This is a genomic window from Streptomyces sp. NPDC055239 (assembly GCF_053606205.1).
Window position 1 is genome coordinate 421,920 of sequence record NZ_JBSGRD010000005.1, and the last position, 57,671, is coordinate 479,590.

Sequence of the window (57,671 nt, forward strand, 5' to 3'; positions counted from 1 at the left end):
GGGTCGTCCGCGCAGTTGTCCACGGAGTGGTACATCGCCACCCACATCGGCGCCTGCGGCAGCCAGTGCCGTGTGCGCAGCGAACGGGAGGTCTCACCAAGTGCTGTGTCAACGGGCATGCCAGAGCTTCCGTGTGGCGGATGTGACGGAACGGATGACGGGCTCGAAGGCCTGCGCCTTCAGGGCCCAGAGCACCAGGACGAAGACGGCGACGACGGTCGAGGAACCGACGGCGAAGGCGATGAACGGTGACTCGACGCGGCTCGCGAAGGCCCCGCCGAACCCGGTGGCGCACACCATCGCGGCCACCGGCTTGACCAGCTCGGCAAGGACCCGGCGGACCCGGATCGGCACATTGCGCGGACCCATCCCGCACAGCAGCACGCACGCCGTGACGCTGATCCCTGCCGCGTTGGCGAGCGCGATGCCGCGTACGCCCCACAGGTCGACCGCCCAGTTGCCGATCCCGGCGGTCGACGCGACCCCGACCGCCATCGCGCCCAGCGGGAACCACGTGGCGCGCCCACCGGAGAAGTAGGAGCGCACGAGCGCCCCCACCAGCGTGTGGCCCAGGAGCCCCAGGGCGTACACGCGCATCACGGCGGCGGTGGCGACGGTGTCCTGCGCCGTGAACGCGCCCCGCTGGAAGAGGATCTGGATGAACTGGGGCGCGCACGCGATGACGACGGCGGTGCCGAGAAGCACCACGCAACCGGCGAGACCCAGATCCCGCTCGACCCGCGACCTGGCCCGCTCGACGTCCCCTTCGGCCAGGGCCCGCGCGACGACGGGGAGCGTGACCGTGCACAGCATCAGGGAGAGGACCATCGGCACCTGCGCCACTTTCTGGGCGTAGTTGAGGTGCGAGATGGCTCCGGCGGGCAGCGAGGACGCCAGGAAGCGCTCGATGAGCACCTGCGACTGCCTGCACAGCGCGAAGAGCAGCACGGTGGCGATGAGGGTGGTGCCCATCAGCGCCGGGGCCGAGCCGTCCTTCTTCCCTTCGTGCGGCACGTCCGCCGTGTCGCGGGTGAGCTGGCGCCAGAGCGAGGGGGCCTGGACGAGGACCATGAGTACGCCGCCGACCGCGACGCCGAGGGCCGCTGCGCGGACGCCGTAGCGGGGGGCGAGGACGAACACCGCGGTGATGATGCCGATGTTGTAGAAGACGTAGATGGCGGCCGGTGCCACGAACCGGCGGTGCGCCCGCAGCGCCGCGCTGCAGTACCCGGCGAGGCCGAATGTGAAGACGCAGGTGGCGGTCAGCAGGGTGCAGTCCACGGCGAGGCGCGGGTCGGGCAGACCCGGCGCGAGGACCTCCACCAGGAGCGGCGCCCCTGCCATCAGGAGCAGCGCGACGGCACCGGATGCCAGCATCAGACGCGGCAGCGACGCGGCCACGAGGGCGCGGACGGGATCGCGGCGCGCGCCGAGGCCCCGGCGGGCGAGCGCCATGCTGAAGGCGGGGACGAGGGCGAACGCGAGGCCGTCCTCGATGAGCAGCGTGGTGGCCAGCTCGGGGACGGTCCACGCGACGAGGAACGCGTCGGTCTCCGAGCCCGCCCCGAAGAAGTGGGCGAGGGCCTGGTCGCGCACGAGCCCGAGCACCGATCCGGCCACCGTGAGGACCGCGGTGATCAGAGCGGCCTTGGCGAGAAAGCCGTTGGAGGGGTCGGATCCCTTGACGGGCCCGGCCTCGACGGCGGGCGCGGGTACTTTGCCGACCGGGTCGATGTCAACGGAGTGGGTCGTCGAGCTCATCGCGGGACCTCCCCGGAGGCCGACGCCGACAGCGCACGCCCCGACAGCGCCCACCAGGCCACGAGCCCCAGGACCACGGCCATCAACACCGTCGAGGGACCACCGATGTCGGCGTACGAGAAGTCCACCAGCTGCCATACGAGAAGACCGCAGGCGACCAACGCGCAGTCCACGCCCGCGCCCCCGCGCACCCGGGCAAGACGCCGCAGGCCGAGCAGCAGGAAGGCCGCCCAGCTGCCCACCAGCGTGCACAGGCCGAGCAGCCCCTGCTCGCCGAGGACGAGCAGATACATGTTGTGCGGGGAGAGCAGTGGCTGGCGGCTGAACTGCGCGCCCGCCCCTCCGACGTCGCTGGCCGACGAGAGGGCCAGCGACGCGTGGCTGTCGCGGTAATCGGGGAAGGCCTTGAGCCCCACGCCCGACACCGGCTCGTCACGCCACATGTCCACCGCCGCGGCCCACATCGTGTACCGGTCGGTGACCGACTGGTCGGGGGCGTCGGTGACCTGCGTGATGCTGGTGATCCGCTCCTGCAGCATCTGCGTACCGATCCCGAAGCCGCCCACGAGGACGACGGCGGCGGCAGCAGCGACCGCGAGGGCCCGCAGTGCGCGGCGCACCCCCGCGAGCCCCAACTGCGCGCCGCACGCCACGACGGTGGCGATCCAGGCGCCGCGGCTGAAGGAGAGCGCGAGCGGCACGACGAGGAGCAGCGCGCACACAAGGGCCGCCTGACGCTGCTTCGAGGAGGCGGGACCGAGCGCGAGAGCGAGGGCGCACACCACTCCGTAGGACACCACGGTCGCCATTCCCATGACGTCCGTCGGACCGAAGGTCCCCACGGCCCTGACGTCCGAGCCCATGTAGCTCGCGCCCGTCGCCGTGACGTACTGATAGACGCCGAGCGAGCCCTGGAAGAGGGCGAGGCCGATGAGGGACCAGGCCACCAGGCGGAAGTCGCGGCGGTCGCGGACGAGCACCAGGATCGCGGCCGGTACGAGGACGAAGATCTGCAGATAGCGCACCAGGCCGGTCATCCCGGCGGACACGGTGCTCGCGCCGACCGCGGCGACCGCGATGCCGATCACCGGAAGGCCGAGTACGACGGCGGCGGTCCGCGTCAGCGGGCGGGTCGCCCCGCGCACGGTGCGGGCCACGCACCAGAGCACCACCACCGCGGAGGCCGCGTCGGCGATCGTGCCGCCTCCGGAGCCGCCGTCGTGCGGCGGCACGGGCATCGCGAGCAGGGCGACCACGGCCATGACCGGCAGTACGGGTCCGGCGCTCCGGAGTGCCGAAACCAGTGCGGCGGCCGGTGAGCCCGCGGGGAAGAGCGTGATCGAGGCACCGTTCACCCGCGTCAGCTCCCCGTCGGACGTACGAGAGAGGCGGCGGTGCGCAGCAGGATGCACAGGTCCTGCCAGAACGACCAGTTGTCGATGTAGGCGTTGTCGAACCGGCACCGGTCCTCGATCGAGGTGTCACCGCGAAGGCCCTGGATCTGCGCGAGCCCGGTGATGCCGGTCGGCATGCGGTGGCGTTCCGCGTAGCCGGGGTACTTCTGGCTGAACTGGCCGACGAAGTAAGGGCGTTCTGGGCGCGGGCCGACCAGGCTCATGTCGCCGAGGAAGACGTTCCACAGCTGGGGAAGCTCGTCGAGCGACGTTCGGCGCAGGAACTGGCAGAACCGGCTCATGCGCTGCTCGCCCGCGACGGTCCACCGGGTGGCCGCCTCGTGCGGGTCGGCGGGGCGGTGCGTGCGGAACTTCAGGAGCGTGAACAGCCGCCCGTCCCTGCCGATGCGCTCCTGACGGAAGATCACCCCGGGTCCTTCGGTGGCCCGCAGGACGGCGGCGCACGCGAGGAGCACGGGGCTGATGAGCAGCAGCAGGAGGCCTGAGGTCACGAGGTCGAGGGCGCGCTTGCTGAGGCTGAAGTGCCTGCGCCGTGCGGGCACGAGCGCGCGGCAGGGGAACCCGGCGAGCTGCCCCGACCTGGACTGGCGCCCCGGCGCGTCGTAACCCGGCGGCTGCGTCGCGTCGATCGCCCACACGTCACAGCCCGAGCCGCTCAGCCCCCGCAGCCATCCGATCTGCTCGGGGCCCGGCGTCGGCCCGACGACCAGGACGGTGCGTACGGCGTTCTGGATGACCGCGCGGCGCAGTTCCTCGATGGTGGAGAGCACCGGCAGTTCGGCGCCCTCCGTCTCCGTGCGCCCGGCGGGCGCGTCGCCCACGATGCCCACGGGCCGCACCCCGGCCTGCGGATGGCGCAGGACCGCCTCCGCGACGCGCCGGGCGACGGCGCCGGGGCCGACCACCAGGGCGGGGCGGGGCTGCCGAAGCGCCGATCTTCGCGCCCACCAGTACAGGGCGGCGCGGCCCGTGCAGCACAGCACGCTCTGGAGCGCCGCCGCCGTGCACGCGGTGGTGAGGGAGAGCGGGCTCAGGGCGGAGAAGCTCGCGGCCACGAGCCCCACGGCGCACCAGCTCAGCATGGCCTGCCAGGCCAGCGAGGGGAGTTCGTCGAGCGCGCGGGGCGCGACGAGCGGGCGGTACAGCGCGGCGCGCGCGTTCAGGCCGGTCACGGCGGCCAGGAGCAGGACCACGAGGAGGGGGTGGCGCTGCGGCCCGGTGAGCAGCACGGTGCCGAGCAGGGCGGCGGTGCAGTCCACGGCGAACAGGGGGAAGGCCGCCGATGAGCGGCGTGCCGATGATCCCCAGGCGATGCTCGTCCTGCGGCCGCTCCCGGCCCCGCGGGGAGGGATGACCGAGGCGGTGGCGATGGCTTGGTCGGCCGCCCGTGGCTGCGCGGCAGGGGTGGTGACAGTTCGTTCCGCACTCACGGGTTGATGGACTCCCTGCACTTGATGGGCCCCACGCCCAGTAGCTCGCGGTACACGGCCGCGACAGCGTCCGCGGTGTGCCGCACATCGTGGGTGTTCGATACGTGGCGGTGCGCCGCACGGCCGAGGGATTCGCGGAGGGACGGATCGCCGAGCAGCGCGACGAGGGCTCGTGCGAGCGCCGCCGGGTCCTGCGCGGGAACAAGGCCGTGGGGCACGAGTGCGGGCGGCAGGCTCTCTCGCGCGCCGTCCACATCGGTGACCACCACGGGGCGGGCACAGGCCATCGCCTCGAGGGGTACGAGTGCCATGCCCTCCCACCGTGACGGCAGGACCACGAGGTCGGCCGCCCGGTACCAGTCAGTGGCGTCCGCGACGTCCCCGGCGAACCGCACGGAGGCGGGCGCCCGCTCACGGAGTCCGGGTCCGTCGGGTCCGTCCCCGACGAGGACGAGCCGGGCGTCCGGCATCCGCTCGGTGACCGCGGCCCAGGCCCGCAGCAGGACGTCCTGCCCCTTCTGCCTGCACAGGCGCCCCACGCACACGACCAGGGGCGCCTGCCCGGAGAGCCCCAGGGCGTCCCGCGCCGCCTGCGCGGCCACGGGACGGAAGCGCGCGACGTCCACCCCGTTGGGGATGACGGACCAGCGTGCGTCGATCCCGGACCGCTGCCCGGTGAGCCGCTCCGCCTCGCTGACGCAGATCACGTGCGTGGCCCAGCGGGCCCCGAAGCGCTCCCAGCGCAGGGCGAGGCGCGCGGTCACGCCGCCGACCGCCTCGAAGGACCAGGCGTGCGGCTGGAACACCGTGGGGACCCTGCCGCGCAGGGCGATCCTGGCGGCGAGCCCGGCCTTGGCGCTGTGGGCGTGCACGATGTCGGGCCGCAGCTCGTCGACGATGCGGGCGATGCGCCGCACCTCGCCGGGAAGACCCGGCCCCGGGGAGCGGGTCGCCGCCCATCTGTGGATGCCGCTGCCCAGGCCCCGTACGGCATCCGGCAGACAGCCGCCGCCGTCCGGGCACGCCACGTCGACCCGCATCCCGGCGGACAGCTGGGACCTCACCAGGTCGGTGACCACACGGGCCACTCCGCCGTCGACGGGCTGCGCGACGTGAAGGACGCTCAGCCGGTGGTCAGGTGATGACAGTTGCATGCACGGCGCCTTGCTCAGGGGGAAGAAGGTGATGCGCTACCGCTTCGCGTCCACAGCGGCGAAGAGCACTCCGGCCCACGCGGACTCTCGCTGCGAGGCAAGTCGGATGAGCAGGCCCTTTCGGTCGGCCTTGAGGGCCCCGTCGAGCCGGAAGATGTCGGAGTCGTAGCCGAGGGTGTTGGCGTACGCGGGCGTCCTTGCGATCTGCCTGCCCGGCTCGCTGATGGTCGAGTTCATGACGTCGCGGGCGGGGTTCGCCGCGTCGGAGAGCCGCAGGGGCCTGCTCCGGTCGGTCGACACGGTGAGCGTGTCGCCGGCCGTTCCGCGGTCGCCGTTGTACGCGACCATGCCGACGCTGCCCTTCGCGCGGGCCGGGACCGGCATGCCGCGGAGCCTGATCGCATGGCTGCGCCGGTTCGCGTCGAAGGAGTCGAAGCCGTCCCACACGGTCAGGTGCCGCAGCGGCGCGGCCTCGTTCTCGTACGCGACGACCAGCGTCCAGCCGCCCCATGCCCCGGCCTTGGAGTGCCCCATCGCCACGTTGACCTGCGCGACGGTGTAGAGCCCCTCGCCACCGGACTCGACAAGCGGCGTGACGTCCGCCGATGCCTGGAAGGCGTCCGCTCCGTTGGCGGTGCGGTGCCCGACCAGGGTGTCGGCCTTCACGTGCTTGTAGCTGCCGCCGGGTTCGGCGATCAGGGCCTTGCCGTTGTCCTTGGGCGGCTTCTGCTCACCGACGCGGAGGTTGCCGCCCCAGTACAGACGCGCGTAGGAGACCCGGGAGCCCGGTGGGATGCGGACCTCTGAGCGGCTGGAGTTGTAGGTGTTCGGGTCCTTGTCGACATCGACGTAGAACATGTCGAAGTCGTTGTTGGCGGCCGCCTCACCGCTGCGGGCGGAAGGGCACGACACCGCGCGGGCGGCCATCGGCTTCCGGCACGTGATGGCCGTGTTGGCCGCGCGGGTGATTCCGCCGTGCTGGAGGGCGTAATAGCGCTGCGCGAACTCGATGCTCCCCGCTTCGGCGGCGGCGGGGGGCGCGGGCGCGGCAACCGAGTGACCGCCCGGCACGACGACGACCGCCAGGGAAATGGCGCACAGCGTCAAGCTACGCAGACGCGGGCGCAGGGAATTACGCATGACGGCGTTGCCCTTTCGCGAAAGGTTCCGCACCAGGAGGGAGAATTGAAATGCGACAGTCACACTTGACCCGTAACTTCCCGCACTTGTTCTTTCAAATGACTTCAGGAGGAGAGCAACACTAGCCGCTTTCTGTATTAATCCAGGAAGGCTGACAAGTGTGTCGGAATCGTGAAGTGAGTAACGCTCCCGGACCGCCAGGAGCACGGGCCGATGGGCCGTCGCGTGAACCCCGCGCCAGCAGATCACCCTTTTGGGCCCACAACCCCTGCGGGCGAACTCCGTTGATCCATGGGCCGGGCACACCGCCCTGCTGATGCATCAACAGACCAAGGAGCAACTCTCCATGTCGCGTACCGCGAAGGCCCTCGCCCTCTCCACCGTTGCCGTGGCCGCCATGGCCGGCAGCGCCGGCATCGCCGCCGCCGACGCCGGCGCCCAGGGGGCCGCCACCAACTCCCCCGGTGTCATCTCGGGCAACGCCGTCCAGGTCCCGGTCCACATCCCGGTCAACGCCTGCGGCAACACCGTCGACGTCATCGGTCTGCTGAACCCGGCGTTCGGCAACACCTGCGTCAACAGCTGACACCTCGGCAGCACGCACTGAGCGACGGCCGTTCTCCCCCGAGGAGGACGGCCGTCGTGCGTTCCCGAGTGTTCCCGCGCGTCCCGTGAACGGCCGTCATGCCCCGAATGGCAGTCGCTCGGTTGCGGCCGGTGTCCACCGCTTCCACGGTGAAGACAAGATCCGACGCATCACCACGCATCACCGAAGGGAACACCCATGCGCGCTCTGCCCGTACGGCGTATCGCGACAACCGTCCTCTGCACCTCTCTCCTCCTCGGGACGGCCGGCCCCGTCATGGCGGCCGGGAGCGACTCCCCCCACGGCAGCTCCCAGGAGGCGGCCCGCGCGCCGGTCCCCGAGGCTGACGCACTGCTCGCCCAGGCCAAGACGCTGGGCGACGCCGGTGGTGTGCTCACGCCGGTCACCGATCTGCTCACCGCCGTGCTGAAGGCCGACAAGGGCCAACTGCCCGCCGCGGACGCCACGAAGCTCGCCGCTCCGGTGAAGGACGCCATCGCGAAGGCCGCGGCCGCGGCCCCCAAGGCGCCCGCGCTCCCCGAGACCCCGGCTGCTCCCGGGCTCCCGGACACCGCCGCGCTCCCCCAGACCCCGGCGCTCCCGCAAGCCCCGGCGCTCCCCAAGGCGCTGTCGGACGGCAACAGGGCGGTGGCCGACCCGAAGGCCGACGCCCTGAAGGCGCTGCAGGCCTCGGTCGACGCCCTGGTCAAGGCGGCCACCGGCGGCGACGTCACGAAGGTGACGGCCGCGATTCCGCCCGTGCTCACCGGCCTCGTCAACCTCGTCGCCGCCACGCTGCTCGGCGGCGGCCTTCCCAAACCCGACCTGGCAGGGCTGCCCGCCCTGCCCAAGCTGCCGGCGGGACCGGCGGCGCTGCCCCAGGCACCGGCGCTTTCCTGAGCTTCGGCCACATGCCCGTCGCGTCGGCCTTTTTGGCCGGCGCGACGGGCATTTCACGTCCGCATTGCCGGCCGCGCCGCCATCCGCCGCAACGGCCCTTTGCACCGTCGGCGCGTCCATCTCATACGAGAATGAGACAGCGCCTTCGTTCGGGTGGGTTCCGGGAATTTCCGCCGCACAGAGTTTCCGGCGTACACAGCGCTCGTTACCCAAGGAGAAGTGAAAATCCCCTCTGGCGACCGCCCGTCGCCCAAGAAAGGAACACGATGAAGCCCCTGAAGGCTGCCGCCGTCGTTGCCGGATCCATGGTCATCGCTGGTGTCGCCGCACCCGCCTTCGCCGCCGACCTCACGCCCACCAGCCTGAACGGTGCAGTCGACACGATCGCCGGCCAGACGCAGAACCTGGACGCGGCCCCGCTGGCCACGAACGCCCTCGACACCAAGAACAAGGACTCCGTCGTCAACACCGTGTCGGGTGCCGCGAAGGACCTGCACGCGGGTGGCGGCGCCGGCAAGCTGCTCGGCGGACTTCCCCTCTCGCAGTAGGGCTCTCCCCGGCCACCGCCGAGGGCGCGGCTGTCCGCTCGCCCGACGTCCCCGGCAGCCTGGACGCGACGCCTTGAACCCCCAGGGCCGGTTCCGCAGACGCATACTGCGGAACCGGCCCTCAGGCGTTCTCGGTTCTCGTCTCTCTCGCTCAGTTCGACTGAGGGGCCCCGGAGTTCGACCGGCGCGTGCCCCGATCGTGTGATCGCTCGCCCGCACTCACCCAGTCAAGTGACGACCGGTCCCGAGACACCCAAAAGCATCGATACGGTTCCGGGATGACCTCGACATCGAGCGAAACCCGCACTTTCCGAGCCGCCGATCTGGGCACCCTCACCGTGGTCTCGTGGAGTGGTGAACACCCCGAGGACGAGAAGGACATGCCCTTCCTGCTCGCCTACTCGCTGGGCGACGGTGAAGGCGGCCCCGAGGGCGCGACCGCGGCCATCGAGGCCCTGCTGCGGAACAACGGGCTCCCCATCGGCGGCCCCGTCATGGAGAGTTCCCGCAACCCGAGCCTGCCCGTCACCCTCCTCGTCGAGGCCGGCCAAGCGGCACTGAACATGCCCTACCTCAGCGCGCAGTGCGTCGTACCGCCGGAGTGGCTCGTCGCGGTGGGCGAGCGGGGACACGCCTACTTCATGTTCACCACGCGCCCCTGGCCCGAGGCCAAGCCCGGGGTCCCGCTCGCCGAGGAGGCCCTCCAGGCGTTCGCGGGCGCCGAGGAGACCATGACCAACGCCGCGCACTGCCTACTCACCGCGAAGAGCCTGCGCGGCTAGGAGCCGCCGACAGGGCCCGCACGCGACTGGGGCCCGCCGGTCGGGACAGACCGGCGGACCCCGGTACTGCACAGGGTGTCGAAGCCCCGCCGCCCGTGAACCGAGTGAGGATCGCAACGATGGACACCAGCACGCCCCTGCCCCAGGCCCGCAAGCCCGAAGCGCCCTTAGGCCGCGTGGACCCGCCGTCCGGCGGCACGGGCGGGAGCCGTGCCTTCGCGCTGCTCCTGGTGATCACGGGGGCGGCGGGGCTGCTCGCGGCGTGGGTGATCACGCTGGACAAGTTCAAGCTCCTCGAGGACCCGAATTTCACGCCGGGCTGCAGCCTCAATCCGGTGGTGTCCTGCGGCAACATCATGAAGAGCGAGCAGGCGTCGGTCTTCGGCTTCCCGAACCCGATGCTGGGCATCGCCGCGTACGCGGTCGTGATGTGCGTCGGCATGAGTCTGCTCGGCCGTGCGCGCTTCCCGCGCTGGTACTGGCTGACGCTGAACGCGGGCACGCTCTTCGGGGTCGGCTTCTGCGCCTGGCTGATGTATCAGTCGCTCTACGAGATCAACTCGCTGTGCCTGTGGTGCTGCCTGGCCTGGGCCGCCACGATCACCATGTTCTGGTACGTGACCTCGTTCAACGTCCGTAACGGCCTGCTGCCCGCGCCCTCCTGGCTGCGCACGTTCCTCGGTGAGTTCACGTGGGTGTTCCCGGTGCTGCACATCGGCATCATCGGGATGCTGATCCTCACGCGCTGGTGGGACTTCTGGACCAGCTGAACTTCCGGACCGGCTGGAAAGGAGACATCACCAGTGAGCAAGGAAGCAGCGCACGACCGTACGTGGACGGAGCGGCTCACGCGCCGGGCCACGATGCGTGGCCTCATTGCCGTCGCCGTCACCGCCGTGACGGCGCAGGGCGCCCTCCTCTGGTCGACCCGGCACACGGCTCATGACCGGCCGTCCGACGACCTCGGTGAGGGCGCGTCCGATTTCGACGAGATGTACGAGGGCCGGCGCATCCGCGGATCGAGAGCCGCCGCAGGCGGTCGACACGCGGGCTCTTCCTGGGACATCACGGTCGACGGCCGCCCGCTCCACCTCATGCGGCGCGCCGACGGCGGCTATCTGAGCATGATCGACCACTACGAGTCGTATCCCACGCCCCTCATCGCCACCCGCAGAGCAGTGGACGAACTCGGCCGTGGCCAGCAGCTGCGCGGCGGTCACGCCTGATCACGGCCCGCACATCGGACCGTAGGAAGCGAACCGGAGGAAGCGAACCGAAGTGGTCTACACGCGCAAGAACCAGGCCCGGCTCACCGGCGCCGAGAAGCGGCGCTTCGTCAACGCGGTGCTTGAGCTCAAACGCACGGGCGAGTACGACGAGTTCGTCAGGACGCACATCGAGTACTACGTGTCCGACGGGGAGCCCGGACTGCGGGTCGCCCATATGACGCCCTCGTTCCTGCCCTGGCACCGCCGGTTCCTCCTGGAGTTCGAGCGGGCGCTTCAGCGGGTGGATTCCGCGGTGTCCGTGCCGTACTGGGACTGGACGGCGGACAGGACGGCGCATGCCTCGCTCTGGGGAAGCGGGCTCATGGGCGGCAACGGGCGGCGCTCCGACCGGCAGGTCATGACCGGTCCGTTCGCCCGCAGGAACGGCCACTGGGTCATCAAGGAGGGGGAGACGGGCGGCGACTTCCTCATGCGCGACTTCGGCAGACCTCAGAACCCGACCGAGCTGCCGACGCCGAAGCAGCTGGCCTGGGCCATGCGCGACCCGGTGTACGACACACCGCCCTGGGACTCCACATCGCCGACGGGCTACCGCAACAAGCTCGAGGGGTGGACGTCCCACATCGGCAACGACAAGTGGCGCAACCACAACCGCGTCCACCGCTGGGTCGGCGGACACATGCTCGGCGGCGCGTCGGTCAACGACCCCGTCTTCTGGCTGAACCACTCCTTCGTCGACCTGCTGTGGGACCGCTGGCAGGCGCGGCACCCCGACTCGGCGCCCTATCTGCCCGATGAGCCGCCGGACGCGGACAACGGCCCGCTGCACGGACGCGTCGCCGCCCTCCACGAGCCGATGCCGCCGTGGGACGTGAAGCCGGACGAACTGCTCGGCCATCGCGGCATCTACCGCTATGCGTGACGTGCCGTTCTTCGGCTCGGTGCGTGAACGTGCCGTTCCTCGGCTCGGCGCATGAAAGAGCCCCCGGAGGTCCATGACCGCCGGGGGCCTCGCACGGGAGGTCAGCCGCCGTAGCCGCCGGGGCTGCCCGGGTTGCCGTGGTCACCGTGGCCGCCGTCGCTGTTGACGCACTGGTTGCCGAACGCCGGGTTCAGCAGCCCGATGACGTCCACCGTGTTGCCGCACAGGTTGACCGGCACGTGGACCGGAACCTGGACGAGGTTGCCCGAGAGGACGCCGGGCGAGCCGACGGCCGCAGCCTGGGCGCCCGCGTCCGCCATGGCCATACCGGTGCCACTGAGCACCACGGCGCCAGTGCCGAGGGCAACAGCGGCTGCCTTCGCGATGCGAGACATCACGTTCTCCTTTGAATTGACGAGTACCGCCGCATGTACGCGGCCGTACTGTCCCTTCAACGGCGCGACCGGCAGCAGGTAACGGCACTGATCGGTACATCATTGGTGAAATCGCCTGGACGCCCGTGTCCAGCGCTGCCCCGAGCCGTTGCGCATCACATGATCTCAACACGACGCATCGCCGCCGCCTTCGCTCTCGCCGCCGGTGCCACCGCCCTGGCCGCCCCCGCCGCGAGCGCCGCGCCCATCTCCCCCACCGGCATGATCGACTCGGTCGCCATGTCCGGCATCCCGGCGGAGCAGCAGGAAGAACTCCCGACCGTGACCAGCCAGCTCAACGGGCTCAACGATCTCTACCAGCTGAACGAGCTGCACCAGCTGACCGACCTGGCCGCACCGGTCACGGGTCTCCTTCCGGCGATCGAGCAGTAGGCACGCGCACAGGGGCGAGGCCGAGCCCTCGACGGTTCGGCCCCGCCTCAGGGCCCGAAACAATTCCGGTGACTGCGCGGAGTCCGGCTCACTACACTCACCGCAGAGATTCAGTCGCAGAGATTCGTAGAGATTCGCAGAGATTCAATCGCGGACATTCATCCGTCAGCCATAGCGAGGGGGCCGGGCCATGCGTCACCGCACTGCCGCCAGCGCTCCCCGGTCGCGGTTCGACGTGATCCTGGTGTCTTCGCGCGTGCGGTGACGGCTGCGCGGCCGTCACCGATCGTCCGTGGCGCACACATCTGACTCACTCCGGTGACTCACTCCGGACCGGCCTGTGGGCCGACCGGCCGGGCATGCCCCGGCCAGGTCACCCCACCCCCGCTCCTTCTGATGGTCCCGCCCGGAAATCGCGCTGCCCCGCCACGCATCACACCGAAAGGCCTCGGGCCGTGCGCACCAACGCCAACACCCCATTCCTGTCCGCCCGTTCATCCGCCGATGTCCGCAATCTCGGCATCCTCGCCCACGTCGACGCCGGGAAGACCACCGTCACCGAACGGATCCTGTTCCTGACCGGCGCCACCCACAAGAGAGGTGAGGTCCATGACGGCACGACCGTCACCGACTTCGACACGCAGGAACGCGATCGCGGGATCACCATCTTCGCCGCGGCGGTCAGCTGCGCCTGGGACGGCCACCGGATCAACCTGATCGACACTCCGGGTCACGTCGACTTCGCCGACGAGGTGGAGCGCTCCCTGCGGGTGCTCGACGGTGCGGTCGCGGTGTTCGACGCCGTCGCCGGGGTCGAACCGCAGAGCGAGTCGGTGTGGCGGCAGGCCGATCGGTACGGCGTGCCGCGGATCGCGTTCATCAACAAGCTGGACCGGGCGGGCGCCGACCTCGACACGGCGGTCGCGTCCATACGGGAGCGGTTGCACACGGTCCCGCTCGTGGTGCAGCTGCCGATCGGGCAGGAGAACGAGTTCACCGGAGTCGTGGATCTGCTGCGCATGCGCGCACTGGTCTGGCACGCGGACCGCGACACGTACGAACGTGACACATACGAACGTGACACGTACGAAGTGGTGCCGATCCCCGAGGCTCTGCGCGAGCAGGCACAACAGCGTCGGCACGCGCTCGACGAGACGGTGGCGGAGCTCCATGCCGCCGCGATGGACGAGTACTGCACGACGTCGGCGCTCTCCACCCCGACTCTGGCTTCCGCGCTGCGCGATCTCACCCTCAGTCGTGAGGGCGTGGTGGTGCTGTGCGGGTCCGCCTACCGCAACCGCGGAATCGAACCACTGTTGGAGGCGGTCGTGGCCTACCTGCCGTCACCGGCGGACGTTCCGGCGGTACGCGGAACCCTGGGCGACACCGTGCAGGAACGTACCGCCGACCCCGCGGCGCCGTTCGCAGGACTGGCGTTCAAGGTGAACGCGACGGCGACAGGGCGGCTGACGTATGTACGCGTGTACTCGGGAACGATCACGAAGGGAGAGACAGTGATGGACGCGGGCACCGGCCGCAGCGAACGGATCGGCCGCATACTGCGCGTGCAGGCCGACCGCCACGCGGAACTGGACCGGGCGACCGCCGGGGACATAGTGGCGGTGGTCGGCCTGAAGACGGCCCGCGCGGGCACCACACTGTGCGCCCCCGCGGCCCCTCTGATCCTCGAACCGCCCGTGGTGGCGGCGTCGGTGGTCTCCGTGGCGGTCGAGGCGCGCAGCAGCGTGGACACCGGCAGGCTGTCGTCGGCCCTTGCACGCCTGGTCGAGGAGGATCCCTCGCTGGCGGTACGGGTGGACGGCGAGACCGGTCAGACGGTCCTTTCCGGCATGGGCGAGCTGCATCTGGAGGTCGCGGTGGAGAAGATCCGTCGTGCCCACGGCATCGAGGTCGGCGTCGGCCGACCGCAGGTGGCCTACCGTGAAACGGTCGTCCGCGGTGTGTCGGGACTGGTGTACCGGCATGTCAAACAGGACGGTGGTGCGGGCCAGTTCGCGCATGTGGTGCTCGACGTCGTACCACTGCGGCCGACGGCGGGCGCGGCTCACGCCTTCGAGTTCGACTCCACCGTCACCGGGGGCCGGGTGCCACAGGAGTACGTTCGCGCGGTGCGGGCGGGTTGCCAGGACGCTCTCGCCGAGGGCCCCATCGGCGGCCACCCGGTGACGGGTCTGCGGGTCACGCTGACCGATGGAGCGACCCATCCCAAGGACTCCTCGGAGATGGCGTTCCGGACGGCGGGCAGATTCGCGCTGCGTACGGCACTGCGCGCAGCGGTGATGGAACTCCTCGAACCAGTGGTGGAGTTGACGGTCACTGTGCCGGACGACGCGGTCGGCGCCGTACTGGGCGATCTGGCGGCACGCCGCGGCCGGGTCTCGGACTCGACCACGCGCTCCGGCACGGCCACGATCACGGCGACGGTGCCGCTGGCCGAACTGTTCGGCTACGCGTCCCGCCTGCGCAGTCGTACGCAGGGCCGTGGCACGTTCACCACGCGGCCGACGGGTTACGCGGGGGTTCCGGCAGGGGAATGGGCCCGGTAGACGGAGGGGGTGGCTCCGCTCTCATGAGCGGGGCCACCCCTTGCCCGGAGAATGCGGAGAACGCGGAGAGCACGGAGAGCACGGAGAGCCCGGCGGCCTATCCTCGCGCGTCCACCAGGCCTGATTCCCAGGCCCAGGCGGCGATCTCCACGCGGTTACGGGCGGACAGTTTGGTCTGCACGTTGCCGAGGTGCGTCTTCACCGTGCCCACGGAGATGACCAGTTCGGCTGCGATCTCGGCGTTGGTCAGGCCTCTGGCCACCAACCGCACCAGGTCCTTCTCCCGTTCGGAGAGCGCGGTGTGCGGCTCCCGCGATGCGGGGACGGCGCTGTTGAGGCGCCGCAGCAGCCGGACGGTGATGGCCGGGCTCACCAGCGCCTCGCCGGAGGCGGCCGCCCTGATGGCCTCGACGAGCAGGGCAGGACCGGAGTCCTTGATCAGGAAGCCGGACGCGCCCTCGCTCAGGGCGCGTTGGACGTACTCGTCGTCGTCGAACGTCGTGACCACGACGACCTTCGGCGGGTTCACGGTGCCGGGCCGTGTCAGTCTGCGCAGTGCCTCGAGGCCGTCCATGCGGGGCATGCGGATGTCCATGAGGACCACGTCCGGCCGGTGGTGCTCGGCGAGTTCCACCGCGTGCACCCCGTCCGTGGCCTCCGCGACGACTTCGATGTCGTCCTCCGCGCCGAGGATCATCGTGAACCCGGCACGGACCATGGCCTGATCGTCGGCGATCAGGACGCGGATCGTCATGACACCGTCGCCTTCGCCGTGGACGCCTTCGCCATGGGCACCTTTGCCGGGGACGCGGACGGGGGCACGGGAAGCGTCGCCTCCACACCCCAGCCGCCGGCCGTCACCGGGCCCGCCTGGACGCTTCCGCCGATCAGACCCACCCGCTCGGCAAGGCCCTTGAGCCCGAAGCCGCCGACGGAGACGTGGTGCGGCCGTCCGTCGTCGGTGACCCGTACGGTCAGCCGCTCTCCCGAGCGGTTCACGCGCACCTGCACTTCGGTGCATCCGTGGCCGTGCTTGCGTACGTTGGTGAGGGCCTCCATCACCACCCTGTGTGCGGTGGTGGTCACCTCCACCGGCAGATCGTCGAAGGTCCCTTCGAGATCGAGCTCGGCCCGCGCGCCGCCGACGGCCGAGAACTCCTCGACGAGCGAGCGCACTTCGGCGATGCCCGACAGCGGCGTCAGCGCCACTTCTCCGTCGGCGTCGCGCAGCATCCCCACCATGTGCCGCATGGAGGTCAGCGCCTCCGAGCCCGCCTGTTCGATCCGCTGCAGCGCGGGCGGCACCAGTTCGGGCTTGCGGCCCGAGATCGCCTGGGCACCCTGTGCCTGAACGACGATGCCCGTCACGTGGTGGGCGACGAAGTCGTGCAGGTCCCTGGCGAACTCCGTCCGCTGCTCGAGGCGGAGTGCCGCCGCCTGCCGCTGCCGGTCCACCAGGAGGAAACGCATTCCGAGGCCGATGCTCAACACCGTGACCGCTGCCAGGGCGTAGAGCAGCGCCAGGATGATGGTGGACTGCCGCGCCGAGACGGACACCGGCCGCAGCACGATCGCCAGCATCAGCGCCGGGGCGGCCAGCATCGTCCACGACGGCTTCCCCCGGCGGGCGACGAGCAGCAGGAGCCACGTCAGCGCCGCCGGTTCGGCGAACCCGGCCGCCTGTGAGCCCACCCTCATCTCCAGGTGCATCCATACCGACAGGCACAGCGACCCGACCGCGATGACAAAGGCGGCCACGGCAAGTTCCTGGCTCTTGAGCCGGGGTGAAACGACGACGAGGCCGACTGCCAGCAGGGCGCCGATCAGCTTGGCGGGGCCGTACTCCTCGATCCAGTAGAAGCCGACCACCAAGTCGAACGGGACGAGGGCGACCAGACCCCCGAGCAGCAGCCACACCATCACGGGCAGGAACCGCGAACGGTCCTTCCTCCCTGTGGCCAGTGCTGTGGCTGTGGCCGCCGCGTCCGCCGCCTTCAGCATCTCTCTCACCATCTCTCTCGCGGACCAGCCGAAAGTCGGAGCCGGCCGCGAATGATCTGTCTTTCGCCCGATCCGCCGCAAGGCGCGGCAGAGGAGAGTCGTTCTCACCGGGCGGCGCTCGCCCTTCATCCTTCATCGCACTTGCATCGCACGAGGAGCATGTCATGATCACGGCCGACGTCACCCCGGCGGAAGCCCCCGCGGGGTCCCCAGCGGGAGCCCCAGCGGGAGCCCCAGCGGTGCTGGAGCACGAGTCGGCCGAGATCCGCTCCCCGCTCAGCCCCGCTCGGCCCCACCCGGGAAGTCGGCGCGCCGGTCGAGGCGCCCTCCCTCTCCCCGGCGGTGTCGAACGCCGACTCGGCTGACCGGCCACAAGTCACCGCCACCGGTCACCGCCACCGGTCACCGCCACAAGCCGAGCGCCCCGCCCAGCGTCGCACGCGGCCTGCCGCCCCTCCCCCACGTATACATCCGGCCCTCCCCCACGCACCCGGCCGCCCCTCCCACACGCTCAGGAGCCACCCATGCACCACGCCCACGCAGAGACGCATCCCGGCAGCGGCCCGGGATTCGGACCGCCGCCCGTCTACGGTCCTGCGATCGAGGCCCACGGGCTCGGCAAGGAGTACCGGCGGGGCTGGGCGCTGCGGGACGTCTCCTTCCAGCTGCCGATCGGGCGAGTGTGCGGCCTCGTCGGCCCCAACGGCGCAGGCAAGAGCACCTTGATGGGCATGGCCACCAACATGATCCGCCCTTCGGCCGGCGCCCTGCGCGTGTTCGGATCGGAACCGGGGTCGACGGAGGCGGTCCTGCGCACCGCGTTCCTGACCCAGGAGAAGCCGCTGTTCAAGCGCTTCACCGTGGCCGAGACCCTGCGCCTCGGCCGCGAGCTCAACCCTCTCTGGGACCAAGAGGTGGCCGAGGGCATCGTCAACGCGGGCCAGGTGCCGATGAAGGCGAAGATCGGCACGCTGTCCGGCGGTCAGCGCACCCGCGTCGCCTTCGCCCTGGCCTTCGGCAAGCGCCCTGACCTGCTCATCCTCGACGAGCCGATGTCGGATCTCGACCCACTGGTGCGCCGCGAGCTCATGGCCACGCTGAAGTCGGAGGCGGCCGAACACGGCACGACGGTACTGGTGTCCTCGCACATGCTCGCCGAGCTGGAGTACATCTGCGACTACCTCCTCGTCATCGCGAACGGCGGGCTGCGTCTGGCGGGCGAGGTGAATGAGCTGCGCTCGGCACACGCCCTGTTCGCCACCGCGGGCGACGGCGCGCACTCCGCCGTCGCACCGCACACAGTCATCGAGACCCTCGGCGCAGGCGACGGCAGGTCCGGCGTCCTGGCACGCCTCAGCGCACCGATCCAGTACGGCGGGCAGGCCGAACCGCCCACTCTGGAAGAGCTCCTTCTCGGCTATCTGCGTTCACCCGACGCGCCCGCGCTGATCGCCCCCAGCGCCCAGGTCGGCGACATCCACGACATCATCACCCGCGACCGCCAGAAGGCTGTGAACGCATGAGCACCCTCACTCAGGACCCGGCCCGCACGACGACCGACGAGGGCCCGCAGAACGGACGGGGCTCCTGGCCGGCCGTCCCCCGGCTCCGCGGTACGGCCTGGCTCGTCTGGCGCCAGCACCGCGCCGCGTTCTGGACCATCATCGCCGCCACGCTCCTGGCCGTGATCGCCATGGTCGTTCTGCGCGGGCAGACGATGGACTACCTGAGCACCCTGGAACCGACCCAGAAGAAGCCCGGCGGTCTGCCGCCCGAGTTCGACACGTACGGCAATCTCATCGTCGATGTCGGGGGCTTCCTGGGCTGGTTCCCCATCCTGGCAGGCGTCCTCCTCGGTGCCCCGTTCATCGCGGGCGACCTGGAGACCGGCACCGCCAAGCTGGTGACCTCGCAGTCCGTCAGCCGGCTGCGCTGGCTCACCATGAAGCTCGCCATGCCCGCCGCACTGGTCGCACTGTCCACCGGCATCCTCTCGGCCGTCTTCAACTGGTGGTGGAGTCCGGTCAAGGGGTTCGTCACAGGGGCGGAGTGGAGCGCCGGCCCGATCTTCGACGTGACGGGAATCGTGCCGGTGGCCTACGCCCTGCTCACGTTCGCCGTGGGTGTCGCGGTCGGCCTACTCCTGCGCCGCACGCTGGTGTCGATGGTGGTCACGCTCGGCATCGTCGGGGCGATCGGGTTCGTCTGGAGCGAGCTGCGGTCGAGCCTGGGAACCATCATGTCGGTCAGCACCGACAAGGGCGTCGGCCCCGGTGCCAGGCAGCCGGAGCTGCCCGAGATGGCCGTGCAGCAGGGACAGGGCACCTACTTCCTCACCAGCTCCGGAGACCGCCTGGACTGGATGACCTGCCTCGACAAGATGGACAACGACAAGGCGCACACCGCCTGCCTGGAGTCCAAGCACGTCGTCGGCTGGACCAAGGACTACCTCCCCTTCGAGCAGATGGCCACGATGCAGTGGCTCGGAGCGGGCATCATGCTCGCCATCACGGCCGCCGTCGTCGCCTTCGTCATCACCTGGGGCCGCAAGCGCCTCCTGTGATCCACGGCCGACCAGGGGCCCGCTCCAGAGGAGTGGGCCCCTTCTGGCAGGCCGTGGGTCAGGTCACCAGACCCTGGCGGTAGGCGTAGACGACCGCCTGGACGCGGTCACGGAGGCCGAGTTTGGCGAGGATGCGGGAGACGAAGGTCTTGACGGTCTCCTGGCTCAGGAGGAGGGCCGCGGCGATCTCGCTGTTGGAGAGGCCGTCCGCGATGAGGCGCAGGACCTCCAGCTCACGCGGGGTCAGCGGGGTGTCGCGCGAGGTGTCGTCGGCGGGCCGGATCCGGGCGGCGTATCTGCCCACGAGCTGACGTGTCACCTCTGGGTCGAGGAGGGCCGCGCCCGAGGCCACGGTCCGGATCCCGAGCAGCAGACGGTCCGGCGGCGCGTCCTTGAGCAGGAACCCGCTCGCGCCCGCGCGCAGCGCCTCGTAGACGTACTCGTCCAGGTTGAACGTGGTGACGACGAGCACCTTGACGGGATGCCGCACCCCGGCACCCGCGAGCCTGCGGGTGGCCTCGATGCCGTCGAGCACCGGCATGCGTACGTCCATCACCACGACGTCCGGACGCAGCCGTTCGACGAGGTCGACCGCGGCCTGTCCGTCCCCGCACTCGCCCACCACCTCCAGGTCGGGCTGGGCGTCGATGATGGTCACCAGGCCGGTGCGGATCAGTATCTGGTCGTCGCAGACCAGGACCCTGATGGGCTCGGTCAGGACCCGGACGGGCTCGGTCACGACGCGCTCCCGCCGGGTATCCGGGCCCGTACGACGAACCCACCGCCCGTACGCGGGGCCGCGCTGAAGTCGCCGCCCAGGACATCGACCCGTTCCCGGAGCCCGGCCAGGCCGCGCCCGCTCCCTCCGGGGGAGGCGGTCGACGAGCCGGAACCGTCCGTGCCGGGCCCGTCCGTGCCGGGCCCGTCCGTGCCGACCTCCACGGTGATCTCCCTTCCGCCGTGGCGCACCTGGACCGAAGTGCGGCTGCCGTGGGCGTACTTGAGTGCGTTCGTCAGGGCTTCCTGCACGATCCGGTAGGCGACGAGGTCGGCGCTGCCGGTCGATTCGGCGGGGGTGCCCTCCTCGGTGAACTCCACCGGCTGCCCGGCCCTGCGGGTCTGCTCGACGAGGGTGAGGAGCCTGCCGACGGCCGGGGTCCTGGCCTCGGCGGCGCGGTCGTCCCGTGCGCCGCCGTGGTCGGGGTTGAGCAGGTCGAGCAGGTGCCGCAGGTCGGTGATGGCCCGCCTGCCGGTGTCGGTGACGGCGGTCAGGCTCTGGTCGAGACGGTCGGGCGAGGCGGTCAGATAGCGTGCCGCCTCGGCCTGCACGACCATCGCCGTCACGTGATGGGTGACCACGTCGTGGAGCTCGCGGGCGATACGGGAACGCTCGGCGGCGCGGGTCTCGTCGGCGACACGGCGGCGGCGTTCGGCCTCCGCGATCCGGTGGGCGCGCAGCCACACCCCGATGCCCCAGGCGAGGACAAGCGCCAGATAGAACGTCACGAACTCGATCACCGGATCGCCCGGACCAAGGCGGTGGATCGCGACCGAAAGGAGTACGAACGCCGTGGAGAAGGCGAGCACGGCGGTGCGCCGATGGCTTTCGAGACGGGACCCGACGGTCAGCAGCGCGATGGGCAGCGCGCTGCCCGCGAACGAGTGGTAGCCGCGGAGCTGGTCGGCGGCGAAGCCGAGCGACACCAGGGCGAGACAGAGCACCGGCCACCGCCGGCACACCAGCAGCGGGAGGGACTGAAGAACGACCGCGACGACGGCCAGTACGTCGAAGGAGTGGTCCGGCACGCTGCCGAGCACCGTCCCCTTGCTGTGTAACGCCGGTACGAACGACGCCACCAGGAGCAGCAGACCGAGCGCGGGGTACCAGACCGCGGGCCCGATCCGCCGCCACTGCTCCGGAAGCCACTGCTCCGGGGGCCACTGCTCCGGGAGCCACCGAGGAGTGATCACCGGGAGAGTTTAAGAGGGGCGTCCGCGCGGTCGACCCGGCGAAGGGGCACGAGGTGACCTCGACGGCGGGCCAGCCACAGGAATCCGATGGTCACAAGCACACCGAACAGCACCGAGTACACGCTTCCTTCGGGGCCGAACTCACCGCCGGTGATGAGCTTGGGGCCCGACGTGGCGGAATCAAGCAGTCCCTCCGAGGAGCCGTTGCCCGAGACTTCGGTACTGAAGATGCCGGCCGCGGCGAAGTTCCAGCCGAAGTGCAGACCCATGGGCAGCCACAGGCTGCGGGTGGCGATGTACGCGGCGGTCAGCATGCCGCCGGCCTCGACGGCGATGGCGGCGGCGCCAAGGACGCTGGCGTCGGGGTTGAGCAGATGAGACGCACCGAAAAGGACACCGGTCAGCACCAGGGCTGTCCAAGTCCCGGTCCATTGCTCGACGATCCGGAACAGGACGCCGCGGTACATGACTTCCTCGGTCACGGCGGCAGCTGCCATGAAGCCGATGAACCCGACCGCGCCCGTCGCCGAGCCCAGGCCGTCGACGTCGTAGTACCCGGAGGCGAACAGGTTCGTCATGACGGCCGCGAACAGCGCGACGCCGATCAGCGTCCCCCGGCCGAACGCGGGACCGGCTCCCTCCCAGGCCATCTCGGTGACCGGACGGCGCTCGGTCCGCCCCACCACCCACCGGTAGACCACCACCGAAAGCACGGCCGTCAGCAGACCGACGCCGAGCGTGAGCCACGGCTTCCCGTCCACGGCGGCGATGCCCTGCCCACCGATGAACGCGACCGCTATGACGGCCAACAATTGCCAGACCAGCTTCAGCCCCACGAACACTCCTACGCCGGATCCACTGCCTGATTTCGTCACGAGCCGCTCTACCGGTGAGCGGCGGCCTGCGCGGTGACGCGCCGGATGGCCTTGACGGCGATGTCGGGGCGGTCGACGTGGATGTAGTGGCCGCTTCCGGCGGCGGTGCTGATGCTGCCGCGGTGCGAGAGCGCGAGCCACTGGCGCTGGCCGTGGGCCCACATCCGCTCCAGGGCGGGCCCGTAGTCGGGGACTTCGGAGTACTGGGACTCGTGCTTGATGATCCGCACCGGGATGTTCCCGACGGAGCGGACCTCAGCATCGGCGATGAGGAACTTCTCCGGGTTCTGCCCCTGGTTCACCGCGATGGTCTGGTCCCGCAGTTCGGCCGCCATGCCGGTGGCCGACGCGGGGATCGCCTTGTTGATGCCCGCGGTCAGGGCCGGGATGGTGGCGTCCATCAGGACCAGGCCCTTGACCCGGTCACGGTGATCGGGGGCGTACCGGGCGGCGATGAGACCACCCATGGAATGCCCGGCCAGAACGACCGCCCGATCACCGACGACCCGGTCGAGCACCCCGGTCAGGATCCGGCCGCTGTCGTCGACGGTCTGAAGGCCCTTCGGCTCATCACTCTCGCCCTCGCCGAGCCGGTCGTAGGAGCAGACCCGACCCTTCTTACTGAGGCTCTTCTGCAACGGAGCCATGGTCTCAAGCCCGTCACCCCCGCCGGCCATGAGCATGACGACGGGCTGACGGCCGCCCGCAGAGCGCCCGGAACAAGAGACGTTGACCGAGTAGCCCTCGACACGAACCTTTCGGACCCCCGAGAACGCGCCTCCCGACGACTGCACCTGAGTCTGCGCCTGGGCCTGGGCCTGGGCGGCAACGCTCCCGTACCCGACGACTCCCGCACCAGCGACGGCACAGAACGTGGCAACCACAGCGGTTGCCTTGAGGGAACGGTTCACGAGGGCCTCCGAGAGAACAGACAGGGGAAGGCGCCGCAGTGCGGCGGCGACAACCCGAACGCTACGAATCCAGCGCCCGCGAATCGTCACCCCGCGGAGCGCACTTCGCTGTAGCTCTCCCGGGGGACAGCGCCGCGGCTATCGGCGCTGCCACGCTCGCACGAGATCCTCCGGCCCCCAGTGCGCCGAGAGCGGCAGATCATCCGTCACCCCGCAGCGGGAGACCGCGACCAGCGGCGTGTCCGGGGTGGTGCCGGGCACGGCGAGCACGTCGCGTACCAAGGCGTCGTACTCGTGACGTCCGAAGGGCTGGGACTCCAGCCACTTGACCGACCCGACGAAGTGCACCTGCCGGGCCACCGGCTCACGGTCTGCCCCGACGAGATCGATCTCGGGGTTGTTCTGGCGGTTCCACCAACCGCCGACGGCCTCGGTCTCGGGCCACTCGTCACTGGGCATCAGCCGCAGCAAGGACTCACGGATCAGTGGCTCGACCGCTCGACCGCGCCAAGTGGTCCACGACCGCTGGATGCGTTCCATCGCCAAGTCCCCCCGGCCACGCTCGATGAGTGGGATCGCGCGCGCCAAGAAGGCCAGCCAGAACCGTAGATACGGGTCAGCGATCCGGTAGCGCTTGTTCTTGCTGTCCGGTTTGGCGGACAGCGGGAGATCAGCGGCCAGGACTCTCTTTGCCTGCAGCATCGCAAGGAGCGGGGAGAGCGTGCCGGACGGCAGCGCGTTGGCGCCACCGGCCTGGGCCGCGATCGCGCTGAACGTGCGCTCGCCGCTGCCCACTGCTTCCAGTACGGCCCGTGAGTGCGAAGCCTCGGGAAACTCACCCAGCAGGGACAGCTCACCGGCCACCAACAGGGGCGAGAGCGGGTTGGCGACCGAGGCCCGCAAGAAGTCCGTACGTCCCATACCCGGCCGCCACGACTGCACGATCTCGGGAAATCCGCCGGTGATCAGCTGGGCATCGACGGCCCCTGCGGCGTCGAGCTCGGTCATGGCCTGCACGTCAGCCAGGTTCAGGGGATGGACGGTCATTTTCGCCGCCCGGCCGAAGAACGGGCGTCCGTACGACTGCAGTGCTTCCATCACCGACGTATCGCTGCCGACCAACAGCAGGAGTACGGGCTTGGACGACAGATGACGGTCCCAGACGGTCTGGAGCGCGCCCTCGAATTCCTTATCCTGCTCGACCAGCCAGGGCACCTCGTCGATCACCGCGATACTGGGTGAGTCATCGGGCACCGCGAGCGCCAGCGAGCGCAGGGCCTGGTTCCAGTCCTGCGCCTGAAGGCCCTCGACCAGCTCCGCTCCCGGCAGCAGCGACTGCCCGAGAGTCGTGGCGAAGTCGGCGCGCTCAGTCACCGGGTTACGCCCCCGGGTGGCCTGGAAGACCACGTACGGCGCTTCCGAGCGGTCACAGAATTCCTGGACAAGACGCGACTTCCCCACGCGCCGCCGCCCAGTCATGATCACGGCCCGCCCACGAGTGGCTCCGGCGCCCTCCACCACTGTCCGGTACTGCTCGGCCAGCAGTTCAAGATCTCCGCCCCGACCTCGGAACTCCACGGCGCACCTCCAGGGCGATTAACGTAGATGGATTATTACGTAGATTGAATCTTACTTCACCTCGACACGACAAAAGGGCCGACTCCCTCAGGAGTCGACCCTTTCTGACCTGCATGCCTGCCACACCAGTGATGTGGTGCCGCATTATCCGCTCAGACGTTGAAGCGGAATCCGTAGTGCAGAGCTCCCACCTGCAGAAACGCGGGTTTTTCAGGGGCTATCCCAGCACCATCCCAGCACAGGCGTTCGTTCCCAGCGCCATGCGGACGAGCCAGCTCCCGTACTCCTACGCAGCTCGGCTGCCGGCGCTCCCGCTCGCGCCCTCGGACGGGAGGGACGTCGCTACCGGGAACGCGGGCCCCATGGCGCGCTGCAGAACTTCCCGGCAGCGATCCCACGCGCTGGGCAAGAGATGCCCGTAGATGTCGACCGTCGTCTTGACCGAACGATGGCCCAGCCAGCGCGAGACCTCGTGGATCGGCACACCGTTGGCCAGGGCCGTGGATGCGAAAAAGTGCCGCAGACTACGGGGCGTGTACTTGGCATTGCCGTCCAGATCGAGCAGGCCAGCCGAGAGGCATGCCTTCTTGAACTGGTAGCCGTAGGAAGCAATGGACGGCATCACTCCAGCGCCAGGCTGACGTGGAGCAAAGAAGGTCTCAAGCCGAATCCGTTTCCCCTTCTGCCCAGTGAAGACGACGGGCACCGGCTTCCACTTCAGGAGGTGCGCGTCGATCTCCTGCTCGACGAACAGGGCGGTTGGGACGTCTCGGCACTCTTTCTCCAGCCGATGCTTGAGCGGCACGAAGGGTGTCTGGCAGTCCTCACGGTGCGCCTTGGCACTGACCTGCCATCGAATCCTGACGTAGCCAGGCCGCCTGCACTCGGAGGAGAAGGCCAGGGCTTCACTGGGGCGCTGGCCTGTCCCGGACTGAAGGTAGACGGTGAGGCGGAAGCGCGGCGCGATGTGTGCAGCGATCAGATCGACCTCGGCTGACGTCGGAACTTCGTCCTCGTCCACCGCCAGCGCGTCCCTGCGGGAGATCCGGATGCCCCGGGCCGGGTTCTCCGTGATGCGCTTGTCCACGACGGCCGCCTCCATGATGGCAGCCACCATCACCATCCGGTCGTTCACCGTCGATGCAGCCAGCCCTGCACCGCCTCGATAGATGTCCTTGATGAATTTCTCAAAGTCCCGCCGTGTCAGCCCAGCCAGGGACTTACAACCGAGGCGCGGCGCTAGATGGTTGTGGACGAACCCTTCGTAGTTGCGGCGGGTCGCCTCACCGATAACTCGTCGCTCCAGCCACTCCCCAGCCCAGACCGCCAAAGACATGGCGCCGCGCACAGGATCGTCGCAGACGCGAGCCTTCATGCCCTTCTCCACACCGGCGGCGAAGGCGTCCGCACCGTCCAGGCCGATCCTCCGCGGAAACGACTTCTCCCTCTGCCGCCCCCGTCTTCCGCCCGGCTCCCGGTACCGCACGGTCCATGCGTGACCGCAGCGTGGACGCACGCACGGATAGTTTCGATCCCGGGTGTCCCCCTTGCACCTCTGAAAGACGCTCGCCATCCATGCTCCTTGCTATCTGCCCCAGCACTGAAGATCTTTGCCCCTCCCTCCCAACCAGGCCAGACGTTCGCTGCTAATCCACCTCTTTCGGCGAACCTCCAGGCCCTATCTGTGATGCCGCTCACGGCTGCCGCAAGGACGGAGGCGTCTGAATGGACTGGAGCACTCCACCCTGAGCTGCGTCGCTAGCTAGAGCACGAGCAGAGACGAACCAAGTAGGTCGTGGCCGATTCCATTGGCGGCGACTTTGCGCCGATGCGACGGATGGGGCGTAGATCTGTACGAGACTGGACCGCGACAGACGTCTCCCTGATCCCCGCTACACGACGAAGCGAGCCTCCCGTGCCACCCCGCCAGAAGAAGCAAGCCAAGCCGGAGGACATGAAGTCCATCCTCTGGAAGTCCGCCGACAAGCTGCGTGGCAGCCTAGATGCGGCCGAGTACAAGCACTTCGTACTCGGTCTGGTCTTCTTGAAGTACGTGTCGGACGCCATGGAGGAGAAGCGGGAGCTACTGGAGGAGGAGCTGCGGACCGGCGGGATGCTCGCCGGGATGGGGCTCGAGGGTACGGCCCCAGAAGAGCTGATCCGCAAGACGGTCGAGGACCCGCTCCAGTACACCGGGGCCGGGATCTTCTATGTGCCACCGACAGCACGGTGGAACGAGGTGCTCAAGCACGCCAAGGTGAGTACAGACGGGCCGAGCGTCGGTGAGGTTATCGACGGCGCGATGGGGACCATTGAGAAGTTCAACCGGCCTCTGAAAGACACCCTCCCGAGGATGTACAACAGCGGTCGAGTCGACGAGCCCACTCTCGCCGAACTAGTGCGACTCCTTGACCAGCTGACCTTCCAGTCGCAGATCTCTCTGGACGGGAAGCGAGTAGGCGCGCGGGACCTGATGGGTGAGGTGTACGAGTACTTCCTCGCGCAGTTCGCACTCGCCGAAGGGCGCAAGGGAGGCGAATACTTCACGCCACCCTCGGTGGTACGACTCCTCGTGGAGATGCTAGAGCCGAAGGAACGTGAGCGGGTACTCGACCCTGCGTGCGGATCGGGCGGCATGTTCGTGCAGGCCGAGAAGTTCGTGGAGACGCACGGCGGCAACCGCTTCAACGTCTCGGTCTACGGCCAGGAACGGAACCAGACGACCTGGCGGCTCGCCAAGATGAACCTCGCCATCCACGGAATCGAGGTGGACCTGGGTGAGGAGCCCGCGGACTCCTTCCGCAACGATCAGCACGGTGATGTGAAGGCCGATGTGGTCCTCGCCAATCCGCCGTTCAACATCTCGGACTGGGGTGGCGAACTACTCGCCGGCGACGAGCGTTGGAAGTACGGGCCCCCGCCGACCAGCAACGCCAACTTCGCCTGGATCCAGCACATGGTCAGCAAGCTCGCGGTCGGTGGGCGGGCCGGAATCGTCCTGGCCAACGGCTCGATGAGCAGCCGGTCGGGCGGGGAAGGTGACATCCGGCGTGCGATGGTCGAGGACGACCTGGTCGCGTGCATGGTGGCGCTGCCGGGACAGTTGTTCCGGTCGACGCAGATCCCAGCGTGTCTGTGGTTTCTGACGGAAGGCAAGGGGAAGCGGCCGGCACGGTCACCGTGGGTTTCGGCAGAGCGGGCGGGTCAGGTCCTCTTCATCGACGCGCGCGAACTCGGCTTTATGGCTACGCGGACAATGCGGGAGCTGAGTGACTCTGAGCTGGCGCGGATCGCGGGTGCATTCCGATCTTGGCGGGGAGTTGAGGGCGAGACAACGTACCAGGACATCGCGGGCTTCTGCCGCAGCGTGCTCCTGGACGAGCTCCGCGAACACGACTTCGTACTGACGCCAGGACGATACGTAGGAACCGCGGCGGTCGCGGACGATCCGGATGCAGAACCGGTGGAGACAAAGATTGCGCGACTCACAGCGCTGCTGCGGGAGCAGTTCGCAGACTCGGAGCGTTTGGCGAAGGTCGTTGACGAGCAACTCGGGAGGCTCTGATGGACGCATGGTCTCACCGAGCCCTGAGCGAGCTGTGCACAACAATCACCGTCGGCCACGTCGGCACAATGGCTGGAGAATATAAGCCCAGCGGAATCCCCTTTCTCCGCTCAAAGAACGTCCGCCCAGGGCGACTCGACCTTGCCGATCTCGCGTACGTGGGAAGCAGCTTCCATGAAGATCTCAAGAAGTCTCAGCTACTCGCAAACGACATCGTTATCGTTCGCACCGGAACGCCTGGTTCTGCCGCTTTGATTCCCGAAAGTTTCGGCGAGGCAAACTGCTCTGACATCATCATCGCGCGCCCAACCAAGCAGGTTTCTCCTCGATTCTTGTGCTATGCGATTAACGCGACAGCAGGGGCATTTGTATCCGCCCACACAGTGGGCGCCGTCCAGCAACATTTCAACATTGGATCGGCACGTAAGCTGCAGATTCATACGCCTCCGCTGCACGAACAGCAGGGTATCGCTGACGTTCTCGGGGCGCTGGACGACAAGATCGCACTGAACTCTTCCCTCGTGGCTAATGCCCGCTCTCTGGGACTTACCCACCTCCGACACGCACTGGCCACGCGCTCCGTCCACCAGTACAAGATCTCGGACATCACGACGTGCCTCACGCGAGGAGGTGCCCCTAAATACGTCGATTCCAGCGAAGGAATCCCGGTCATCAATCAGAAGTGCATCCGCGACGGATACGTGGACCTCGCAAAGGCCAGATTCACCACTCCATCGAAATCACGAGCGGACCGTTTCCTGCAGACAGGCGACGTCCTCGTTAATTCCACCGGCGTTGGCACACTCGGCCGTGTCGCACGCTGGCCCCTCAACGAGCAGGTCACAGTCGACTCACACGTCACCATCGTCCGCTTCGACGCAGAACGCGTAGACCCGATGATCGGCGCGTACGCAATGCTCTTGTCTCAGCCCCTCATCGAAAACATGGGTGAAGGAAGCACAGGCCAGACAGACTTGAGCAGAGCCAAGCTGGCGTCGTTCCACCTCACCGTTCCTTCGGAAGCAATTGCAACGCTTCGCCTGCGCGGAATCCTCCAGTCTTTGGAGGATTCGATTTCTGCAGCCCGCATGGAGAACCAGACCCTCGCCGCTCTCCGCGACACCCTACTTCCACAACTTGTCACCGGAAAGATCCGCATCAAGGATGTCGAAAAGGCCGTGGAGGACGCTGCATGACTACCGACGGGGGAACGGACGCCATGGAAACGGACTTTGGGATCGGCACGGCCACTGGCCGTGCCATGTCCGAGTCGGACTGGGAACGACACGCGCTCGATCAGCTCGCCGAGCGCGGCTGGCAGCACATCCGGGGTAAGAACCTCCGCCCCCGTGATGGGCACCGGAAAGGGTGGGACGACCTCATCCTCTACCCTCGCCTGCGCGCGGCCATCACCTCACGCCACCCCGACCTGCCCTCTTCCGCGGTAGAGGACGCGATCGAGCGGCTACTCGGCACCTTCCCGGCAAACGAAGTCCGCCTCAGCTGGAGCTTCTACCAGCACCTGAAGGCCGGCGTGAAGGTGTCCTACGTCAACCCCGTAACTCAGCAGGAACGACATGTCACTGTCCGACCTGTCGACTTCACCAACCCTCACGGCAACGACCTCGTCGCTGCAAACCAGGTTCGCGTCAAGGGAGCCCGAGGACGCGTCTTCATTTTCGACATCGTCCTTTACGTCAATGGAATCCCGCTCGCCATCATCGAATTGAAGAAAGCAGGCGGCACGGACGATTCCAGATCTGCATACGACCAGATCCAGAACTATCGCCGCGAACTCAAACTCGATCGCGTCTTTCGTACGCTGCTCCTTTCGCTCGCGAGTGACGGGATAACCGCCCGCCTCGGCACCCCGCATACCCCCTGGCAGCACATGGCCCCCTGGCACGCGGAGGAGGACGGCACTCTCCTTCGCAAGCACGAGCGGAACGACGACCTCGCGCTCGACCGCATGATCCACGGCGCACTCGAGCCCGATCGCTTCCTCGACCTGATCGCGAACTTCCTCTCGTTCTCCGCCGAGGGGATGGGCGGCGAGGTCGACACCGTAAAACTTGCCAAGGCCCACCAGTATGTTGCGGTGAGGCAGGCGATCACTGCCACCGCCTCAGCCGTCGCCACTGATGGTCGGGCCGGCGTCATCTGGCATACCCAGGGCGCGGGCAAAAGCGAGGAGATGCTCTTCTATACAGGACTCGCCGCCACCATCCCCGAGGTCGCAAACCCCACGGTCCTGCTGCTCACAGATCGCATCGACCTGGACTCCCAACTCTTCGACACCTTCGCGCAGAGCAAGAGCCTAGAAATGGTTAGCGGTAGCCCGAAGAAGGCAACCAAGGCCAGCCAGTTGCGCGAGCTACTCACCCGCCGAGCAGACAGCGGGGGCATCGTCTTCTCAACGCTTCAGAAGTTCCGAGTGAGCGGAGAGGAACGGAAGGCCGGCGCCCGGCATCCCGTCATCACAGACCGACGTGACGTGATCGTTGTGGTCGACGAGGCCCACCGTAGCCACTACGACCTGGAGGATGGCTTCGCCCGAAACCTCCGCGACGCCCTCCCGAACGCCACTTTCATCGCCTTCACCGGCACCCCCATCAACAACCGGACTGGTTCCACTCACCAGGTCTTCGGGCCAACTATCCACACGTACGACCTCACACAGGCCGTCGATGACGGGGCGACCGTGCCCGTCTTCTATGAGCCGATCCTGCACAAGGTCAATCTCCCCGCAGGGATAGACCTGGACGAGCTCAACGCCAAGGCCGAAGGACTCGTCGAAGGGCTCACTACGGAAGAGCAAGCCCGGGCCCGCAGCATCTTCGCCCGCTTCGAGGACCTAATCGGTGCCTCCGAACGTATTGGCTCTATCGCCGACACAATCCTTTCCCACTGGGACATCCGCCGCCAGGAGATGATCAAACTCACGGGCAGCCCCGGCAAGGCCATGATCGTCTGTTCCTCACGCCGTAACGCCGCCCGCCTCTTCCGAGCTCTGGCCGAACGCCGCCGGGAGTGGACCGGTACTCCCGACCCTGAGACCGAGCTCTACCCGGACGACTCCGGGAAGATCCGGGTGGTCTTCACCGGCAACCCCGGCAAGGACAAGCCCGACATCGCGGACTATGTACGCACCCCAACCCAGCTCAAGAAGATCCAGGACCGTGTCGGCAAGCCTGACGACGAGCTTGAGTTGATCATCGTTCAGTCCTTGTGGCTGACAGGCTTCGACGCCCCTCCCTTGCACACCATGTACATGGATCGCCGCATGCGCGGCGCCGCCCTCATGCAGGCCATCGCGCGCGTCAACCGCACCTGGGACGAGAAGCCCTCCGGCCTAGTGGTGGACTTCCTAGGCGTAGCAAGAGAACTCAAATATGCACTGGCCACGTACTCGGAGGCTGACCAGGAGAAGGAGACCATCGGCGCGCACATCACCGAGGCAGTCAAGTCTGTACGCGGCATGCACAGCAAAGTCGATGCTGTACTGCGGGACTGCCCCTGGCGCACAGCCCTGCGGGATGTCGGACACCGGGAAGCGCTCCGCGAGGCACTAGACCTCCTAGAGACCGCCGAGCCTGCCCTGCCGCCAGGTGAGCCCACCCGGGCACAGCGCTTCCTGCACTTCGGCCGTCTGCTCTCCCAGGCGTTCTCTCTCTGCCCAACCCACCCCGACGTGCAGGACCTACTGCCCGACATCCACTTCTTCGCGAGCCTACGTACGACTTACCAGAAGCTGGCAGCGGAACATCGGCAGCAACTCGGCCTGGCCACCGAAGCGGATGTCCGTCGCATGATCGAGCAGCTCAACGCTGAGATGGTGGCCGCGGACGGCGTCGTGGACATCTACGACGCCGCCGGCCTCACCAAACCCGATCTCTCTCACCTCGACGCGGGCTTCGTGCAGCAGCTCAGGGACAGCCGCCATCCGAACCTGGCGCTCAAGGCCCTGCGAGACGCCATTGCCCGCGAAATCCAGGAAGCGCACCCGAGCAACCTCACGCGACAGAAGGAGTACTCCGAAGCGATGAAGGCGGTGATGAATCGCTATCACAACGGCCTCATCGGCTCTGCCGAGGCTGCAAAACTCCTCGTGGAGATGGCCCAAAAGGTATCCGGTTCCCGCGCGCTTGCTGCCGAACTCGGCTTGTCCGAACACGAAATGGCCTTCTACGACGCCATCGCGGCCAACCCGAAAGCCCTGGAAATGGGACAGGACATCCTGTCCAAGATTGCCCGCAAGCTGTACGAGCAGGTCGCCGGAGACGTCACTATTGACTGGCGCGTCAAGAGCCAGGCCCAGGATCGCATTCGCGCCAAGGTCAAGCTGCTGCTCAACTTCTTCGGCTATCCCCCGGACGAGGAGCCGGCCGCGGTCGACCGCGTCCTGAAGCAGACTGAGGTCATCGCGGACGATCTGGCCTGACGTCCGGCCGCTACCAGCGTGCAAACGCTGGCTGTGAGGTCTGAATCGCGCCCCGCAAGAGGGCTGAGCGCGTCGCGGCGAGGAGCTGTCCGAAGCGGCTGAGCCGAGGCAGATGGCAGTGTCAGTAGCTCATGAGAGGCTGACACTGCCGTCCCCACTGGGGGAACAGAGGATCGACAAGGAGGGCTGTGTGTACGTTACAGAGTTCGGCCTCTCCAGTGTCCGGGGTTTCCATGGAGCCCGTGCTATTGACGCGCTCGCCCTGCCCCAGCCCGGCGATGGCGGCAGTTGGACCGTAGTCGCGGGACGCAACGGCTCCGGAAAGTCCACGCTCTTGCGCGCCTTGGCCCTCGCGCTCGCCGGCCCACGGGTGGCTCGTGCCCTCACCCAGGATTTCGGCGGGTGGATCACTACTGGTGAGACAGCCGCCTGGTGTCATGCGGCTGTCTCACCTGACTACGCAGTCGACCAGCTCACCGGCCGAGGCCGAGGACCAGACGGCCACATGATGCTCGGTCTGGACTGGACGCTACCGAGCGCCGACAACCTTCAGCACAACCCCTTCGGCGGTCCCGTACAGCCCTCACTATCCCGATACGACGGCGTCAAGTACGGGTCTCCGTCAACCGAGCGCGGCCCCTGGTCCGACAATCCGCAAGGCTGGTTCTGTGCCGCATACGGCCCCTTCCGACGCCTGATGGGTGGCAGCGGGGAGGCCCAACGGCTCATGCTCTCGCCGGGGCCCGCGGGACGGATGGCCTCGCTCTTCCACGAGGACGCCTCGCTCGCCGAGGGCGTCAGCTGGCTCAAGGAGCTGAGGCTGCGGAGTCTGGAGGGTAGCGAGGAGGCCACCCAACTCCTGGATACCGTTAAAGAGCTACTCTCCGACGGCCTGCTGCCCAACAAGTATCGGGCGCTGCGGGTCTCGTCCGAAGGACTGTGGGTGGCACCGGCCGACGCCCCAGACCGGGCCTATCCCCTAAGGGAGATGAGCGACGGTTTCCGGACCGTCGTGGCCCTGGTTCTCGACATAGTCCGACAGCTCCAGACCGCTTACGGGACCCTCGACACCGGAACTAACAGCACCGGCCGTCCGATCGTGCGGATGCCAGGAGTGGTCATCATCGACGAGGTGGACGCCCATCTGCACGTCACCTGGCAACGGGCAATCGGCGACTGGCTGAAGTGTCACTTCCCACGGATCCAGTTCATCGTGACCAGCCATAGCCCCTACATCTGTCAGGCCGCTGATCCAGGTGGACTGATTCGGCTGCCGGGACCTGAGGAACAGCGTGCACCTGAAGTCGTAGCACCGGACCTGTACCGGCGGATCGTGTACGGCAGCGGCGAAGATGCCGTGCTCTCCGAGCTCTTTGGCCTACAGACCCCGTACTCCGAGCACGCAGACAACCTCCGAAAGCGGCTCGTGCATCTCGAAGAGAAGGTCTTCGATGAGGAAGCGAATGCCGACGAAGTCGCGGAGTACAAGGACCTGGCGGCCAAGCTGTCGAGTTCCCGCACCGCACGGGTATATGAGATGGCGGCGCACCTCGCAGGTGATCAATGATCCCCGTCCAGCGCCTGCCTGCCACTGACGCGATGACCAAGCTCTGCGACTTTCGCACAAAGAAGATCCAGGATGCAGGCGCTACAAGCAACGCAGCCGATGAGCAGTGGAAGGGGGCGCGAGCGGCCAGAAGACACATTAAAGGTCTACTGGAGCAGATGGCCCCCGGTCGTATCCGTTGCATGTACTGCCTGGATAACCAGGGAACGGACATCGACCACTTCGAGCCGAAGGCTCGTACCCCGCTTCGGACCTTTTCTTGGGACAACCATCTGCTGGCCTGCTCGCACTGCAACAGCAACGAGAAACGCCACCTCTTTCCCTGTGACCCCGAAACGGGCGCTTGCCTGCTCATCGACCCAAGTGTGGACGACCCTGCGGATCATCTGAAGCTGCTGCCCAGGACGGGCGAGCTGAAATGCCGCACACCTAAGGGCAGGCACAGCATCGAGGTCTTTGGGCTAAACCGCGACGAGCTACGGAAGGGACGCGCGGACGCCTGCGAGATGTTCATCTCCGGACTCATCCGATGGCACGACCAGGTGCAGCTTGGAAGGATCGACGCTGCCACACGCACAGCCGTACGACTGCACCGGGCGGACTTCCCAGAAGTGCTCCGTACGCTAGAAGGTTTGGCCGAAACGCCACTCGCCTCGATTTTGGAAGACCGATATTTCCCCGAGGCCCTGTCAGCCTGGGTTGTTCACCACAATGACGCGCCAAAGATTCCTCCTGTCGGCGCGGAACTTTCTGACCAACTCACCGCGTACCCCTAAGCGACTCCCCCGCTTCCTGCGTCGACGTACGGACACACCCTTCGACGCCCTGGTCACCCCACAGCTCTCATTGAGGTACCTAAGAGCGGTAGACAATGACGAGAACAGCAACGAAAGCCGCGTCAGCAGGACAGCACTAGACAGCGATGCGGCAAAAACAGGCCGGTCCCGTTACGAGCGATCGAATTGACCTGAACGACGTACTGGATCCGGCGGAATCACAGCTGATCATCGCCGGCATCGATAGCGTCCGCAGCACCTCAGTCCGCACTCTGAGAAAGGCACTCTAGATGCCCCGTTGCTCTCCAGTCGTGGCCGAGATTATGGGCGGCCCCCATCCTGAGGGAATTCGGCGGGCAAGTGGCCTCTGGGTAACGCCTGACCTGAACAAACAAGAAAGCCGCGTTGGGCATCCGGCCCCATGCCCATGTAACGCATCGGGCCTCCACCTTGGTCAGCCCAAGGCTCCCAAGCTAACGAGAAGCAGGACGAACAGGGTTAGCGAGGCACCACAGGCGGCTCCTCCGCGCGCGATGCAGCTCGGCATGTGCGCTCCCTCAGCACGGGCGAGGATGCCAGCCAGCAGCCCCACGTTGATCGATGCGAGTGTCGCCGCCAAGACGAGCAACACCCTGACGCTGAACGACAGATGCACCTAGGACCTCCGCTGTACGGACGAGTGAAGCTGAACGGCTTGAGCATCCACTCCAGGCATAGGCTGCAGCTATGATTCACAACTACCTACGAACTACTCAGGACTATTTAGCACTATCGGAGGTGAACCATGGGAAGGAGGCCGAAGCCACTCAACCCCAGTGACCCCCTCCACGCGTTCGCCATGGAGCTCGTCAAGCTCCGGGATGCCGCTGGTCCCGCTGGCAGCGCAAGAGCCACCTGCGATCAGGTTGGGGTAACCAGGACTACCTACTACGCCTGGCTGGCTGGGAAGCAGCTGCCCGGCCGAGATTCCCTAGAGCTCACGGTAAGGGCATGGGGTGGGGACTCTGGTCACTGGCTGGACCTTCGGCGGAAGGCAGAGTCTGCACTGGCAACGGCGGCCGACCAGCGCCTCCAGCACGCCAGAAGAGAGCAGGCAGCCCGAGACGGGCACGCAAACCTGATCGGCAGGCAAGCAACAACCCAGCACGCCGACTATGCGACTAAGAGCTCGATCTTTCCTGGTCGTGATCGCACACAGACTCGACGCATCGAGGAGGCGCGCCAAGCCCTCAGTCTGTTCGGGTTCGATGCCGAACGCTCCAATGAGCGCTCCGCCCTGGTGCTACTCGCCCTTTTGAAACTTAACCCGGAAGCCGAGTGGCGAGAATCCGATGCGCCTGTTTTGCGCATGGTGGAGATCATGCAGTGGGTTCGCGAGGTATACGGAAAGGACTACAAACCCAATAGCCGGGAAACGATCCGGCGGTTTACCCTGCATCAGTTTGTCGAAGCCGGACTAGTCGTTCTGAATCCTGATCATCCAGATCGCCCCGCTACCTCACCTAAGCGGTGTTACCAGATCGCACCGCGAGCTCGCGCGCTGCTGCGCTCTCACGGGGAATCTGAGTTCGTTCGTCGTGCGCAGGTATTCTTCCAGTCACACGCAACCCAAGATGCAACCGCTCAGTAGGGTCGCTGTTCTCAACTGACTCGTTCAGGCACGCTTCAGTAGTCCTTAACGATGAAGCACGCCCGTTCGTATAACTCGTCGAAGGTGAGCACTTCGACGTCTTGGATAGAGCGTCTGTACTGCTCGAATGAAGTGATCTTCTCTGCGTTCGCCCCACCGCGTTCTGTGAATTCGCTGAGGCTTCCGATCACCAGTACCTGTCGGGGACGGATAGTGGAGATTTCGATGTCGGTCGGGGCGCCATCGTCTCTGTAGAGCCTGTGCAGTTCGCCTGTGACCAGCCGTAGGGCCTTGTAGGCAGTCTTCTGGACTTGCGCCACCGCGCCGACAACTTCCCTGGAGACTTGATAGACGTCCGGGGGCCGATACGGGGCGTTAGCCAATAAGGGGGTCATGTGGGTCTTGATCTCACAAAGCAGCAGGCTGCTGATGAAGCCTTTGGAGCGCATGACGGCGTCACTGCGCTTGCCAGCTCCTGTGAAGATGTTGGCGCCAGTCGTAATGCGTTCCAGCTTGCCATCGTCGAGAGGTTCACATGCGACGAGGTTGAGGCCGTAACCAAAGATCCACGGGTTCTCTTCAAAGAAGCCCTGCCAGACCGCCTCCGGCCCTGCCGTCCGCCCAAGCTCTCCCTCAAAGAACTCCGGATCGGTCAGCAGTTGTTCGAATCGCTGGAGTTGTGACTTTCGGTTGCTGATCCGCCTAATGTCCTCATCTGTAAGCGTGCCGCCCACGGCGCTCCTGAGCGCTTCGAGCAGGGTCCTGCGGTCCTGGTCGGCTAGCAGCTGAGCCAACTCCGCCTCATCGCCGACGAATAACCGCCGGCTACCGCCAGGGATGTTGTTCAACCCAATGCAGTTCTGGATGAAGCAGATGACCTTCCAGAAATTCTCGTGGACATCGTTGGTGTCGACGAGTGCTTTGATGAACTGGGTGGAATCGGTACCGGGGATGGCCTCCATGACCACAGTCCTCGCGGCCTTGGCCTTGTCCTTCTTCCACAGTTTGATCCTGGGCGAGAGGACACCGTCCCGATCAATGAGGGTGACTTGGCACAGCGTTGCTACCAGCGGCCGGTCATCAAGCAGGAAATCCGTGATTCTTCGACGCGTGCGGGTGTCGTAGAAGTAGGTGTATCCGTTACCGCGGACCTCAAGGTCGGAGAGATCCTGCCGTGTGACGTCGAACTCTGTGGACGGAAAGCTGATACCGAAGCCTCTACCGACCCGCGCGACAGGCTGGGCTGCCTGGTTCTTCCAGTCTGCCGGGATGGCCGGCAGCGCCCTAATCTCGCCTACGACCACGAGGGACTGCACATCCTCGCGCTGGAGCCACGTGAGGAGAGGTTCGAGCCGGGTCCAGATCGTATCTATGACTGGTTTCGTGAACTCTGACAAGAGCGCACGATCCACCGCAAGGACTGCCTCATAGGTGTCGGTCGTCCATCCGTCACCGGGCATGGGGTGATAGAAGCCGCCGTCATGGCGAAGGGATAGGACGGCAGTACGAAGCAGGTCCCGGGCCGCCTCCTCACCGTCCCGGTCAAGGAGGCTGTAGGTCTGCCCGAGGATAAGGTCGAGCTTCCCGGCGTCGCCGTCTTCGAGTGGCAGCGACACCAGCGGCCCGGTGGTATCTGTCGGGATCGGCGTGTAGATCGGCCGGCCCGAGAGGAACTCGAAGACACGGAGGGTCCAGCCGTCCGGCCCCAAGAGCCGGTTCAGGTCCTCAACACGTTGTGTCGACTGATCTACGTCGGACTGTACTTCTGGATGCACAAGTCGTGCCAGGAAGTCGAGGAGTATCTGGTCCGGGCCTTCCAAGAGTTGGAATCGCAGATCCTCGAAGATCCAGTCGTCGGGCCAGTCCATCGGGTTGGTGATCCGGTGCTGAATGATGTCGGCTCGTGCAGTAGTGAACCTGCGATCCGTTGACGGCAGCCCGTCAAGGTCGTAGAGACCCTCCAGGAAGTGCGTCTCCTCGAGCTGTCCCCACCAGGGCCCCCCGTCACCGCGCAGGTAGTCAAAGATGTCGCGTCGCGTTACCGCCGTGATCCTCGGCGTGCCACGCTGCGCAGAGGAGTGATCGGGCTGAGTCATGCACCCAGAATGGACGCCCCTCGGCTAGCCCGGCAGGTTATTGACGACTCTTGAGTCCGTCGGCTTCGGGGCGAGAGGTTTTGCAGTGCAGCAGTCAGTTCCCACATCCGCCCACCCTCAGGACTTCGTACGCGATTCGGGGAGCTCCGTGCGAAACACAATGTCAGCACGGGACAGCATCCCGAGGGTGAGCACAGGTGCCGACAGGTGGTCCGATCCGGCCCTACGGGACAGCATCCAGCGCCAAAGCACCGTCCGTCATCGATGGACCCGCAAAAGGGGCCCGTCTTGGGTTGATGGGCCCCTCTTGACCTGCGGCTACACAGGACGAAATTTAGTTGAACATTCAATTAGATGTTGAAGCGGAACTCCACCACGTCCCCGTCCTGCATCACATACTCCTTGCCCTCCATGCGCGCCTTGCCCTTCGCGCGGGCCTCGGCGACCGAGCCTGTTTCGACCAGGTCCTCGAAGGAGATGACCTCGGCCTTGATGAAGCCCTTCTGGAAGTCCGTGTGGATGACGCCCGCCGCCTCGGGGGCCGTCGCGCCCTGCGGGATCGTCCAGGCGCGGGACTCCTTGGGGCCTGCCGTGAGGTACGTCTGGAGGCCGAGCGTGCGGAAGCCCACGTGGGCCAGGGTGGCGAGGCCGGGCTCTTCCTGGCCCACCGACTGGAGGAGTTCGAGGGCCTCGTCCTCTTCGAGCTCCACGAGCTCCGACTCCAGCTTGGCGTTGAGGAAGATCGCCTCCGCGGGGGCGACCAGGGCGCTCTGCGCGGCCTTGAAGTCGTCGTCCGTCAGCTCGTCCTCGTCGACGTTGAAGACGTAGAGGAAGGGCTTCGTCGTGAGGAGGTGGAGGTCGTGGAGGAGTTCCTCCTTGCCGGAGCCCTGGATGATGCCCGCGGAGGAGAGGGTGTCGCCCTTCTCCAGGATCGCCTGGGCCTCCTCGATCGCCTTCACCTTCGGGCCGACGTCCTTCTTGATCCGCGACTCCTTCTGGAGGCGCGGGAGGACCTTCTCGATCGTCTGGAGGTCGGCGAGGATCAGCTCGGTGTTGATCGTCTCGATGTCGTCCTTGGGCGAGACCTTGCCGTCCACGTGCACGACGTTCTCGTCCTTGAAGGCGCGGATGACCTGGCAGATCGCGTCCGACTCGCGGATGTTCGCGAGGAACTTGTTGCCAAGGCCCTCGCCCTCGCTCGCGCCGCGCACGATGCCCGCGATGTCGACGAAGTCGACCGTGGCGGGGAGGACCTTCTGCGAGGAGAAGATCTCGGCCAGTTTCGTGAGGCGGGGGTCCGGGACGCCCACCACGCCGACATTCGGCTCGATCGTGGCGAACGGATAGTTGGCCGCAAGCACGTCGTTCTTGGTCAGGGCGTTGAACAGGGTCGACTTGCCGACATTGGGCAGACCGACGATTCCGATCGTGAGCGACACGTTGCGACTTCCCGTACGTGAGTGCTGTGGGTGGACGGCCCGAAGGGCCGGAGCGACCGTAGGGCGATCCCCCAGTCTACGGCGTGCGGGCCCCGCGCTCGTCGGCGTACCGCTCTCCTGTCGAACGCTTGGCCAAGGTCGGCCAAAGCGCGTGTCCCATGCCGGATTATCGGTACGGCTCGTCCTAGGTTGGTCCAGTGGAGCAACACAGGACGCGTCCCCCTCAGCCTCCGGCCCGGCCGCGACGCACCGCGCCCCTGCCCCCGCAGGGCAGGCCCGCCGATTCGGCGGCGGTCTACCGCGCGGCGTCCCGTCCCCGCCGCCCCGTCCCTCCCTTCATCCGCAAGCTGCGTGCGCTGCCGCTCTACCGCACCCTGCGCGGCATGCCGAACCCACGACTCACGGGGCTCGGCAGCGGGCTCTTCTGCGCCGCGGTGATGTTCCTGCTCGCCTGTCTGCTGTGGCTGCTCTTCGGCAGTTCGGTCGTCGCGTACGGCGTGCTCTTCCTGCCCGTGAGCGCGCTGACCGCGTTCTGGGTGCGGCCCGCCGACCTGGTGACCGCGCCGGTGGCCGCGCCGATCGCCTTCGCCTTCGGGCTCGTGCCGATCTCGGGCGGCAACGGAGGAGGCTTCGGCGGGCACTTCATAGGGCTCATCACGTCGCTCGCACTGCACGCGGGCTGGCTGTACGGCGGGACTCTCGTCGCCGGTCTCATCGTGACCGTGCGCAGGATCAAGCTCATGGGGCAGCGGCGGCGGGCACGGGCCGCCGCGCCCGTCGCCCCCGCCGGGCCGCGAGGGCCCAAGCGGCGGATGCCCACGACGTAGGAACGTAGTCGGGCGGGGGGGCTTTTGGGGGGGGCGGGCTTTCTACGCCGCCTCCGCCGCCGCCATCGCCGCGCCCACGATGCCCGCGTTGTTCTGCAGCTCCGCGGGGACGATCTCGGCCTTGATGTCCTTGATCAGCGGCAGGAACTTGTGGGACTTGCGGCTCACGCCGCCGCCGATGATGAACAGCTCGGGCGAGAACAGCATCTCCACGTGCGCCAGGTACTTCTGGACGCGGTGCGCCCAGTGCTCCCAGGAGAGTTCCTCGTCCTCCCTGGCCTTGGACGAGGCACGCTTCTCCGCGTCGTGGCCGTGCAGCTCCAGATGGCCGAGCTCGGTGTTCGGGACGAGGCGGCCGCCGGTGAACAGGGCGCTGCCGATGCCGGTGCCGAGGGTGAGCATGATGACCGTGCCCTGGTGGCCGCGGCCCGCGCCGAAGTGCATCTCGGCGACGCCCGCCGCGTCCGCGTCGTTCAGGACGGTGACGGGTACGTCGCCGCCGAGGCGGTCCGCGACCAGCTTCTGGATGTCCGTGCCGATCCAGCTCTTGTCGACGTTGGCCGCCGTGCGCGCAGTGCCGCCGGTGATCACGCCGGGGAACGTGGCGCCCACGGGGCCTTTCCATTCGAAGTGCTCGATGACCTCGCGCACCTTGTCGGCCACGCCGTCCGGCGTGGCCGGTTGCGGGGTCAGCACCTTGTACCGCTCCTGTGCCAGGTCTCCCCGGTCCAGATCAACGGGCGCACCCTTGATCCCGGATCCGCCGATGTCCACGCCGAAGATCTGCATGGGCCCCACGGTACGGCCAGTGTCCGGCGCCCGCGTTACTTCTGTGACAGCTCGGCGGCCTCGGCCCGCAGGTCGCGGCGGAGCTCCTTGGGCAGCGAGAAGGTGATCGACTCGTCGGCCGTCTTCACCGTCTCCACGTCCCCGTAGCCCCGCTCGGACAGCCACTCGATGACGCCGTCCACCAGGACGTCCGGAACGGAGGCACCCGAGGTGAGGCCGACCGTGGTCACGTCCTGAAGCCACGCCTCGTCGATCTCATCGGCGTTGTCGACGAGGTGCGAGGCGGGAGCGCCCGCGTCGAGGGCGACCTCGACCATGCGGATCGAGTTCGAGGAGTTCTTGGAACCGACGACGATGACGAGCTCGGCGTCCTCGGCCAGCTTCTTCACCGCGATCTGGCGGTTCTGCGTCGCATAGCAGATGTCGTCGCTCGGAGGGGAGATCAGACCCGGGAACTTGGTCTTGAGGGCGTCGACCGTCTCCATGGTCTCGTCGACCGAGAGCGTGGTCTGGGAGAGCCAGACGACCCTGTCCGGGTCCCGGACCTCGACGTTCGCGACGTCATCGGGGCCGTCGACGAGCGTGATGTGGTCGGGCGCCTCACCGGACGTACCGATGACTTCCTCGTGGCCCTCGTGGCCGATCAGGAGGATGTCGAAGTCGTCCTTCGCGTACCGGACGGCTTCCTTGTGGACCTTCGTGACCAGGGGGCACGTCGCGTCGATCGTCGCGAGTTTCCGCTCGGCGGCCTCGGCGTGGACCGTCGGCGCCACGCCGTGCGCGGAGAACATGACGATGGAGCCCTCGGGAACCTCATCCGTCTGGTCGACGAAGATCGCACCCTTTTTCTCGAGGGTCTGCACCACGTACTTGTTGTGAACGATCTCGTGGCGGACATAGATCGGAGACCCGTACTGCTCAAGGGCCTTCTCGACGGCGATCACGGCACGGTCCACACCCGCGCAGTAGCCGCGGGGGGCGGCGAGCAGGACTCGGCGGGCAGGAGTCGAAGCAGTCATACCCCCATCGTAAGGCCGAGCCCAGCGCGTCAAAGATCGCCTCCTTGGGGAGACTGGAGGCCTGCGTTCACTTACGGAGGCACGATGTCCGGTTACTCCGACTCCGACAACTCAGACTCAGGCACGACGGCAGGTGGCGCCCACCCCGGTGGCGCTCACCCCGGTGGCGCCCACCCCGGCACCGCCGACGAGGGCGACGGCCTTCGCCGCAGTCTCGGCTTCCGTGATCTCGTCGTCTACGGATTGCTGTTCATCGCCCCGATGGCCCCGGTCGGAGTCTTCGGGACGCTCGACGCCAAGTCGCACGGCGCGGTGGCGCTCGTCTACGTCATCGCCACGATCGCGATGGCGTTCACCGCGTTCAGCTACGCCCAGATGGTGAAGGTCGTCCCCCAGGCGGGTTCCGTCTTCGCCTACGCCCGCGCGGGGCTCGGCAACGGCCCCGGGTTCATCGCCGGGTGGATGGCGATGCTCGACTATCTCCTCATCCCCGCCGTCGCCTACCTCTTCTCCGGGATCGCGATGGAGGCCCTGGTGCCCTCCGTGTCCCGGTGGGTGTGGACGGCGATCGCGGTCCTGGTGACGACCGCACTGAACCTGTGGGGCGTACGGACCGCCGCGCGGGTCGGGTTTCTGGTGCTCGCCATGGAGATCGTGGTTCTTCTGGTCTTCGTGGTGTCGGCGATCGTCGTCCTGGCGCGGGACGGGGCGCAGCGGGACTGGCTCTCGCCGCTGAGCGGTGACGGTTCGCAGGGCTCGTTCGCGCTGGCCGCCGTCGTGGGCGCGGTGTCGGTGGCGGTGCTCTCGTATCTGGGCTTCGACGCGATCGCCTCGTTCGCGGAGGAGGTGACGGGTGGCTCGGCGAAGGTGGCGCGGGCGGTGCTGTTCTGTCTGGCGCTCGCCGGTGTGCTGTTCATCGCCCAGACGTATCTGGTCGCGCTGCTCGAACCCATGTCGTCCGCCGAGCTCGCGGCCGATCCCGCCGCGCAGGGGTCCGCTTTCTACGATGCTGTCGACGCGGGGGTCGGGGACTGGCTGCACGACCTGGTGGCCGTCAGCAAGGCGATCGGCGCCGCGTTCGCCGCGCTGGCCGGGCAGGCCGCCGCGGGGCGGCTGCTGTACGCCATGGCTCGTGACCGGCGGCTTCCCGGCGCGCTGTCGAAGACCGACTCGGGTACGCCTCGGCTCGCGTTGCTGTGTGCGGCTGTCGTGACGCTGGTTGCCGCGGTGTGGGCGGCTCGGCGGGACGACGGGATGGATCACCTGGTCTCGGTGGTGAATGTCGGTGCGTTGACTGCCTTCGTGCTGTTGCACGCGAGTGTGGTGGGGTGGTTCGCGGTTCAGCGGCGTGGGGGTGCGGTCAGCTGGTGGCGGCACTTGGTGGTGCCCGCGCTGGGGGCGGCCATCACCATCGCGGTGATCGTGGAGGCTGCGGGGTCCGCGCAGGTGGTGGGGTTGATCTGGTTCGTTGTGGGGCTTGCGGTGCTGTTGGGGCAGCGGGCCCGTCGGGGGGAGTACTAGACCGCCCTCGCCTGGCAGCTTGCCTAGCGGGTGCCCTGGACCGCCGCTTCGCGGCGGATGTCTCCCGCCCACCCACCCGGCACTCAGCGTCCGGTCCTCCACGTAGGAGCATTTGGGGGCCGGGGGCACGGCGCCGCTGTCCCCCGTCGAAGCGGGAACCCGGTCCTGTCAGAGGGTGCCGATACGCTCGGCGCATGGCTTTGAACACGTCTGCTGATGCCCCGCTGCCCGTCGGCGAGGTGTCGCGGCTCATCGGTGGGTGGATCGACCGGCTCGGTGCCGTGTGGGTCGAGGGGCAGATCACCCAGCTGTCCCGCAGGCCCGGCGCCGGCGTGGTGTTCATGACGCTGCGCGACCCCTCTCACGACATCTCCGTCAGCGTCACCTGCTACCGCCAGGTGTTCGACGCCGTCGCGGACGTCGTCTCCGAGGGCGCCCGCGTCGTCGTCCACGCCAAGCCCGAGTGGTACGCACCCCGGGGGCAGCTGTCCCTGCGGGCCGTCGAGATAAAGCCCGTCGGCGTCGGCGAACTGCTCGCCCGGATCGAGCAGTTGAAGAAGAGCCTCGCCGGAGAGGGGCTCTTCGCCGCCGACCGGAAGAAGGCGCTGCCCTTCCTGCCGCAGCTCATCGGGCTCGTCACCGGCCGCGCCTCCGCCGCCGAGCGCGACGTCCTCGAGAACGCCAGGCACCGCTGGCCCGCCGTCCGCTTCGAGGTCCGCAACGTCCCCGTCCAGGGCGTGCACGCCGTGCCGCAGGTCGTACAGGCCGTGAAGGAACTGGACGGGCTCGACGCGGTGGACGTGATCATCGTGGCGCGGGGCGGCGGCAGCGTGGAGGATCTGCTGCCGTTCTCGGACGAGCAGCTCGTGCGTGCCGTCGCCTCCTGCCGTACGCCCGTCGTCTCCGCGATCGGGCACGAGCCGGACAACCCCCTGCTCGACTACGTGGCGGACCTGCGCGCCTCCACCCCGACCGACGCCGCCAAGAAGGTCGTGCCGGACGTCGGCGAGGAGTACGAGCGCGTGCGGTGGCTGCGGGACCGGGCCCGGCGCTGCATGGACACCTACCTCGACCGCGAGGACCGCGGTCTTGCGCACGCCCTCGCCCGCCCCTCCATGGAGAATCCGCATCGCATGATCGAGGAGCGCGAGGAGCAGGTCTCGGCGCTCGTCGACCGCAGCCGCCGCACGCTCGGGCACCTCCTGGACCGCGCGGAGTCGGAGCTGACGCACACCCACGCGCGCGTGGTGGGCCTCTCCCCCGCCGCGACGCTCCAGCGGGGGTACGCGGTGTTGCAGAAGGCGGACGGCTCGGTGGTGCGGGCCGCGCAGGAGGTGGCCGCCGACGAGGAGCTGCGGGCACGGGTCGCCGAGGGCGAGTTCACCGTACGAGCCGTAGACCTGGACACAGATGCAGATGCAGACGCAGCCGTAGAACCCCAAGAGCGCTAGCCGCACAGGCCGTACGAACCGACATTTAGGGTGGGCACATGACCAGCAAGACGGACGAGGCCACGAGCCCGGCGGACGCACTCGGCTACGAGCAGGCGCGGGACGAGCTCATCGAGGTCGTACGCCGCCTGGAGGCGGGCGGCACCACGCTCGAGGAGTCGCTCGCCCTGTGGGAGCGCGGCGAGGAGCTGGCCAAGGTCTGCCGCCGCTGGCTCGACGGCGCCCGCGCCCGCCTGGACGCGGCCCTGGCGGGGCCCGACGGGGACGGCGACGAGGCCGCGGACGGCGCCTGAGCCGACGGCCGCGCGGGACCACGCCCGCGACCTGGTGCGTTGTGAAGCGGATCACCTCATGGCCGATTTGGTTGAAACTTAAACCGCAACGTCGTACCGTCGATCTCGCAAGCTGGTTCACAGGCCGATCCACCAGCTGATCCACACACGCACGTACGCACCGAGAAGGTTGATCCATGTCTCTCGTCCTTGACCCCGCCGCACAGGACCTGCTCTTCCGCGAGGCCCGCACCGCGAACTCCTTCACCGATGAGCCGGTCACCGAAGAGCAGGTCCAGGCGATCTACGACCTGGTCAAGTTCGGCCCGACCGCCTTCAACCTGTCGTCGCTGCGCATCACGCTGGTCCGCTCCGCCGAGGCCCGCGAGCGCCTGGTCCAGCACATGGCCGAGGGCAACCAGCCGAAGACCGCGTCCGCCCCGCTCGTCGCGATCCTCTCCGCGGACAACGAGTTCCACGAGGAGCTGCCCGCGCTGTTCCCGCACTTCCCGCAGGCCAAGGACGTGTTCTTCTCGGAGCGCCCGGCCCGCGAAGGTGCCGCGCAGCTCAACGCCGCGCTGCAGGCCGCCTACTTCATCATCGGCGTGCGCGCCGCGGGCCTGGCCGCGGGCCCGATGACCGGCTTCGACGCCGCCGGTGTCCAGAAGGAGTTCCTGGACGGCGACCACACCCCGCTGATGGTCGTCAACATCGGCAAGCCGGCCGAGAACGCCTGGTTCCCGCGCTCCCCGCGCCTTGAGTTCGACCAGGTCATCGAGACCGTCTGATCGTCTAGAGCCCAGCCAGACAAGTAGGCATTACGAGTGAGGGCCCCGGCTACAGCGCCGGGGCCCTCACTCGTATGCAGAAGAGTCAGGAAGGAAGCGTCAGGGCGTCTTCAGCGCCTGCGCCATCTCCGCCAGCTGACCGAACGGCGCCGTGCCCGCGACCACCGTCGTCGCGCCCTTGTCCTCGCGCACCAGGGCGTCGTACGTCTCCCCCTTGTAGCGGCGCCAGGTCTCGCCACCGATCTCCTCGGTGGTCTTCGTCCGCACGGCCCGCTGCGTGGCCTCTTCGATGAACTTGACCGGCTTCTCCGTGGACTGCTTGACCACGACGTACTCACCGGACGGGTCGAGGAACCCCAGGTGCCAGCTGTCACCCTTGGAACCGTCGAACCGCACCGACGTCGGAGTCCACGCCTTGGCCAGGCCCTCGGGAGCGGCCACCGGATAGGCCGCCGCCCGTCGCGCGCTCAGCAGCTCGACTCTGTAGTCGACGCGCTTGGCGGGGCTCTTGGAGTCGTCGTGCGGGATGAAGATGTAGATCACGCCGGCGACGAGAACGATCACCGTCATCGACCACAGCATGTTCCGTACGGTCTGCTTGCCTTGTCTGCCTGCCACGCGTCCATGTTCTCAGGCGCCGTGCGCGGCTCTTCCCCCGGTGCTGCCAAAGTGCCCGATCCGCTCATGCGTGGGGCCCTCTGCTCATTTTGTCGGCCTGCCGATAGAGTCGAGCCACACCCTCATCCGGCCGTCGTCGTATCAGCAGAAAGGTGCGCTCCGATGACCGAGCATCAGCATCATCTCCCTTCCGAGCTCGAAGTCTCTCCCGAGGCTCCCGACCGCAACCTCGCCCTGGAGCTCGTCCGGGTCACCGAGGCGGCCGCCATGGCCGCGGGCCGCTGGGTCGGCCGCGGCGACAAGATCGGCGCCGACGGCGCCGCCGTCAGGGCCATGCGGACCCTCGTCTCCACCGTCTCGATGAACGGCATCGTCGTCATCGGTGAGGGCGAGAAGGACGAGGCCCCGATGCTCTTCAACGGAGAGCGGATCGGCGACAGCACCGGCGCGGAGGTCGACATCGCCGTCGACCCGATCGACGGCACGACCCTCTGTGCGAAGGGGATGCCGAACGCCATCGCGGTGCTCGCCGCCGCCGACCGCGGCGCCATGTTCGACCCGTCCGCGGTCTTCTACATGGACAAGCTGGTCACAGGGCCTGAGGCCGCGGACTACGTGGACATCAACGCCCCGGCCTCCGTCAACATCCGCCGCGTCGCCAAGGCCAAGGGCCGTTCGCCCGAGGACGTGACGGTCATGATCCTCGACCGTCCCCGCCACGAGGGCATCGTCAAGGAGATCCGCGAGACCGGCGCGCGCATCAAGTTCATCTCGGACGGCGACGTCGCCGGTTCGATCATGGCCGTGCGCGAAGGCACCGGCGTCGACATGCTCATGGGCATCGGCGGCACCCCGGAAGGCATCATCTCGGCCTGCGCGATCAAGTGCCTGGGCGGTGTGATCCAGGGCAAGCTGTGGCCCAAGGACGACGCCGAGCGCCAGCGTGCGCTCGACGCGGGGCACGACCTGGACCGCACGCTCTCGACGGACGACCTGGTCCGCGGGGACAACGTCTTCTTCGTCGCGACCGGCATCACGGACGGCGAACTGCTCCAGGGCGTGCGCTACGCCGCGGAGACGGCCTCGACCTCGTCCCTCGTCATGCGCTCGAAGTCGGGCACGATCCGCAAGATCGACTCGGACCACCGGCTCAAGAAGCTGCGCGCGTACAGCGCCATCGACTTCGACCGCGCCAAGTAGGACGACGTCCGGCACGCAGCACATCGCGTACGGCAGATCACGTACGGCACATCGCGTACGACAGAGGGGGCGCCCCGTGCGGGGGTCGCCCCCTCCGGCGTACGACAACGCGCGTACAAGAACGCACGTACAAGAACGAGCGCACGCGAACGTGCGAACCGCTATCCGGCGGCGGCGATCGGGCCCGCGGTCGTGTGCGCGGCCTTCTTGAGCTCCACCTCGCGCCGGCGCCGCCTGGCGAGCACCACGCGGCGCTCCGCGGCCGTGAGACCGCCCCAGACTCCGTACGGCTCGGGCTGGAGCAAGGCGTGCTCCCGGCACTCGACCATCACGGGACAGCCGCCACAGACACGCTTCGCGGCTTCCTCCCGTGACAGGCGTGAGGCGGTCGGCTCCTTGGACGGGGCGAAGAACAGCCCGGCCTCGTCTCGTCGGCACACCGCCTCGGTGTGCCATGGAGCGTCTTGGTTCCGATCGCGCACTGGTTCCCGCTGGGCCGGAACGGCGGCGACCTGCAGGGACTGATGCGACGGCTGCAGCACGGGTCTACTCCTGACGACGGCTTCGCGAGCGAGAGACGATGCAGCAAGCTCTACCCGCTGTGCACACGCCTATGCACTGAGTTCCGATGTACGGAAGTTCGCGCCATCGGTGGCCGGATACGCCCCCCTCAGTGCGCCCCCCGGTTCAGTGACCGAGGTGCTTGCGCAGCTGCTTGTGCAGGTCCCGGACGAGCTTTCCCCGCTTGGGCTTCGCCTCGATGTTGCCCAGGACCGCGTAGCCGTCGACGAAGACCACCGGTGCGTCCCGCTCGGCCGAATCGAGCATGTCCACCTCGAAGTTGCCGAGCACGCCGGTGCCACTGCCCCGCAGCGAGACGTTCTCCGGGACGCGGATCTCCACGTTGCCGAAGACGGAGACCGCCTTGATGACGACCTGCTGATGCTCGAAGATCGCCTCGCTGAGGTCGATCTCCACATTGCCGAAGATCGCGTACGCGTGCGTGCGCCGGCCCACGCGCCAGCGGCCCTTGCGGACGGAGCTGCTGAAGACCGCGACCAGGTTCTCGTCGGCGACCGGGGGCACCACGCCGTCCGAAGGGCGGGAGGGGGCGGGCTCGGGCGCCGCTGTCGCGCGCGGCGCGCCGCTCGCCGCGGGCAAGTCGCTGACCAGCGGATCCAGTTCGCCCATGGTCTTGGCGCGATAGACCCCGTCGATCCGCTCGCTGTGCTCCTCGGCGGTCAGACGCCCCTCGGCGAGGGCCTCTCGGAGGATGTCCGCCGTGCGGTCCCGGTCGGCGTCCGACGCGCGCAGGCCTGCGGGCCGCGGTTCCGGGTGGGTCTGCTGAGGGCGCTTTTCTAGGTCCACACCACTCAGCGTACCCAAACGCGATAGATCGCGACTACCCCCAGGCGCCCCCTGAACCGTCCTACTGAGCCTTACCTCACAGGCTCGGTCCACTTCGGGCGTTCTACGCTGGTTGGCGCGTCGCCAATGGAGGCCGCGCCGCCGTCTGCCGAGTGAGGAATGGCCGTAAATGCCAGAGTTCGAGTACTCCGATCTGCTCCCCCTGGGAGAGGACACCACGCCGTACCGGCTGGTGACCTCCGAGGGTGTCTCCACTTTCGAGGCCGACGGGCGGACGTTCCTCAAGGTCGATCCAGCGGCGCTGCGCACCCTCGCCGCCGAGGCGATCCACGACATCCAGCACTATCTGCGGCCCGCGCACCTGGCCCAGCTGCGGCGCATCATCGACGACCCGGAGGCGTCGGGCAACGACAAGTTCGTGGCGCTCGACCTGCTGAAGAACGCGAACATCGCGGCCGCGGGCGTGCTCCCCATGTGCCAGGACACCGGCACGGCCATCGTCATGGGCAAGCGCGGACAGAACGTCCTCACCGAAGGTGAGGACGAGAAGGCGCTCTCGCACGGCATCTACGACGCGTACACGAAGCTGAACCTGCGCTACTCCCAGATGGCCCCGCTGAACATGTGGGAGGAGAAGAACACCGGGTCCAACCTCCCGGCCCAGGTCGAGCTGTACGCGACCGACGGCGGCGCCTACAAGTTCCTCTTCATGGCCAAGGGCGGCGGCTCCGCCAACAAGTCGTTCCTCTACCAGGAGACGAAGGCCGTCCTGAACGAGGCCTCCATGATGAAGTTCCTGGAGGAGAAGATCCGCTCCCTGGGCACGTCAGCCTGCCCGCCGTACCACCTGGCGATCGTCGTCGGCGGCACCAGCGCCGAGTTCGCCCTGAAGACCGCGAAGTACGCCTCCGCGCACTACCTGGACGAGCTGCCCGCCGAAGGCTCCCCGACCGGGCACGGCTTCCGCGACCAGGATCTTGAGGAGAAGGTCTTCGAGCTGACGCAGAAGATCGGCATCGGCGCGCAGTTCGGCGGCAAGTACTTCTGCCACGACGTGCGCGTGGTGCGCCTGCCGCGCCACGGCGCCTCGCTGCCCGTCGCGATCGCCGTCTCCTGCTCGGCCGACCGCCAGGCCACCGCGAAGATCACCGCCGAGGGCGTCTTCCTCGAGCAGTTGGAGAGGGACCCGGCGCGCTTCCTGCCGGAGACGACGGACGAGACCCTGGGCGAGAACGCCGAGGCCGCCGACGTCGTCGAGATCGACCTCAACCAGCCCATGGACGCGATCCTCGCCGAGCTCAGCAAGCACCCGGTGAAGACCCGCCTCTCGCTCAACGGCCCGCTCGTCGTGGCCCGCGACATCGCGCACGCCAAGATCAAGGAGCGGCTCGACGCGGGCGAGGAGATGCCGCAGTACCTGAAGGACCACCCGGTCTACTACGCGGGCCCCGCCAAGACCCCCGAGGGCTACGCCTCCGGCTCCTTCGGCCCGACGACGGCAGGCCGGATGGACTCCTACGTGGAGCAGTTCCAGGCGGCGGGCGGCTCGAAGGTCATGCTCGCCAAGGGCAACCGCTCCCAACAGGTCACCGACGCCTGCGACGCGCACGGCGGCTTCTACCTGGGCTCGATCGGCGGCCCGGCCGCGCGCCTCGCCCAGGACTGCATCAAGAAGGTCGAGGTCGTCGAGTACGAGGAGCTCGGCATGGAAGCCGTGTGGAAGATCGAGGTCGAGGACTTCCCGGCCTTCATCGTGGTCGACGACAAGGGCAACGACTTCTTCCAGAACCCGGCTCCGGAGCCGACGTTCACGCACATCCCGGTGCGCGGGCCCGGCCTGGCGTAGTACGCGGCGGAAGGGCCCTCCCCGCATGGACGCGGGGAGGGCCCTTCCGTGTCCCTGAAGTTCCGTGTTCCTGAAGTGAGGTCAGGCGAACCGCTGGTTCGCCGCCCCCGCGCACTTCTGGAGCCGCAGCGGCTCCTTGGCTCCCGCGAGGGTCAGGCAGAGCCCCTTCGCGGCGGCGGGCCGCAGCGTCCCCGCCTCGCGCACGAACTGCTGGTTGGCGCCGCCGTGGCAGTTCCACAGGGTGACCGCGGCGCCTTCCTTGTAGGCGCTGTCGGGCACGTCCAGGCAGCGGTCCTGGGTCAGGCCGGTGTGCAGCGACTCACGCGAGTCGTCGTACCACCAGGTCTGGTTGCGGTTTCCGGTGCAGTCCCAGCCCTGCACCTTGGTGCCGTTGCGGCTGCTCGACGCGTTGACGTCCGCGCACGTCCCCGTGCCCTCGTTCTTCAGCGGCTTGTACGCGTCGTCCCATCCGCCCTGGTGGAGCTTCGGGCTGCCGGTGCTCGCCGGGTCCGCGCAACCGCCCTCGCTCCAGCCGGAGTTGTAGAGCTGCGTCAGGCAGGAGGCGAAGGCCGCGTGGCCGCGGGCGTTGGGGTGGAAGGACTGGCGTACCGAATTGGAGTCCGGCGGGAACGGGTTGGAGAGGTCCACGTAGAGACCGCGCGCCCAGGTGTCCTCCATGCAGACCTCGTGGCCCTGGAAGAGGCGGGAGTTGTCGAGGTAGGTGGCGCCCGCGGCCCTGGCCGCCTTGCGCATGCCGGTCCCGAAGGCGGGGACGGCGTAGTTGCGGCCCCACTCGGTGTCGGAGTCGTAGCCGAGACCGCCGCAGACCAGCTTCCCCGGGAACTTCGGGTTGTCCCGGAAGTCGGGGCCGATCGGGCTCGGATAGCCCATGACGACCAGCTTGTAGTCGCCGCCCGCGTATCCCGCGTCCTTCATGACGGTCTTCAGGTCACGGATGGACTGCTCGACCTTGGGCACGAGCGCGTCGACCCGCGCCTGCCAGCCCGCCGTGTACTTGCCCGCGCAGGCGCCCTGGCTGAGCAGGAAGCGCGTGACGCAGTCGGTCATCACCGGCGAGAACTCGAGGTCGTCGTTGGCCCCGATGACCAGCATGACCGCCTTGATCTTGGTGTTGCGCGCCTTGATGGCGAGGTTGTCGCTCTGCACCAGTTCGTCGGGGTACTGCTTGGTCCCGCCGATCTTGATGTTGACGGTCTGCGCTCCCGAGCAGGCGACGTTGTACGTCTCGTCCGCGGGGATGCCCGTGCGGTGGATCGCGGCGTCCGGGGAGCGGTGGCACCAGTTGTCGGGACCGTCGGTGCCGGGTTCGTACGTTCCGACGCCCTCGCCCGAGATCTCACTGTCGCCGAGCGAGATGAGGCCGGTCCTGCGGTCGGCGAGCGGGCGCTCGGCCGGGTCGCCGTAGAGCTTGGTGGCCTCGTCCGCGCGGATCTTCTCCAGGTCGGGCGGCAGGGGCGCCGATGCGGGCGCGGTGCTCCCGCCGCCCTTGCCGTCCGCCGCCTGGGCGGGTGTGCCCGCGACGGTGCCGAGCACCGCCGCCATCGCCACGGCCGCCGCGAACGTACATCGCAGCCTGGCCCTGCGGCTGTGTCTGATGCGCTTCATTGCGCCTCCCCGGTTTGGTGTTACCCACGGTTTTTACTGGTCGGTAAGAGTCTTGGGAATACCCAGAACAAGACAAGTGCTCAACTTTTCAGCGAGCTTTGACGGAGAGGTAGGTTCGAGGCATGACCAGCGACGCCAGCGCAAGCGCAAGCGGTGAGTACCGGATCGAGCACGACTCCATGGGCGAGGTACGGGTCCCCGCGCACGCGAAATGGCGGGCTCAGACGCAGCGGGCGGTGGAGAACTTCCCCATCTCCGGGCAGCGCATCGAGCGCGCGCACATCGCCGCGCTCGCCCGGATCAAGGCGGCGGCCGCGAAGGTCAACGCGGACCTCGGAGTGCTCGACAAGGACGTCGCGGAGGCGATCGCCGACGCGGCGGGCGAGGTCGTCGAAGGACGCTGGGACGAGCACTTCCCCGTGGACGTCTTCCAGACGGGCTCCGGCACGTCGTCCAACATGAACACGAACGAAGTGCTCGCGACGCTGGCCACGGAGCGTCTTGGCCGTGACGTCCACCCGAACGACCACGTGAACGCCTCCCAGTCGTCGAACGACGTCTTCCCCTCCTCGATCCACATCGCGGCCACGGGCGCCGTGACGCAGGACCTGATCCCCGCGCTCGACCATCTGGCGACCGCCCTGGAGCGCAAGGCGGAGGAGTTCGCCGGCGTCGTGAAGTCCGGGCGTACGCACCTGATGGACGCGACGCCCGTCACGCTCGGCCAGGAGTTCGGCGGATACGCGGCGCAGGTGCGCTACGGCGTGGAGCGGCTGCGGTCCTCGCTGCCGCGCCTGGCCGAACTGCCGCTCGGCGGCACGGCGGTGGGCACCGGGATCAACACTCCGCCCGGCTTCTCGGCGGCCGTGATCGAGGAGGTGGCGCGGGCCACGGGACTCGCGCTGACCGAGGCGCGGGACCACTTCGAGGCCCAGGGCGCGCGGGACGGCATCGTCGAGACCAGCGGGCAGCTGCGGACGATCGGCGTCGGCCTCACGAAGATCGCCAACGATCTGCGCTGGATGGCCTCGGGGCCGCGGACCGGGCTCGCCGAGATCAACCTGCCCGATCTGCAGCCCGGTTCCTCGATCATGCCGGGAAAGGTGAACCCGGTCATTCCGGAGGCGGCCCTCATGGTCGCCGCTCAAGTCACCGGCAATGACGCGACGGTCGCCGCCGCGGGCGCCGCGGGGAACTTCGAGCTGAACGTGATGCTGCCGGTCATCGCCAAGAACGTACTGGAGTCCGTGCGGCTCCTCGCCAATGTCTCGCGGCTGCTCGCCGACAGGACGGTGGACGGAATCACCGCGAATGCCGAGCGGGCCCGTGAGTACGCCGAGTCCTCGCCCTCCGTCGTCACTCCGCTGAACAAGTACATCGGGTACGAGGAGGCGGCGAAGGTCGCCAAGAAGTCGCTGGCCGACCGGAAGACCATCCGGGAGGTCGTGCTCGAAGCCGGGTACGTCGAGCGGGGCGATCTCACGCTGACACAGCTGGACGAGGCGTTGGACGTGCTGCGGATGACGCGTCCGGAAGGAAAATGACGCGTCCGTAGGGCAAACACGGCCGTAGGGCGATTTCCTTTACGCATGGACAGGTTCTGAGGAACCTGCCCATGCGGCGACTAATATCTCTGCATGACAGACCTCACCACGCCGCCAACGACGAGCAGCGAAGCAGCACGCTGGGCCCCCGGCTCCCATGTGCTGTGGCGGTACAAGGAGAACGCCGGGAACGGAATTCACATCTGCCGGCCCGTCACGGTCGTGCAGGACACCGAAGAGCTCTTCGCCGCGTGGATGGCCCCCGGAACGGAATGCGTGAAACCCGTCATCGCCGACGGCACTCCCGTTCACCACGAGCCCCTCGCCACCCGCTACACCAAACCCCGTGCCCTGCGCAGGGACCACTGGTTCGGCACCGGCGTACTGAAGTTGGCAAGGACCGCCGAGCCGTGGTCGGTGTGGCTGTTCTGGGACCCGGGATGGCAGTTCAAGAACTGGTACGTGAACCTGGAGGAGCCGCGCACCCGGTGGGCCGGAGGCATCGATTCCGAGGATCACTTTCTGGACATCTCCGTGCGGCCCGACCGGACCTGGCAGTGGCACGACGAGGACGAGTTCGTCCAGGCTCAGCGCGCCGGCCTCATGGAACCGGGAAAGGCGCGTGAAGTACGGGCCGCCGGGCATGAGGCCATCGAGGTGATCCGCTCCTGGGGGCTGCCTTTTTCGGACAACTGGCAGCACTGGCGCCCTGATCCGGACTGGACGATTCCACTCCTTCCGGATGACTGGGACCGCACGCCTTCACATGTGACGTCATGAGACCCTTGATGCGCCCCCATGGTTCAAACGTAGGATCGTCCTCCGCAAGGGCGCACAGCAGCAACTCAGCAGCAACTCCCTGAGCTTGCGCGTTGCCTGACAGGATGTCATCGAGGGGCGGCAGAACGTGAGCGAGGCGAGCGGGGTCGACAGTTACGGCGGGCCACCCGGCGTACTGACCGACCGGAAGGGGCAGGCCGAAGCCTTCGACGCCATCGGGCAGCACTACGACGACGCCTTCCCGCACAAGGACGGCCAGCTGGCCGCTGGGCGCAGGCTCCTCGACGCGCTGCCGCCCGGGTCGAGGGTGCTCGACGTGGGATGCGGCACCGGGCTCCCGACCGCCCGTCAGCTCACCGACGCCGGGCACTTCGTCCTCGGCGTCGACCTCTCGTCCGGCATGCTCGATCTGGCCAGGAAGAACGTTCCGGCGGACAGCGCCGAGTTCCGCATGCTGGACGTGGCGAAACTGCGGGCCGAAGGGCCCGACGGGGTAGGCCGGTTCGACGGGATCACGGCGTTCTTCGCGCTCTTGATGTTGCCGCGCGCCGAGATCCCGTACGCTCTGCGGCTGCTGCACGGACTGCTGCGCCCCGGTGGCCTGCTCGCGCTGTCCATGGTCGAGGCCGACCTGGACGACGCGAGAATTCCGTTCCTGGGTCACACAATCCGGGTATCCGGTTACCTGCGGGACGAACTGCGGCAGGTCGTACGTGACGCGGGCTTCGACATCATCGACGAGGAAACGTACTCCTACGCCCCGGCGAGTACCGGCGTACCACCCGAGCACCAGCTTTTCCTGCACTGCCGACGCGGCTGACCAAAGTAGCCACCGGACACCAAGGCGCAGCCCCGGACGGACGGATTCGAAACGCGTGACGGAGCATTCCATCCCCGACGAGGGCCGACAGCCCCGAGCTGCCCGGCCCGCCGCCCCCGCGGATACCCGCGGGGCCCTTGCGCGTGCCCGAAAGACGCGGGACGCCCCGGGCACGGCCGCTTTCCCCGCACAGGCTCAGGCCCGGACGGGCGACCCGGCCGCAGGGCCCAGCGACGAGCACTCCCAGTCCTCGGGCCCATCGGGCCACCAGCCCGACCCGCACCGGCCGCGCCCCGCCCCGGAGGGCGTGCCCGCCCGCCCAGGCCCCGATCCGGCGCCCGGACGTGGCGAAGGACAGGACATCCTTGACGGCGCCCCAGCGGGCGCCCCTGGCGGTGAGGAGCGGCGTACGGGACAACCACGGCCGCCGGGCTCAGGACCGGCGGCAATGCGACGTGACGGCGACCGGCTGCGCTTCGTGGGCGCCGCGACCCGGCGCATCGCCCGCGGCATCGACCTGGACGAGAT

General features: G+C 67.9%; 51 protein-coding genes (2 of these 51 cut by a window edge). 28 read left to right on the forward strand and 23 right to left on the reverse strand.

Features of this window, described 5'->3' with window-relative positions; all coding sequences use genetic code 11:
• From ACWFRJ_RS20130 to ACWFRJ_RS20155, 6 genes are all read right to left on the reverse strand, one after another.
• Window positions 1–119, reverse strand: partial view of a polysaccharide deacetylase family protein gene (locus ACWFRJ_RS20130; RefSeq protein ID WP_453532198.1) — the start only. 682 nt of this gene lie to the left of the window's left edge; 119 of the gene's 801 nt are visible here — the first part of the coding sequence; its start codon is at window positions 117–119; its stop codon lies beyond the left edge, outside the window.
• Complete coding sequence (murJ, locus tag ACWFRJ_RS20135; RefSeq protein WP_453532201.1) at window positions 109–1,761, reverse strand: murein biosynthesis integral membrane protein MurJ; 1,653 nt, start codon at window positions 1,759–1,761, stop codon at window positions 109–111. The genes ACWFRJ_RS20130 and murJ overlap by 11 nt, the downstream gene beginning before the upstream one ends.
• Entirely contained in the window at window positions 1,758–3,023 is a 1,266-nt protein-coding gene (locus ACWFRJ_RS20140; protein WP_453532423.1) for an O-antigen ligase family protein, read from the reverse strand. The genes murJ and ACWFRJ_RS20140 overlap by 4 nt, the downstream gene beginning before the upstream one ends.
• A 98-nt stretch (window positions 3,024–3,121) precedes the next feature.
• Window positions 3,122–4,606: a sugar transferase gene (locus tag ACWFRJ_RS20145; protein ID WP_453532204.1), complete on the reverse strand. Its 1,485-nt coding sequence runs from the start codon at window positions 4,604–4,606 to the stop codon at window positions 3,122–3,124.
• Window positions 4,603–5,760: a glycosyltransferase gene (locus ACWFRJ_RS20150; RefSeq protein WP_453532207.1), complete on the reverse strand. Its 1,158-nt coding sequence runs from the start codon at window positions 5,758–5,760 to the stop codon at window positions 4,603–4,605. The genes ACWFRJ_RS20145 and ACWFRJ_RS20150 overlap by 4 nt, the downstream gene beginning before the upstream one ends.
• Window positions 5,761–5,796: 36 nt before the next feature.
• Window positions 5,797–6,900, reverse strand: a complete 1,104-nt coding sequence (locus ACWFRJ_RS20155) for a DUF3344 domain-containing protein (protein WP_453532210.1) — start codon at window positions 6,898–6,900, stop codon at window positions 5,797–5,799.
• 346 nt (window positions 6,901–7,246) lie between these two features.
• Between ACWFRJ_RS20155 and ACWFRJ_RS20160 the strand changes: the two genes are divergently transcribed.
• From ACWFRJ_RS20160 to ACWFRJ_RS20190, 7 genes are all read left to right on the forward strand, one after another.
• A complete protein-coding gene (locus tag ACWFRJ_RS20160; RefSeq protein WP_453532213.1) occupies window positions 7,247–7,486 on the forward strand; it encodes a chaplin in 240 nt (79 codons plus the stop codon).
• A 198-nt stretch (window positions 7,487–7,684) separates the two neighbouring features.
• Window positions 7,685–8,386: a hypothetical protein gene (locus ACWFRJ_RS20165; protein WP_453532216.1), complete on the forward strand. Its 702-nt coding sequence runs from the start codon at window positions 7,685–7,687 to the stop codon at window positions 8,384–8,386.
• A 266-nt stretch (window positions 8,387–8,652) separates the two neighbouring features.
• Entirely contained in the window at window positions 8,653–8,934 is a 282-nt protein-coding gene (locus ACWFRJ_RS20170; protein ID WP_453532219.1) for a hypothetical protein, read from the forward strand.
• Window positions 8,935–9,212: 278 nt separating this feature from the next.
• Complete coding sequence (locus ACWFRJ_RS20175) at window positions 9,213–9,716, forward strand: DUF5949 family protein (protein ID WP_453532222.1); 504 nt, start codon at window positions 9,213–9,215, stop codon at window positions 9,714–9,716.
• A gap of 119 nt (window positions 9,717–9,835) precedes the next feature.
• Window positions 9,836–10,486, forward strand: a complete 651-nt coding sequence (locus tag ACWFRJ_RS20180) for a vitamin K epoxide reductase family protein (protein WP_453532225.1) — start codon at window positions 9,836–9,838, stop codon at window positions 10,484–10,486.
• Between the two features lie 33 nt (window positions 10,487–10,519).
• Complete coding sequence (locus ACWFRJ_RS20185; RefSeq protein WP_453532228.1) at window positions 10,520–10,942, forward strand: tyrosinase cofactor; 423 nt, start codon at window positions 10,520–10,522, stop codon at window positions 10,940–10,942.
• Between the two features lie 52 nt (window positions 10,943–10,994).
• Window positions 10,995–11,867 (forward strand): tyrosinase family protein, encoded by an 873-nt coding sequence (locus ACWFRJ_RS20190; protein WP_453532231.1) that lies wholly within the window; start codon window positions 10,995–10,997, stop codon window positions 11,865–11,867.
• Between the two features lie 101 nt (window positions 11,868–11,968).
• On the opposite strand, the gene ACWFRJ_RS20195 is transcribed toward ACWFRJ_RS20190, so the two are convergent.
• Window positions 11,969–12,262, reverse strand: a complete 294-nt coding sequence (locus tag ACWFRJ_RS20195; protein ID WP_453532234.1) for a chaplin — start codon at window positions 12,260–12,262, stop codon at window positions 11,969–11,971.
• 159 nt (window positions 12,263–12,421) lie between these two features.
• Here ACWFRJ_RS20195 and ACWFRJ_RS20200 point away from each other — a divergent pair, with 159 nt between their 5' ends.
• Complete coding sequence (locus ACWFRJ_RS20200; protein WP_453532236.1) at window positions 12,422–12,694, forward strand: hypothetical protein; 273 nt, start codon at window positions 12,422–12,424, stop codon at window positions 12,692–12,694.
• A gap of 455 nt (window positions 12,695–13,149) precedes the next feature.
• Window positions 13,150–15,261, forward strand: coding sequence for an elongation factor G (gene fusA, locus ACWFRJ_RS20205; protein WP_453532239.1), 2,112 nt, complete (start codon window positions 13,150–13,152; stop codon window positions 15,259–15,261).
• A gap of 97 nt (window positions 15,262–15,358) precedes the next feature.
• Here the strand turns inward: fusA and ACWFRJ_RS20210 are convergent, their stop codons facing one another.
• Window positions 15,359–16,015 carry a response regulator gene (locus ACWFRJ_RS20210; RefSeq protein ID WP_453532242.1) on the reverse strand — a complete coding sequence of 219 codons (657 nt, stop codon included), beginning with the start codon at window positions 16,013–16,015 and terminating at the stop codon, window positions 15,359–15,361.
• Window positions 16,012–17,262, reverse strand: a complete 1,251-nt coding sequence (locus tag ACWFRJ_RS20215) for a sensor histidine kinase (protein ID WP_453532246.1) — start codon at window positions 17,260–17,262, stop codon at window positions 16,012–16,014. The genes ACWFRJ_RS20210 and ACWFRJ_RS20215 overlap by 4 nt, the downstream gene beginning before the upstream one ends.
• Before the next feature lie 524 nt (window positions 17,263–17,786).
• On the opposite strand from ACWFRJ_RS20215, the gene ACWFRJ_RS20220 reads away from it, so the two are divergent.
• Window positions 17,787–18,785: an ABC transporter ATP-binding protein gene (locus ACWFRJ_RS20220; protein WP_453532249.1), complete on the forward strand. Its 999-nt coding sequence runs from the start codon at window positions 17,787–17,789 to the stop codon at window positions 18,783–18,785.
• The gene (locus ACWFRJ_RS20225) at window positions 18,782–19,825 is read left to right on the forward strand and encodes an ABC transporter permease (protein ID WP_453532252.1); all 1,044 of its coding nucleotides are present in this window, start codon (window positions 18,782–18,784) and stop codon (window positions 19,823–19,825) included. The genes ACWFRJ_RS20220 and ACWFRJ_RS20225 overlap by 4 nt, the downstream gene beginning before the upstream one ends.
• Window positions 19,826–19,883: 58 nt before the next feature.
• Here ACWFRJ_RS20225 and ACWFRJ_RS20230 read toward each other — a convergent pair whose 3' ends face one another.
• The 6 genes from ACWFRJ_RS20230 to ACWFRJ_RS20255 all read right to left on the reverse strand — a co-directional run bounded on the left by ACWFRJ_RS20230 (window position 19,884) and on the right by ACWFRJ_RS20255 (window position 26,535).
• Window positions 19,884–20,543, reverse strand: a complete 660-nt coding sequence (locus tag ACWFRJ_RS20230; protein WP_453532426.1) for a response regulator — start codon at window positions 20,541–20,543, stop codon at window positions 19,884–19,886.
• 17 nt (window positions 20,544–20,560) lie between these two features.
• Window positions 20,561–21,796: a sensor histidine kinase gene (locus ACWFRJ_RS20235; protein ID WP_453532255.1), complete on the reverse strand. Its 1,236-nt coding sequence runs from the start codon at window positions 21,794–21,796 to the stop codon at window positions 20,561–20,563.
• Window positions 21,793–22,626, reverse strand: a complete 834-nt coding sequence (locus tag ACWFRJ_RS20240; RefSeq protein ID WP_453532429.1) for a CPBP family intramembrane glutamic endopeptidase — start codon at window positions 22,624–22,626, stop codon at window positions 21,793–21,795. Before ACWFRJ_RS20240 ends, ACWFRJ_RS20235 begins: the two co-directional genes overlap by 4 nt.
• Before the next feature lie 53 nt (window positions 22,627–22,679).
• Window positions 22,680–23,354, reverse strand: coding sequence for an alpha/beta fold hydrolase (locus ACWFRJ_RS20245; protein WP_453532432.1), 675 nt, complete (start codon window positions 23,352–23,354; stop codon window positions 22,680–22,682).
• 366 nt (window positions 23,355–23,720) lie between these two features.
• On the reverse strand, window positions 23,721–25,160 hold the full coding sequence (locus ACWFRJ_RS20250; RefSeq protein WP_453532258.1) for an ATP-binding protein: 1,440 nt from the start codon (window positions 25,158–25,160) through the stop codon (window positions 23,721–23,723).
• 286 nt (window positions 25,161–25,446) lie between these two features.
• Entirely contained in the window at window positions 25,447–26,535 is a 1,089-nt protein-coding gene (locus tag ACWFRJ_RS20255) for a tyrosine-type recombinase/integrase (protein WP_453532261.1), read from the reverse strand.
• A 579-nt stretch (window positions 26,536–27,114) separates the two neighbouring features.
• On the opposite strand from ACWFRJ_RS20255, the gene ACWFRJ_RS20260 reads away from it, so the two are divergent.
• The 6 genes from ACWFRJ_RS20260 (at window position 27,115) to ACWFRJ_RS20285 (ending at window position 37,139) form a co-directional block, all read left to right on the forward strand.
• Entirely contained in the window at window positions 27,115–28,725 is a 1,611-nt protein-coding gene (locus ACWFRJ_RS20260) for a class I SAM-dependent DNA methyltransferase (RefSeq protein WP_453532264.1), read from the forward strand.
• Complete coding sequence (locus ACWFRJ_RS20265) at window positions 28,725–29,921, forward strand: restriction endonuclease subunit S (protein ID WP_453532267.1); 1,197 nt, start codon at window positions 28,725–28,727, stop codon at window positions 29,919–29,921. Before ACWFRJ_RS20260 ends, ACWFRJ_RS20265 begins: the two co-directional genes overlap by 1 nt.
• Window positions 29,918–33,166, forward strand: coding sequence for a type I restriction endonuclease subunit R (locus tag ACWFRJ_RS20270; protein WP_453532270.1), 3,249 nt, complete (start codon window positions 29,918–29,920; stop codon window positions 33,164–33,166). The genes ACWFRJ_RS20265 and ACWFRJ_RS20270 overlap by 4 nt, the downstream gene beginning before the upstream one ends.
• 505 nt (window positions 33,167–33,671) lie before the next feature.
• Window positions 33,672–34,733, forward strand: a complete 1,062-nt coding sequence (locus ACWFRJ_RS20275; RefSeq protein WP_453532273.1) for an AAA family ATPase — start codon at window positions 33,672–33,674, stop codon at window positions 34,731–34,733.
• Window positions 34,730–35,509 carry an HNH endonuclease gene (locus ACWFRJ_RS20280; protein WP_453532276.1) on the forward strand — a complete coding sequence of 260 codons (780 nt, stop codon included), beginning with the start codon at window positions 34,730–34,732 and terminating at the stop codon, window positions 35,507–35,509. The genes ACWFRJ_RS20275 and ACWFRJ_RS20280 overlap by 4 nt, the downstream gene beginning before the upstream one ends.
• 838 nt (window positions 35,510–36,347) lie before the next feature.
• On the forward strand, window positions 36,348–37,139 hold the full coding sequence (locus ACWFRJ_RS20285; RefSeq protein ID WP_453532279.1) for a hypothetical protein: 792 nt from the start codon (window positions 36,348–36,350) through the stop codon (window positions 37,137–37,139).
• A gap of 35 nt (window positions 37,140–37,174) precedes the next feature.
• Here the strand turns inward: ACWFRJ_RS20285 and ACWFRJ_RS20290 are convergent, their stop codons facing one another.
• Complete coding sequence (locus ACWFRJ_RS20290) at window positions 37,175–39,235, reverse strand: Shedu anti-phage system protein SduA domain-containing protein (protein ID WP_453532282.1); 2,061 nt, start codon at window positions 39,233–39,235, stop codon at window positions 37,175–37,177.
• Window positions 39,236–39,585: 350 nt separating this feature from the next.
• Entirely contained in the window at window positions 39,586–40,674 is a 1,089-nt protein-coding gene (gene ychF / locus ACWFRJ_RS20295) for a redox-regulated ATPase YchF (protein WP_453532285.1), read from the reverse strand.
• A gap of 197 nt (window positions 40,675–40,871) precedes the next feature.
• On the opposite strand from ychF, the gene ACWFRJ_RS20300 reads away from it, so the two are divergent.
• On the forward strand, window positions 40,872–41,501 hold the full coding sequence (locus ACWFRJ_RS20300; protein WP_453532288.1) for a DUF6542 domain-containing protein: 630 nt from the start codon (window positions 40,872–40,874) through the stop codon (window positions 41,499–41,501).
• Window positions 41,502–41,543: 42 nt separating this feature from the next.
• Here the strand turns inward: ACWFRJ_RS20300 and ppgK are convergent, their stop codons facing one another.
• Both ppgK and ACWFRJ_RS20310 read right to left on the reverse strand, forming a co-directional pair.
• Window positions 41,544–42,290 carry a polyphosphate--glucose phosphotransferase gene (gene ppgK, locus ACWFRJ_RS20305; RefSeq protein WP_453532291.1) on the reverse strand — a complete coding sequence of 249 codons (747 nt, stop codon included), beginning with the start codon at window positions 42,288–42,290 and terminating at the stop codon, window positions 41,544–41,546.
• Between the two features lie 35 nt (window positions 42,291–42,325).
• The gene (locus tag ACWFRJ_RS20310; RefSeq protein ID WP_453532294.1) at window positions 42,326–43,309 is read right to left on the reverse strand and encodes a 4-hydroxy-3-methylbut-2-enyl diphosphate reductase; all 984 of its coding nucleotides are present in this window, start codon (window positions 43,307–43,309) and stop codon (window positions 42,326–42,328) included.
• 84 nt (window positions 43,310–43,393) lie between these two features.
• On the opposite strand from ACWFRJ_RS20310, the gene ACWFRJ_RS20315 reads away from it, so the two are divergent.
• The 4 genes from ACWFRJ_RS20315 to ACWFRJ_RS20330 all read left to right on the forward strand — a co-directional run bounded on the left by ACWFRJ_RS20315 (window position 43,394) and on the right by ACWFRJ_RS20330 (window position 47,341).
• Window positions 43,394–44,830 carry an APC family permease gene (locus tag ACWFRJ_RS20315; protein ID WP_453532297.1) on the forward strand — a complete coding sequence of 479 codons (1,437 nt, stop codon included), beginning with the start codon at window positions 43,394–43,396 and terminating at the stop codon, window positions 44,828–44,830.
• A 194-nt stretch (window positions 44,831–45,024) separates the two neighbouring features.
• Window positions 45,025–46,281: an exodeoxyribonuclease VII large subunit gene (gene xseA / locus ACWFRJ_RS20320; RefSeq protein WP_453532299.1), complete on the forward strand. Its 1,257-nt coding sequence runs from the start codon at window positions 45,025–45,027 to the stop codon at window positions 46,279–46,281.
• A 38-nt stretch (window positions 46,282–46,319) separates the two neighbouring features.
• Window positions 46,320–46,574: an exodeoxyribonuclease VII small subunit gene (locus tag ACWFRJ_RS20325; protein WP_453532302.1), complete on the forward strand. Its 255-nt coding sequence runs from the start codon at window positions 46,320–46,322 to the stop codon at window positions 46,572–46,574.
• A 176-nt stretch (window positions 46,575–46,750) separates the two neighbouring features.
• Entirely contained in the window at window positions 46,751–47,341 is a 591-nt protein-coding gene (locus ACWFRJ_RS20330) for a malonic semialdehyde reductase (protein WP_453532305.1), read from the forward strand.
• 99 nt (window positions 47,342–47,440) lie between these two features.
• Here the strand turns inward: ACWFRJ_RS20330 and ACWFRJ_RS20335 are convergent, their stop codons facing one another.
• Entirely contained in the window at window positions 47,441–47,959 is a 519-nt protein-coding gene (locus tag ACWFRJ_RS20335) for a DUF4245 domain-containing protein (RefSeq protein WP_453532308.1), read from the reverse strand.
• A gap of 162 nt (window positions 47,960–48,121) precedes the next feature.
• Here ACWFRJ_RS20335 and glpX point away from each other — a divergent pair, with 162 nt between their 5' ends.
• Window positions 48,122–49,159 (forward strand): class II fructose-bisphosphatase, encoded by a 1,038-nt coding sequence (gene glpX / locus ACWFRJ_RS20340; protein ID WP_453532310.1) that lies wholly within the window; start codon window positions 48,122–48,124, stop codon window positions 49,157–49,159.
• 161 nt (window positions 49,160–49,320) lie between these two features.
• Here glpX and ACWFRJ_RS20345 read toward each other — a convergent pair whose 3' ends face one another.
• Both ACWFRJ_RS20345 and ACWFRJ_RS20350 read right to left on the reverse strand, forming a co-directional pair.
• Window positions 49,321–49,701 carry a WhiB family transcriptional regulator gene (locus ACWFRJ_RS20345; RefSeq protein ID WP_453532313.1) on the reverse strand — a complete coding sequence of 127 codons (381 nt, stop codon included), beginning with the start codon at window positions 49,699–49,701 and terminating at the stop codon, window positions 49,321–49,323.
• 145 nt (window positions 49,702–49,846) lie between these two features.
• On the reverse strand, window positions 49,847–50,527 hold the full coding sequence (locus ACWFRJ_RS20350; RefSeq protein ID WP_453532316.1) for a DUF1707 SHOCT-like domain-containing protein: 681 nt from the start codon (window positions 50,525–50,527) through the stop codon (window positions 49,847–49,849).
• A gap of 169 nt (window positions 50,528–50,696) precedes the next feature.
• Between ACWFRJ_RS20350 and ACWFRJ_RS20355 the strand changes: the two genes are divergently transcribed.
• A complete protein-coding gene (locus ACWFRJ_RS20355; protein WP_453532319.1) occupies window positions 50,697–52,373 on the forward strand; it encodes a fumarate hydratase in 1,677 nt (558 codons plus the stop codon).
• Between the two features lie 81 nt (window positions 52,374–52,454).
• Here the strand turns inward: ACWFRJ_RS20355 and ACWFRJ_RS20360 are convergent, their stop codons facing one another.
• The gene (locus tag ACWFRJ_RS20360) at window positions 52,455–53,999 is read right to left on the reverse strand and encodes a ricin-type beta-trefoil lectin domain protein (protein WP_453532322.1); all 1,545 of its coding nucleotides are present in this window, start codon (window positions 53,997–53,999) and stop codon (window positions 52,455–52,457) included.
• A 122-nt stretch (window positions 54,000–54,121) separates the two neighbouring features.
• Between ACWFRJ_RS20360 and ACWFRJ_RS20365 the strand changes: the two genes are divergently transcribed.
• The 4 genes from ACWFRJ_RS20365 to ACWFRJ_RS20380 form a co-directional block, all read left to right on the forward strand.
• Window positions 54,122–55,543, forward strand: coding sequence for a class II fumarate hydratase (locus tag ACWFRJ_RS20365; protein ID WP_453532325.1), 1,422 nt, complete (start codon window positions 54,122–54,124; stop codon window positions 55,541–55,543).
• A 93-nt stretch (window positions 55,544–55,636) separates the two neighbouring features.
• The gene (gene fomD / locus ACWFRJ_RS20370) at window positions 55,637–56,323 is read left to right on the forward strand and encodes a cytidylyl-2-hydroxypropylphosphonate hydrolase (RefSeq protein ID WP_453532328.1); all 687 of its coding nucleotides are present in this window, start codon (window positions 55,637–55,639) and stop codon (window positions 56,321–56,323) included.
• Window positions 56,324–56,450: 127 nt separating this feature from the next.
• Window positions 56,451–57,143, forward strand: coding sequence for a class I SAM-dependent DNA methyltransferase (locus ACWFRJ_RS20375; protein WP_453532331.1), 693 nt, complete (start codon window positions 56,451–56,453; stop codon window positions 57,141–57,143).
• Window positions 57,144–57,198: 55 nt separating this feature from the next.
• Window positions 57,199–57,671: the beginning of a SpoIIE family protein phosphatase gene (locus ACWFRJ_RS20380; RefSeq protein ID WP_453532334.1), read on the forward strand. 1,633 nt of this gene lie beyond the right edge of the window; only the first 473 of its 2,106 coding nucleotides appear in the window; its start codon is at window positions 57,199–57,201; its stop codon lies off the right edge, out of view.

Coding starts and splice junctions, on each gene's coding strand:
- ACWFRJ_RS20155 (WP_453532210.1), bottom strand. CDS start 6,900: ATGCGTAATTCCCTGCGCCCGCGTCTGCGTAGCTTGACGCTGTGCGCC.
- ACWFRJ_RS20330 (WP_453532305.1), top strand. CDS start 46,751: ATGTCTCTCGTCCTTGACCCCGCCGCACAGGACCTGCTCTTCCGCGAG.
- ppgK (WP_453532291.1), bottom strand. CDS start 42,290: ATGCAGATCTTCGGCGTGGACATCGGCGGATCCGGGATCAAGGGTGCG.
- ACWFRJ_RS20355 (WP_453532319.1), top strand. CDS start 50,697: ATGCCAGAGTTCGAGTACTCCGATCTGCTCCCCCTGGGAGAGGACACC.
- xseA (WP_453532299.1), top strand. CDS start 45,025: ATGGCTTTGAACACGTCTGCTGATGCCCCGCTGCCCGTCGGCGAGGTG.
- ACWFRJ_RS20220 (WP_453532249.1), top strand. CDS start 17,787: ATGCACCACGCCCACGCAGAGACGCATCCCGGCAGCGGCCCGGGATTC.
- ACWFRJ_RS20280 (WP_453532276.1), top strand. CDS start 34,730: ATGATCCCCGTCCAGCGCCTGCCTGCCACTGACGCGATGACCAAGCTC.
- ACWFRJ_RS20175 (WP_453532222.1), top strand. CDS start 9,213: ATGACCTCGACATCGAGCGAAACCCGCACTTTCCGAGCCGCCGATCTG.
- ACWFRJ_RS20245 (WP_453532432.1), bottom strand. CDS start 23,354: ATGCTCATGGCCGGCGGGGGTGACGGGCTTGAGACCATGGCTCCGTTG.
- ACWFRJ_RS20170 (WP_453532219.1), top strand. CDS start 8,653: ATGAAGCCCCTGAAGGCTGCCGCCGTCGTTGCCGGATCCATGGTCATC.
- ACWFRJ_RS20160 (WP_453532213.1), top strand. CDS start 7,247: ATGTCGCGTACCGCGAAGGCCCTCGCCCTCTCCACCGTTGCCGTGGCC.
- ACWFRJ_RS20215 (WP_453532246.1), bottom strand. CDS start 17,262: ATGCTGAAGGCGGCGGACGCGGCGGCCACAGCCACAGCACTGGCCACA.
- murJ (WP_453532201.1), bottom strand. CDS start 1,761: ATGAGCTCGACGACCCACTCCGTTGACATCGACCCGGTCGGCAAAGTA.
- ACWFRJ_RS20325 (WP_453532302.1), top strand. CDS start 46,320: ATGACCAGCAAGACGGACGAGGCCACGAGCCCGGCGGACGCACTCGGC.
- ACWFRJ_RS20290 (WP_453532282.1), bottom strand. CDS start 39,235: ATGACTCAGCCCGATCACTCCTCTGCGCAGCGTGGCACGCCGAGGATC.
- ACWFRJ_RS20210 (WP_453532242.1), bottom strand. CDS start 16,015: ATGACGATCCGCGTCCTGATCGCCGACGATCAGGCCATGGTCCGTGCC.
- glpX (WP_453532310.1), top strand. CDS start 48,122: ATGACCGAGCATCAGCATCATCTCCCTTCCGAGCTCGAAGTCTCTCCC.
- ACWFRJ_RS20260 (WP_453532264.1), top strand. CDS start 27,115: ATGAAGTCCATCCTCTGGAAGTCCGCCGACAAGCTGCGTGGCAGCCTA.
- ACWFRJ_RS20225 (WP_453532252.1), top strand. CDS start 18,782: ATGAGCACCCTCACTCAGGACCCGGCCCGCACGACGACCGACGAGGGC.
- ACWFRJ_RS20255 (WP_453532261.1), bottom strand. CDS start 26,535: ATGAAGGCTCGCGTCTGCGACGATCCTGTGCGCGGCGCCATGTCTTTG.
- ACWFRJ_RS20200 (WP_453532236.1), top strand. CDS start 12,422: ATGATCTCAACACGACGCATCGCCGCCGCCTTCGCTCTCGCCGCCGGT.
- ACWFRJ_RS20365 (WP_453532325.1), top strand. CDS start 54,122: ATGACCAGCGACGCCAGCGCAAGCGCAAGCGGTGAGTACCGGATCGAG.
- ACWFRJ_RS20360 (WP_453532322.1), bottom strand. CDS start 53,999: ATGAAGCGCATCAGACACAGCCGCAGGGCCAGGCTGCGATGTACGTTC.
- ACWFRJ_RS20315 (WP_453532297.1), top strand. CDS start 43,394: ATGTCCGGTTACTCCGACTCCGACAACTCAGACTCAGGCACGACGGCA.
- ACWFRJ_RS20195 (WP_453532234.1), bottom strand. CDS start 12,262: ATGTCTCGCATCGCGAAGGCAGCCGCTGTTGCCCTCGGCACTGGCGCC.
- ACWFRJ_RS20150 (WP_453532207.1), bottom strand. CDS start 5,760: ATGCAACTGTCATCACCTGACCACCGGCTGAGCGTCCTTCACGTCGCG.
- ACWFRJ_RS20180 (WP_453532225.1), top strand. CDS start 9,836: ATGGACACCAGCACGCCCCTGCCCCAGGCCCGCAAGCCCGAAGCGCCC.
- ACWFRJ_RS20265 (WP_453532267.1), top strand. CDS start 28,725: ATGGACGCATGGTCTCACCGAGCCCTGAGCGAGCTGTGCACAACAATC.
- ACWFRJ_RS20140 (WP_453532423.1), bottom strand. CDS start 3,023: ATGGCCGTGGTCGCCCTGCTCGCGATGCCCGTGCCGCCGCACGACGGC.
- ACWFRJ_RS20270 (WP_453532270.1), top strand. CDS start 29,918: ATGACTACCGACGGGGGAACGGACGCCATGGAAACGGACTTTGGGATC.
- ACWFRJ_RS20310 (WP_453532294.1), bottom strand. CDS start 43,309: ATGACTGCTTCGACTCCTGCCCGCCGAGTCCTGCTCGCCGCCCCCCGC.
- ACWFRJ_RS20275 (WP_453532273.1), top strand. CDS start 33,672: ATGATGCTCGGTCTGGACTGGACGCTACCGAGCGCCGACAACCTTCAG.
- ACWFRJ_RS20165 (WP_453532216.1), top strand. CDS start 7,685: ATGCGCGCTCTGCCCGTACGGCGTATCGCGACAACCGTCCTCTGCACC.
- ACWFRJ_RS20285 (WP_453532279.1), top strand. CDS start 36,348: ATGGAGCTCGTCAAGCTCCGGGATGCCGCTGGTCCCGCTGGCAGCGCA.
- fomD (WP_453532328.1), top strand. CDS start 55,637: ATGACAGACCTCACCACGCCGCCAACGACGAGCAGCGAAGCAGCACGC.